42 protein-coding genes and 2 pseudogenes are annotated in these 57,671 nt (G+C 67.0%); 24 read left to right on the top strand and 20 right to left on the bottom strand.

Translation table 11 applies throughout. The features are described from left to right. The first annotated feature begins 88 nt into the window (after positions 1-88). The 5 genes from QJS33_RS15105 (at position 89) to QJS33_RS15085 (ending at position 7,963) form a co-directional block, all read left to right on the top strand. Positions 89-649: a hypothetical protein gene (locus tag QJS33_RS15105; RefSeq protein ID WP_306368604.1), complete on the top strand. Its 561-nt coding sequence runs from the start codon at positions 89-91 to the stop codon at positions 647-649. Next, positions 646-1,326 (top strand): hypothetical protein, encoded by a 681-nt coding sequence (locus QJS33_RS15100; protein ID WP_306368603.1) that lies wholly within the window; start codon positions 646-648, stop codon positions 1,324-1,326. Before QJS33_RS15105 ends, QJS33_RS15100 begins: the two co-directional genes overlap by 4 nt. 130 nt (positions 1,327-1,456) lie before the next feature. Then, positions 1,457-2,662, top strand: coding sequence for a pentapeptide repeat-containing protein (locus QJS33_RS15095; protein WP_306368602.1), 1,206 nt, complete (start codon positions 1,457-1,459; stop codon positions 2,660-2,662). A gap of 571 nt (positions 2,663-3,233) precedes the next feature. After that, positions 3,234-5,360 (top strand): DUF262 domain-containing protein, encoded by a 2,127-nt coding sequence (locus tag QJS33_RS15090; RefSeq protein ID WP_306368601.1) that lies wholly within the window; start codon positions 3,234-3,236, stop codon positions 5,358-5,360. A gap of 1,028 nt (positions 5,361-6,388) precedes the next feature. Continuing rightward, the gene (locus QJS33_RS15085) at positions 6,389-7,963 is read left to right on the top strand and encodes a P-loop ATPase, Sll1717 family (protein WP_306368600.1); all 1,575 of its coding nucleotides are present in this window, start codon (positions 6,389-6,391) and stop codon (positions 7,961-7,963) included. Between the two features lie 187 nt (positions 7,964-8,150). Here QJS33_RS15085 and QJS33_RS15080 read toward each other — a convergent pair whose 3' ends face one another. From QJS33_RS15080 to QJS33_RS15035, 10 genes are all read right to left on the bottom strand, one after another. Further along, on the bottom strand, positions 8,151-9,626 hold the full coding sequence (locus tag QJS33_RS15080) for a tyrosine-type recombinase/integrase (RefSeq protein WP_306368599.1): 1,476 nt from the start codon (positions 9,624-9,626) through the stop codon (positions 8,151-8,153). Then, complete coding sequence (locus QJS33_RS15075) at positions 9,613-9,915, bottom strand: helix-turn-helix domain-containing protein (protein ID WP_306368598.1); 303 nt, start codon at positions 9,913-9,915, stop codon at positions 9,613-9,615. Before QJS33_RS15075 ends, QJS33_RS15080 begins: the two co-directional genes overlap by 14 nt. 559 nt (positions 9,916-10,474) lie before the next feature. Next, positions 10,475-10,828: a hypothetical protein gene (locus tag QJS33_RS15070; protein WP_306368597.1), complete on the bottom strand. Its 354-nt coding sequence runs from the start codon at positions 10,826-10,828 to the stop codon at positions 10,475-10,477. An 84-nt stretch (positions 10,829-10,912) separates the two neighbouring features. Further along, positions 10,913-11,647 carry a winged helix-turn-helix domain-containing protein gene (locus QJS33_RS15065; protein WP_306368596.1) on the bottom strand — a complete coding sequence of 245 codons (735 nt, stop codon included), beginning with the start codon at positions 11,645-11,647 and terminating at the stop codon, positions 10,913-10,915. Between the two features lie 108 nt (positions 11,648-11,755). Then, positions 11,756-12,370: a hypothetical protein gene (locus tag QJS33_RS15060; protein WP_306368595.1), complete on the bottom strand. Its 615-nt coding sequence runs from the start codon at positions 12,368-12,370 to the stop codon at positions 11,756-11,758. 110 nt (positions 12,371-12,480) lie between these two features. Beyond that, positions 12,481-13,101 carry a hypothetical protein gene (locus tag QJS33_RS15055; protein ID WP_306368594.1) on the bottom strand — a complete coding sequence of 207 codons (621 nt, stop codon included), beginning with the start codon at positions 13,099-13,101 and terminating at the stop codon, positions 12,481-12,483. A gap of 1,166 nt (positions 13,102-14,267) precedes the next feature. Further along, positions 14,268-14,855 (bottom strand): hypothetical protein, encoded by a 588-nt coding sequence (locus QJS33_RS15050; protein ID WP_306368593.1) that lies wholly within the window; start codon positions 14,853-14,855, stop codon positions 14,268-14,270. 239 nt (positions 14,856-15,094) lie between these two features. Further along, a complete protein-coding gene (locus tag QJS33_RS15045; RefSeq protein WP_306368592.1) occupies positions 15,095-15,430 on the bottom strand; it encodes a hypothetical protein in 336 nt (111 codons plus the stop codon). 1,607 nt (positions 15,431-17,037) lie between these two features. Continuing rightward, positions 17,038-17,883 carry a replication-relaxation family protein gene (locus QJS33_RS15040; RefSeq protein WP_306368591.1) on the bottom strand — a complete coding sequence of 282 codons (846 nt, stop codon included), beginning with the start codon at positions 17,881-17,883 and terminating at the stop codon, positions 17,038-17,040. After that, entirely contained in the window at positions 17,880-20,306 is a 2,427-nt protein-coding gene (locus tag QJS33_RS15035; RefSeq protein ID WP_306368590.1) for a type IV secretory system conjugative DNA transfer family protein, read from the bottom strand. The genes QJS33_RS15040 and QJS33_RS15035 overlap by 4 nt, the downstream gene beginning before the upstream one ends. A gap of 473 nt (positions 20,307-20,779) precedes the next feature. On the opposite strand from QJS33_RS15035, the gene QJS33_RS15030 reads away from it, so the two are divergent. Beyond that, entirely contained in the window at positions 20,780-21,655 is an 876-nt protein-coding gene (locus QJS33_RS15030; RefSeq protein ID WP_306368589.1) for an aminoglycoside phosphotransferase family protein, read from the top strand. Here the strand turns inward: QJS33_RS15030 and QJS33_RS15025 are convergent. Beyond that, complete coding sequence (locus QJS33_RS15025) at positions 21,652-22,680, bottom strand: hypothetical protein (protein WP_306368588.1); 1,029 nt, start codon at positions 22,678-22,680, stop codon at positions 21,652-21,654. The genes QJS33_RS15030 and QJS33_RS15025 overlap by 4 nt on opposite strands. A 465-nt stretch (positions 22,681-23,145) precedes the next feature. Here QJS33_RS15025 and QJS33_RS15020 point away from each other — a divergent pair, with 465 nt between their 5' ends. From QJS33_RS15020 to QJS33_RS14975, 10 genes are all read left to right on the top strand, one after another. Then, positions 23,146-23,601: a roadblock/LC7 domain-containing protein gene (locus tag QJS33_RS15020; RefSeq protein WP_306368587.1), complete on the top strand. Its 456-nt coding sequence runs from the start codon at positions 23,146-23,148 to the stop codon at positions 23,599-23,601. After that, a complete protein-coding gene (locus QJS33_RS15015) occupies positions 23,598-24,470 on the top strand; it encodes a helix-turn-helix domain-containing protein (RefSeq protein ID WP_306368586.1) in 873 nt (290 codons plus the stop codon). Before QJS33_RS15020 ends, QJS33_RS15015 begins: the two co-directional genes overlap by 4 nt. Positions 24,471-24,472: 2 nt before the next feature. Further along, positions 24,473-25,855, top strand: a complete 1,383-nt coding sequence (locus QJS33_RS15010) for a styrene monooxygenase/indole monooxygenase family protein (protein WP_306368585.1) — start codon at positions 24,473-24,475, stop codon at positions 25,853-25,855. A 59-nt stretch (positions 25,856-25,914) separates the two neighbouring features. Beyond that, a complete protein-coding gene (locus QJS33_RS15005; protein ID WP_306368584.1) occupies positions 25,915-26,604 on the top strand; it encodes a class I SAM-dependent methyltransferase in 690 nt (229 codons plus the stop codon). Next, complete coding sequence (locus QJS33_RS15000; protein WP_306368583.1) at positions 26,601-29,510, top strand: type I polyketide synthase; 2,910 nt, start codon at positions 26,601-26,603, stop codon at positions 29,508-29,510. Before QJS33_RS15005 ends, QJS33_RS15000 begins: the two co-directional genes overlap by 4 nt. Before the next feature lie 152 nt (positions 29,511-29,662). Then, a complete protein-coding gene (locus QJS33_RS14995; RefSeq protein ID WP_306368582.1) occupies positions 29,663-31,507 on the top strand; it encodes an ATP-binding protein in 1,845 nt (614 codons plus the stop codon). Between the two features lie 264 nt (positions 31,508-31,771). Then, positions 31,772-32,800 (top strand): thymidylate synthase, encoded by a 1,029-nt coding sequence (locus QJS33_RS14990; protein WP_306368581.1) that lies wholly within the window; start codon positions 31,772-31,774, stop codon positions 32,798-32,800. Next, a complete protein-coding gene (locus QJS33_RS14985; protein WP_306368580.1) occupies positions 32,797-33,330 on the top strand; it encodes a nucleoside-diphosphate kinase in 534 nt (177 codons plus the stop codon). Before QJS33_RS14990 ends, QJS33_RS14985 begins: the two co-directional genes overlap by 4 nt. Then, positions 33,327-34,595, top strand: coding sequence for a radical SAM protein (locus tag QJS33_RS14980; RefSeq protein ID WP_306368579.1), 1,269 nt, complete (start codon positions 33,327-33,329; stop codon positions 34,593-34,595). The genes QJS33_RS14985 and QJS33_RS14980 overlap by 4 nt, the downstream gene beginning before the upstream one ends. Positions 34,596-34,614: 19 nt before the next feature. Beyond that, positions 34,615-35,238, top strand: coding sequence for a 3'-5' exonuclease (locus QJS33_RS14975; RefSeq protein ID WP_306368578.1), 624 nt, complete (start codon positions 34,615-34,617; stop codon positions 35,236-35,238). 189 nt (positions 35,239-35,427) lie between these two features. Here QJS33_RS14975 and QJS33_RS14970 read toward each other — a convergent pair whose 3' ends face one another. Then, positions 35,428-39,297, bottom strand: coding sequence for an NACHT domain-containing NTPase (locus QJS33_RS14970; RefSeq protein WP_306368577.1), 3,870 nt, complete (start codon positions 39,295-39,297; stop codon positions 35,428-35,430). Positions 39,298-39,516: 219 nt separating this feature from the next. On the opposite strand from QJS33_RS14970, the gene QJS33_RS14965 reads away from it, so the two are divergent. The 3 genes from QJS33_RS14965 (at position 39,517) to QJS33_RS31415 (ending at position 41,416) form a co-directional block, all read left to right on the top strand. After that, positions 39,517-39,744, top strand: a complete 228-nt coding sequence (locus QJS33_RS14965; protein WP_306368576.1) for a hypothetical protein — start codon at positions 39,517-39,519, stop codon at positions 39,742-39,744. A gap of 354 nt (positions 39,745-40,098) precedes the next feature. After that, entirely contained in the window at positions 40,099-40,713 is a 615-nt protein-coding gene (locus QJS33_RS31420; protein ID WP_372339667.1) for an IS701 family transposase, read from the top strand. Between the two features lie 7 nt (positions 40,714-40,720). After that, positions 40,721-41,416, top strand: coding sequence for a hypothetical protein (locus QJS33_RS31415; protein ID WP_372339666.1), 696 nt, complete (start codon positions 40,721-40,723; stop codon positions 41,414-41,416). Between the two features lie 72 nt (positions 41,417-41,488). Here QJS33_RS31415 and QJS33_RS14955 read toward each other — a convergent pair whose 3' ends face one another. Then, positions 41,489-44,842, bottom strand: coding sequence for an NACHT domain-containing protein (locus tag QJS33_RS14955; RefSeq protein ID WP_306368575.1), 3,354 nt, complete (start codon positions 44,840-44,842; stop codon positions 41,489-41,491). Positions 44,843-45,317: 475 nt separating this feature from the next. After that, positions 45,318-45,953, bottom strand: a complete 636-nt coding sequence (locus QJS33_RS14950) for an ISAs1 family transposase (RefSeq protein WP_306368614.1) — start codon at positions 45,951-45,953, stop codon at positions 45,318-45,320. Between the two features lie 153 nt (positions 45,954-46,106). On the opposite strand from QJS33_RS14950, the gene QJS33_RS14945 reads away from it, so the two are divergent. From QJS33_RS14945 to QJS33_RS14930, 4 genes are all read left to right on the top strand, one after another. Further along, positions 46,107-47,750, top strand: coding sequence for an IS4 family transposase (locus QJS33_RS14945; RefSeq protein WP_306368574.1), 1,644 nt, complete (start codon positions 46,107-46,109; stop codon positions 47,748-47,750). 73 nt (positions 47,751-47,823) lie between these two features. Continuing rightward, positions 47,824-49,022, top strand: a protein-coding gene (locus QJS33_RS14940; protein ID WP_372339665.1) for an IS3 family transposase whose coding sequence is annotated in 2 segments (ribosomal slippage) — positions 47,824-48,118 and positions 48,118-49,022 — 1,200 coding nt in all. Because the reading frame shifts where the segments join, the coding sequence is not laid out codon by codon here. Positions 49,023-49,224: 202 nt separating this feature from the next. Next, the gene (locus QJS33_RS14935; RefSeq protein ID WP_306368572.1) at positions 49,225-51,357 is read left to right on the top strand and encodes a hypothetical protein; all 2,133 of its coding nucleotides are present in this window, start codon (positions 49,225-49,227) and stop codon (positions 51,355-51,357) included. Positions 51,358-51,509: 152 nt separating this feature from the next. Beyond that, positions 51,510-52,157 carry a hypothetical protein gene (locus QJS33_RS14930; RefSeq protein ID WP_306368571.1) on the top strand — a complete coding sequence of 216 codons (648 nt, stop codon included), beginning with the start codon at positions 51,510-51,512 and terminating at the stop codon, positions 52,155-52,157. A 543-nt stretch (positions 52,158-52,700) separates the two neighbouring features. On the opposite strand, the pseudogene QJS33_RS14925 reads toward QJS33_RS14930, so the two are convergent. From QJS33_RS14925 to QJS33_RS31410, 5 genes and pseudogenes are all read right to left on the bottom strand, one after another. Next, a pseudogene (locus QJS33_RS14925) lies at positions 52,701-52,923 on the bottom strand (site-specific integrase); the annotation flags it as partial. Between the two features lie 29 nt (positions 52,924-52,952). Continuing rightward, on the bottom strand, positions 52,953-53,312 hold the full coding sequence (locus tag QJS33_RS14920; protein ID WP_306368570.1) for a hypothetical protein: 360 nt from the start codon (positions 53,310-53,312) through the stop codon (positions 52,953-52,955). Positions 53,313-53,322: 10 nt separating this feature from the next. Then, positions 53,323-53,877: a hypothetical protein gene (locus QJS33_RS14915; protein WP_306368569.1), complete on the bottom strand. Its 555-nt coding sequence runs from the start codon at positions 53,875-53,877 to the stop codon at positions 53,323-53,325. 367 nt (positions 53,878-54,244) lie between these two features. Further along, entirely contained in the window at positions 54,245-55,720 is a 1,476-nt protein-coding gene (locus QJS33_RS14910; RefSeq protein WP_306368613.1) for a site-specific integrase, read from the bottom strand. An 8-nt stretch (positions 55,721-55,728) separates the two neighbouring features. Further along, positions 55,729-56,085 carry a helix-turn-helix transcriptional regulator gene (locus QJS33_RS31410; RefSeq protein WP_372339664.1) on the bottom strand — a complete coding sequence of 119 codons (357 nt, stop codon included), beginning with the start codon at positions 56,083-56,085 and terminating at the stop codon, positions 55,729-55,731. 777 nt (positions 56,086-56,862) lie between these two features. Here QJS33_RS31410 and QJS33_RS14905 point away from each other — a divergent pair. Then, positions 56,863-57,246 (top strand): annotated as a pseudogene (locus QJS33_RS14905) (helix-turn-helix domain-containing protein); the annotation flags it as partial. On the opposite strand, the gene QJS33_RS14900 reads toward QJS33_RS14905, so the two are convergent. Then, positions 57,245-57,671 (bottom strand): integrase core domain-containing protein (locus QJS33_RS14900; RefSeq protein ID WP_306368568.1); only part of this gene is annotated, 427 nt, incomplete at its 5' end. The pseudogene QJS33_RS14905 and the gene QJS33_RS14900 overlap by 2 nt on opposite strands.

Raw genomic sequence — 57,671 nt, 5'->3', positions numbered from 1 at the left:
CAATTACTGACAAGACCACACATCCTGCAACCCTGCTCGATTTAAAAAATCAAATCCGCCCTGCTTTTTGAAAACCCCCAAGGAAAACATGAACACATCCGAACTAAATAGCATCGAGCAAAAGATTCGCGACCTTTTAACAGACACCGGCATGGTTTGGGTTCTAGATGAGGTCGATGCTGCAATCGCCGCGGGCGTTCCAGAAGAGAAGATCCTTCGCCGTCGTGCACACCGTGGTGGCGGGAGGCACTTGACCGCAAGTCCTGCGGCCGCCGCTTCTCAGTACGAGGTTGTTGAACGCTACCAGCTCGGTTCCGACGAGTACGAGACGTCGCACACGAAGGGGACACTCGTCATCACCACTCGGATAATGACTAATCTAGAGCGCGTCAAACTCCTCCTGGATGCCCTGCGGAGAATATTTGTCGAAATACCAGAAATTGAACTGGAGACCTTGAAGACCCTGAAAAGTTCACCAAGCAATGATGAAGGGAATCGCAGCGAAGTTCGCAGCGTAGCTTTCGAACCCGCCGGGGAGACCCGCCACCGCAGCGAGCGCTCCATAGTACTGACCGAGAACATTCCACAAGAACAGCATGAACGAATCCGTGGGATTCTCGCGAATCTAACAACCGAGGTGTCCGATTGAGCAATATCAATAATCTCATCAACGAAATAAAAAATCTACTAGAAAACAACGCGACCTCCTACCATTCAGCTTCAGCTGTCTCAGACGTATACGAAGGCTACATCTTCTCTTTAATTGTGAGCACGGCAAGTAGACATGGTGCCGCCGTCAGCTACGAGAACATATACGGAGAGAAGGCTAATGATCTAATATTCCGGACCAGCCCTGGGCAGCTCTACGGTGATAGCCACCCCTTCACTCATGCTGTCATCGAATTCTACGGTGCTCCCGCGCTCGAAGTTCATCTAGGTGTTTTTGTTCAGGGAACATCTGGCGTTCTCCACGAATGTGATGTGCTCGTTCTCCCCGCGGAAGAGGCCGCGCTGAGCCGCACTCAGAATATTGCACCACGCGGAAGCCAATGCCTGCTAATCGTTGAGTGCAAGTACTACGTGTCAAACTTGGGCATTGGGCTAGCCCGAAACTTTGAAGGCCTGCGCTCTGACATCCGAACCCAAGGCGAACTCTTTGTCTCCAATATCGGTTCCCCCAGCATCGTACGGTATCTTGATGCTCGAAAGCGGGGTTTCGAGCGAGATGTTGTACCAAATTCACCTCAGGCCGGATACCTTCAAGCAGAAATCAGGAAGGTGTTCAAGAGCTACTTGAGCAAGCATTCTCCTTCGACGGTTATCTGACTAGAGACATCAGCACTCTTAGTTTTCTGAGTTGCCACATGATTATCTTTTCCGCAAAGTTGATCTGCCGCCCGCATGCTAGTACACCCGCCTCGATATATCTGAGCCGAAGAGCTACTGGGAATACACCATGAAAAAGATGATCGCAAGGCTAAAGCTCGATCGCGCATGGGCAGCCGTGTCCTCTCTGCCATCAGCCTGGTTACTCCTTGGGTTGGCTATACCCGCAGTCATATTTTTGTTCTGGCTACTCATGGCCCCGTTCACAAACCTGCTCGCAGGGGAGGAGGTACGTACTCTTTCTGGAAGGGAACGCGTTCAGGCTCGTGATGCCACCAGACAGTTGATCCTCCAAGCGACAGGGGGCGCGGCGGCATTGGCCGCTCTGGTCTTCACTGCCCGCTCCTACTTGCTCAACCGGAGAGGACAGCAGACGCAGAGATTCAAGGATGCTGGCGAACAACTGGGATCCGACAGCGTCGTCACCCGCATCGCAGGCGTCTACTCTCTCGAGCACGTCATGCGGGAGTCACCCGAGGACCACACCACAGTTGTCGAGGTACTGTGCGCCTTCATCCGCGAACACGCTCCGCCTGCCCGCCTACAGACACAGGAGGAAGATGGTCAGCTTGATTATCCCAGCACTGACGTCCAGGCGGCCCTGACAGTTGTCGCCCGCCGACCAGACCGTCCAGAAAACGACCTCGTCATTGACCTGTCCGGACTACATTTGGAGGGAGCACAGTTATCCCAAGCTCGCCTGGCCCGTGCCGATCTGCGCAAGAGCTACCTTCTCAATGCCGACTTGAGCGGCGCCGATCTATCGCAAGCTAATCTTTCCAGAGCAGTATTGAGAGTAGCTGAATTGGACGGCGCGAACCTCCGCAAGGCAGATATAACCTCCGCATCACTGTGCCATGTTGACGCCCATCATGCCGATTTTAGAAACGCCAATCTCCACGGTACAGACCTCACCGGAGCGCATCTGGAGGGCGCTCACCTCGACAGAGCCAACCTGCTCAATGCCACACTAGTCGAGACACATCTCGACCAGGCAAGCCTGAAGAATTCAACATTAATTTGCGCGAACCTGAAAAAAGCCTTCTTGGTGAATGCTGATCTATCTCGAGCCGACCTTTCATCGGCACTTGTGGAGAGCGCAATGTTTCATCGTTCAACGATGCAGGGGACCAGCTTCCGAGGCGTGGAGGGAGTGCATCTGGCCCATTTCGACTTCGTCGACGCATCCGGGGTTGTCGGCTTCACACGCGAAGGTTGGGATTCGGTGTTCACCAACAGCATTACACGCGCACCTGAGGTCTTCGACCTTGGCTGACTTTCTAATTCGATGGCCTCAGATTCGAATCCTCCCAGGAGCTCCACAAACCTCAGCTCAACTGGGGTGGGCAGACGCAAGCGGATTCGAGAGTTCAGCCAGTACCGCAGCCGCTGAGCCACCGTCCGCTCAGCCAGATCGTCTGGGCTGCTTCGATGCGTTGGGCTCCGCGCAGAGCGGCGCGGGTCGGCTCCCAGAAAGCGCACCCGGCGCCGCTTCCGCAGCAGATGTCTCAGATAAGCCATGAAACGCCAGCTCCTGTGACCTCGTCCCCTCTGTCGCGGACACGTTCTCTCACCCACACCAGGAGTGCGGCACCCGCACTGCTTGAACACCGAACCAGACCCGGACATGATCACCACCTCCGCCTCCAGTCTCACTCCCGGCAACGAGACTCAGAGAGACAAGCACCAGTAGGCGATCCCGGCACACGCCGCAGCCTCTACCGCTCCCGATACGAGACTCCCTGGGTGGACTCCACCCTCCAGGCAGGGGCCGACACACCACCCGCTTCGATACACCCGAGGGACTTCGAACCAAAATGTCGGGCGGGTACGGAATGATGGGAGGCGTGGAAACCTTCAAACGGACGCCGCTGCAACTGTTCAACCTGCCGCAGCATTTCGTGATCCCGCTGTTTCAGCGCCCCTACGTCTGGAAGGAGGACGAGCAATGGGAGCCGCTGTGGAAGGACATCCGGCGCATCACCGAACTCCGGATCGAAGAGCCCCATCTGAACGCCACTCACTTCCTCGGCGCGGTGGTCATCCAGTCCCAGGAAGCTCAGAGCAAGCGGCTGACGACGTGGAATGTGATCGACGGCCAGCAGCGGCTGACGACCTTGCAGATCTTCGCGGACGCCACGTGCGCGCTCCTGGCACAGTCGGGCAACGAGCGGCTCGCTGGTCAGCTTGAACGTCTCACGCACAACGACGATGTCTACGTCGAAGACGGCGACATCCAGTTGAAGGTGCGCCACCTCAACAAGGACCAGGCGGCGTTCGACGAAGTGATGTCGGCTGAGCCGCCGGTCGACCACACCGATCTAACCCACTCGGACTCCCAGATCGTCGCCGCACATGCCTACTTCTCGACGGTCGTCGAACAGTGGCTCGGCCCACCCGAGTCGGACGAGTACACCGTTAAGGCCAAGAAGCTCACCGACGTACTGCTGGACGGCCTTCAGCTGGTCTCCATCGAGTTGGAGGCCTCGGAGAACTCCCAGGAGATCTTCGAGACACTCAACGCTCGCGGTACCCCGCTCACCGCGGCCGACCTCGTGCGCAACTTTGTGTTCCAGCGGCTTGAAGCCGAAGGCGCAGACACGAAGAAGGCCTACCGGGAGGACTGGCCCTTCGAGACCAAGTTCTGGACGAAGGAGGTCAGCGTCGGGCGCAACCTCATCAGCCGCAGCTCGCTGTTCCTCAACCAGTGGCTCGTATCGCGCACCGGCGAGGAGATCAGCCCGCAGGCGACGTTCAACCGGTTCAAGTCCTATGTGGAGCTCGAATCCGGGCACAAGATGACCGGCCTGCTGCCTGAGATCAAGCAGCAGGCACAGCAATACGAGGCCTGGACAGAAGCCGCAGCCCGTCCCGGGGGAAGCCTCGGCTCCGCCGAGATGGTGGTGTACCGAATGCAGGCCGGCGGCGTCGAGGTGCTCAAGCCGCTGCTCATCTGGTTGCACGAGCCGGGCCGCGACCTCCCGCGGGAGTCCGTCGACCAGATCATCCGGGTGGCCGAGAGCTGGGTTGTCCGCCGTCAGCTGCTTCGTCTGTCCGGCAGCGATCTGGGGCGCATCGTCGCCGACATCATCGCCGCGAACTCCGCCGTGCCCGCCGATGAACTCGTGGAACGCATCACCGGGCACCTTGCCCGGCTAAACGTCACGAGCACCTATTGGCCCGGTGATGAGGAAGTCCGTGCAACACTCACCACGGAGTCCGCATACTCACGGTTCCCACGGGGACGGCTCCGCATGATCCTCGAAGCGGTGGAGGACCTCTACCGAGCGGAGACAGGCCAGCCGCAGATCGAACGGATGGGTTACCCGATCGAGCACCTGCTTCCGCGAAAGTGGCATGACACCTGGGCCGTACAGGAGCCGGAGGACATCGAGGAGCGGCAGTCGCGTGTCCACCGCCTGGGCAACCTGACGCTCCTGACACAGAAGCTCAACGCGAAAGTGTCCAACGGAGCGTGGTCGGCGAAGCGGTCGGCGCTGATGGACCACAACACGATCACGCTCACGGGACGGGTGATCAAGCGAACCGAACACCATGCCTGGGACGAGGAGCTGATCGACGAGCGGACAACGGAGCTGATCGATCGGATCCTGCAGGTGTGGCCGGTCCCGGAGGGCCATCACGGCAAGGTGATCGACCCGCAGACCAAGGCTGGTGACTGGGTCGAGTTGAAGCACCTCATCGAGGCAGGGCTTCTCGCGCCTGGTGACAAGCTGCTGGCAACGCACCGGGACTTCAAGGGCAGGGAAGCCACCCTGACCACCGACGGGGCCATCGAGCTGGCCGGCAAGCGCTACACGTCACCGTCGGCCGCCGGACGCGCATTGCGCAAGAGGGCGACGAACGGGTGGTACTTCTGGTCCGTGGCGGACGGCCGCCGGTTGAGGGATGTTCGCACACAGTTCCAGAACTCCATGCCAGCAGAAGAAGAGTCGAAGCCCGGAGATGCATAGCAACGCACGAACGTTCCCTCTCGGATACCCCGAGGTTTCTGACACAGATCCGGTCTCAACGGCCACGCAGTGAAGACCTCGCGAGGTGCCATCGGACGCCGCCAACCGGCCGTTTGTGCTCCGTTGGTGCTCCGCGGTTTTGGACCGGGGCGACACCACACGGCACCATGTGACACAGGACAGCATCCGGATTCGGATGGTGTGGGACGCAACGGCACGAAGTGACACGTGACGCCCCCCGGGCGCCGGACTTCTAATCCGATGGCCGCAGGTTCGAATCCTGCCGGGTGCGCCACAAAACCCCAGGTCACAGTGGGTGTACGAGGACCTCGCAAGAGGTCCTCGCCGCGTTCCAGGCCGCTGTGTGCTCCTGGTGTGCTCCCCAGTACAAGGTCAGTGCAGGTGGACTCCCACCTCTGGAGCACTTTGCCATCCCATGACCCTACGGGGCAGTCACGCCGGACGCCCCGCGTCCGCCCACCAGCGCGCCCAGCCGTCTGAAGCCCGCGCAACCCAATGGGGACGCAGCCATCACCCCACCCTCCTAAATCCGGGGCGTCGGCATGCCAGACGCCCACACACCACATGCGACGGCCAGGAGTCCGCTTCTTGAGTCGGAGGCATCACCGGCACGCCGAGACTCGCTGTCAAGATCTTCGTCTGGGCCTCAACCAAAACCACCGTCCTGACCGCACCCGTGGCCAGGGGGCCGGAAATGTGATCAACGCTGTCAGCGGCAGCGTCGTCTAAAGCCTGAGATGCACAGACAGCAGCCGTCCTACGGCGGGGGACCACATCGGCCGCTGGGGTGCCCGCCTCTGAGCACGGCCCCGAGCATGTGCCAGCCCAGTCGATGTTCAGACGCTCCTACCAGACGCGGGCCCTGAACTGCCACGACCACAGACAGGCGACTCGCAAAACATGACAAACCGGAAATCCGGCTGCAGAACCAGCACCTTCAGCGACACAATCGGCTAACTGGCGTCTTCAGTTGGGCAGACAACGGGCCCAATCCGGTCTAACCTGCAATGGGAGTCAAGACTAGTCTTGCGGAGGTCATCATCAAGCGTGAAATTCTGACAGAGTTCTCTCTTGGACAGCGCGTAGCCGAAGACGAAGTAGATGAACTCTCAACCTACTTCGTCGAGACCGAGCAATGGAACCGCGTATGGCGCGGCGAAATAGACGTCGTTTACGGCCCAAAAGGCTCTGGAAAGAGTGCAATCTATTCAACCCTCATGTCCCGAGAAGATCAGCTATTTGATCGTGGCATCCTGATTCGAGCAGCAGAATCACCTCGCGGAACACCAGCCTTCTCCGGCTTGGTTGAAGATCCACCCCTTGGCGAAGTCGAGTTTTCAAGTCTTTGGAAGATTTATTTTCTATCTCTAATCGCTGATGCATTTGTCGAATATGAGATAAACAACGAAGACGCCAAGCGCGTCATACGCGCACTAAACGATACCGGCCTTCGCCCAGGAGGAAAGCTCTCACTTCGCACACATGTAAAGAACGCCTTGGATTACGTGAAGAATTTGTTCCACCCCGCCGAGGTGGAACCAAATCTATCTTTTGATCCGACAACAGGAGCAGTTACCGGGGCGAGCACACGAATAAAATTCCGCGAGCCAAACACCACAGAACGCACGCGGGGCGACATCCACATCGATGACCTTTATGCGGCCGCAGACAGGGCCTTGGCAGATTCCGAGGCAGACATATGGCTACTACTTGATCGACTTGATGTCGCATTTACGGGTAATCCCGAACTTGAAAAGAATGCCCTGCGCGCCCTCTTCAAAGCCTACCTTGACTTAAACGACCTGCAGCACGTTCGACTTAAGATATTTCTAAGGACCGACATCTGGAAGGCCATTACAAACTCTGGATTCCGAGAGGCTAGCCACATTACTCGCGAGCTGGTGCTCAAATGGGATAGATCGGCACTACTCCAACTAGTCACCCAGCGAATCGCGAGGAATCCCCTCCTGACATCATATTACGGAGTCACACCCGACAAGGTTAAGTCGGATACGCAGGAGCAAAAAAGTCTTTTCACTCGAGTTTACCCAGCCCAAGTGGAAGGAGGGCCCAACAAACCCCAGACATTCGACTGGTGCCTCAGTAGGACACGCGACGGCAGCAAGCTAACTGCCCCCCGTGAACTAATCCACCTACTAAGCGAAGCCCGGGACACCCAGGTCAAATGGCTGGAAATCGGAGAACCCGAGCCAGAAGGCGACCCACTTTTTCATAGGGCAGCCCTCAAAGAGGCCCTTCCCCCAGTTTCAAGCACTCGGCTAACAAAAACCCTCTATGCCGAACACCCCGACCTGAGGGAATATCTAGAAATGCTAGAAGGACAAAAGACAAATCATAGCACTCAGAGCCTCTCGACAATCTGGAGGGAGCCAGAAGAAAAGGCGCGGGATATCGCGCTCAGAATAGTGGAGATTGGGTTCTTTGAAAAACGCGGAACCTTCATCAAGCCCGAGTTCTGGGTTCCGTTTCTCTATCGCCCCGCCTTGAATCTCGTCCAAGGAACGGCTGAAGGCGTCACAGCTGAAGTAGACGATGCCGCAGAGGAGCGATCCCTAGACTAGGAGAGGCTACTCCTCCATTCCGTACAAGGCCTGCTGGCTTCCAAACGGTATGCCATAGCCAGGGGACCTTTGATCCGATGGCCGACCGGCCCCACCCACAGCGAAGCCCCAGGCCAGGCGGGGTGAACCCGCCACACGGCCCGGGGCTCGGGGCGCTGAATCGCTCCTGGTGTGCTCCCCTGTCCCGCTACCCGGCCGAGACCGGCGTCCCGCGCAGCAGCGCGGCGGTCGCCTCGGCCGCCGCTTTGGCCACGTCGGGGTACACCGATTGGTAGGTGTCCTGGGTGAAGTGCGTGGTCGCGTGGCCGAGCTCGGTGGAGACCACCTTCACGTCCGTACCCGCCGCGAGCGCCAGGGAGGCGGCCCCGTGGCGCAGCCCGTGCAGCGTGATGGGCGGAAGTGCGGCGGCTTTAGCGATGCGGCAGAACCAGTCACTGACCTGCCCCGGATGCCACCCCGACCCGTCCTGGCGGGTGAACGCCAAGCCCGTCACCTGCCAGTTCTTACCCGCTTGGAGTCGGGCCTCGTTCTGGAACCTCTTCCAACCGCGGAGAATCTTGACGGTGTCGGCGTCCAAGGTGATGGTGCGCTGGCCCGCCGCGCTCTTGGGGGTGGAGGTGATCGTCTCCCAGGCGAGCTGGACGATCTGGACGCGGATGTCGATCTGGCCGTCCACCAGCCGGGTGTTCGCCCACGGGAGCCCGACCGCCTCGCCCCGGCGCAGGCCCTTGACGGCGATGAGGTGGAACATCGGGGACAGCCAGGTGTACCTCTTCGCGTGTTGGAGGAAGGTGCGGGTCTGCTCGGGAGTCCAGACCATCACCTCCCCCGGCACGGTCCCGTCCTTCTCCCACTGACGGACCCGGTCCACGGTCCACACCAGGGGCCGCTTCCGCGGGCAGGACGGAAGCCGCACATGGGAGGCGATGTTCACCGTGATCGGCAGGTCAGGTGAGCGGACCGCGTCCGACAGCGCGCTGCGCAGCGTGGCACGGATCCGGTGCTTGGTCGACAGCGAGATCACCCGCCGCCCCCGCACCGACCTCTTCACCTGCGGATCGGAGGATTCGCGGCATTCCAGGATGTGCACGTTGGCCTCCTCCACCGCCGCGAACATCGCCTCGACGTGTCGGGCCTGCAACCGGTCCAGACGGATCCGGCCGAGGTGCGGGGTGAGGTATTTGCGGATGTGCCCGTCGTAGGAAGCCCGTGTTCCTTCGGCGAGGTCGGGCTTGCCGTCCAACCACTCCCTCAACCACGCCCCCACCAGCGGCGGCTCCCGTCGGACATCCACACCAGCGCCGATGCGTTTACGGACCTCCTCCACCTCGGGCAGAGGCCGGCGACTCTGGATGGCGGCCTGGATGAGGTCGGCGATCTGCACCTCGGTCTCCGCCTCTCCGGAGGCCAACCCGAGCAGTGTCTTGACCCGCTCCAGCCCTTGGGCGGCCTCGGCGTGGGTGGCCAGCCCGACCCGGCGGGCCTGACGGCGCCTGCCGTCGGCGGTGCCGGGCAGCTCGTACTGGAACGCCCATGCCCCATGGGCCGGATTCCATCCCCCGCCCTTACGCTTGAGCTGGGGGCACTTCACCCCCAACGCCTTGCCGGTTGTCTTGTCGCGGCACCCGCACCGTTTGAACGTGGACCCCTCACGTGCTGCCATCTACCGTCCTCGCCTTCTCCTCGGCGTTCACACGCGCACCGCACCCGCACCCACCAGTCGTCGTGGGCGAGGTGGCCGGGGTGTCCAGACCGAGATAGGCCAGCACCCCTGCGGTGGGGATCACCCAGCTGCGGCCCACCCTCCGAGCGAGTACTGGGAAGGCCTCCTCGCGGAGCAACCGGTAGACGGTGGTGCGTCCCAGGCCGAGCATCCGCCCCGCCTGAACCGGACCGAGCACCACCGGCAGCGAGGCGACCTCGGCCAGCGTCACCGGAGCATCCCGCTTCACCACACCCACCTCCCCACCACCTCTGAAATGCGCAAATACGGCACGCGGCCCCGCCGACGGCGGGGCACCACGTATCCACGCTCGACCTCGTAGAGGTGGTCAAGCGGATTCAGCGAAATCACCAGCGGATTCCCCTTCCCTCCCCGGACGCCGCCCGTTTCGGGCGGTATGCCGCTTTCACTGTTCGGGGCCACGTGCGGCCCGGTCCGCGCCACCGTCCGCCCCGGGCCCCGTGCGCCCGGGGCGGACGGTGGGGGCGCTGTGGGGCGATACAGCGCCCCACGGACGCCGTCCCATGCCCGCCCCCGCCCGCTGGCAGGCGTGGGCGATCCGGCCGGGGAAGTGGCGGTGCACCGGTCGCGGCCCCGCGCGTAAAGCCCAGACCGCCAGCGGCGACCTGCCCGGGGTGTCGGGCCACCGGGTCGGCTTCTGTCCCAAGAGGTCCCTCCTCCTTCTTTGTTGTGACGTCCTTAAGGAAGTCGGCCAGGGGCGGGAATGCGACACCTCTCGGGAAAGGAAGCTGAAAGCCCCGGGGCTTCCCCCGGCCGGGCGGCGCGGGTCAGGTGCGCCGGTGGCTTATCCGGCAGGGGCAGCCCGCTTGCTGTGCGAGGCTGCGCAGGGCCAGCGGCATGGGCAGGGCGATGATGGCGGCGAGGTGGTCCAGGGGCAGGCCGTGGCAGCAGCGGCCGGTGGCGCGGTCGTGGGCGGTCAGGTGGTGTCCGCAGTGGCCGCACAGGGTGCCGGGTCCGCGTTCGGAGTGGTGGACCATGCCGGGCCAGTCGCCCTGCACGTAGTAGCGGCCCAGCAGCCGGGCGGCGCGCGCCACGATTCCGGCGAGGGTGACCAGGACGCACGTCCCGGCTACGAGGAGGGCGGTTCCCCATCCGGGGCAGGGGTCCCAGCCGGGGTTCATGATGAACACTTTCAATACCTCCCAGGGGTATTCACGGGGTGGGGGTGCGGGCATGTTCGGGCCCGCACCCCCCGGGGTGTGGGGTCAGTTGCCGGTTTTGGCGGAGCGGTAGCGGCGGGGCTTGTCGCAGGTCTGCACCGCGCGCCCTTCCTTGGCCAGGCGGGCGAGGTTGTTCTGGATCGCGCCGATGGATCGCCCGCCCAGGAGGTGGCTGATCTCGGTGGCGGTGAACTCCTCGCCCGGGGAGGCGTCCAGGATCGCCCGCACCATCAGCTTCAGCTCGCCCGGTCCGAGCCGCGTCGACCCGCTCACCGGGTTGAGGTCCGCCTCCGGGGTGGAACCGAGCGGCTTCGCCGCGACCGGGGTAGGGGCGGCAGCACGAGATGCGGGTACCGGACCGTTCGGGGTGGACGGGGCCGGGTCGTCTGCTTCGGTGGGCGTACCCGGGGTGTGAGTCGTCTCCGCGGAATCCTCAGCGGTCTCCTGAACGAGGTCGGCCAGCTGGTCCTCCTGCGGAGAGGGCGGGGCCGGAACGGTCTCGACGCTGTCCTCCGCCGAGGTGGGCTCGGGGGCGGGGGCGGCTTGCCAGGTGTCGGGCAGGCGCTTGCGTCCGTCACGTCCGCCCGGGGTGCGCACCGCCTTGTCCTCCTTCTCCAGGACGGTCAGGTGCTTGGCCAGGGTGGAGGTGCCCAGTCCGGTCTCCTCTGCCAGCGCGGCGACCGTCACGGGCTCGGGGGTTTCGGTGAGGGCGGTGAGGATCAGGGTGCGGGTGTGCTCGGCTGAACGGCGCGAAGCGGCAGAAGTAGCGGTGGTGGTCATGGTGAATGTGGCCCTTTCGGGTGGGCGCACCGAGTGCGGCGCGCGGATGTGAGGTCGGGTGTCCGGGGGCCGCCCCGCCCCTGGCAAGGGCGGCCCCGGGTGGGTGGGTCAGTCGCGCAGGTCAAGGTGCAGGCGGGCCCGTTCCCCGGCGAGGTGGGCGAACCGGGGCACGCCGCTGGTGCGGGTGATGCGCTCGGCCCAGCCGGTCACGTGGCGGCCGCCGCAGTACAGGTTCAGGGCCGCCATGAGGCTGTGCGGCTGGCGCTGGACGGTGCACAGGGTGAGGGCGATCCGCCTGTCCTCGCGCCAGGTGAAGGTGTCGTCGGTGCGCAGACCGCCGTCCTCGGTGGTGCTGAACTGCGGTCGGGCGTTGAGGTGCAGGCCGTGCCGGTGCAGGTCCTCGCGCACCCGCCACACCAGGGAGGTCGCCCACCGGGTGCGGTCGACCCAGCCCGGGAGGTCGGCGCGTGCCGTCCGGGTCAGTGCGGCGGCGGCTTCGGTCAGGTCGCGGTGGCGCAGGGCCAGGTCCAGGCACAGGTCGCCGTACCCGTAGATGAAGATCCGGCGCCGGTTCCAGTCCAGGTGCTCGGCGCGGGCGACGGTGTACCCGCTGCTGGTGGTGTCGGAGATGATCAGCCCTCCGGGGCCGGTTCCGGCCAGGGCGAGCAGGTCCTGGGGCGTGACCTCGGCGGCCAGCAAACAGGTCAGGTTCAGGTCGATCACGAGAATGCGGTTCCTTTTCGGGCATGCCGAACACAGGCTCGGCAGTGGTTCGGGAAGGAGGGGGCCGCCCCGCCCCTCGCAAGGGGCGGCCCCCGGGGTGCGGCGGGTGGCTACAGGTCCAGGTCCAGGGCGCCGTCGACCGCGGCGGCGATCAACCGGTGGACCTTGTGGGCCTTGAACGTGCCCGCGGCGCTCACCGTCACCTCGGCGACCGGCCGGGGAACCTCGCCCGGGGCGCACACGGTGATCCGGGTCGCCTCCAGGTAGCCGAAGGTGACCGTGACGCACGCGGTGATACCGGTGTGGGTGCGCCGGTAGTAGTCCGTCATCCGGGGCAGACCACCGGCCGGGGTCTCGAAGGTCGGGGCGGCGTCCAGATAGATGCGCGGTCCGATCAGCGCCTCGCGCAGCCCCTGCACCTGGAGGTTCATCGCACGAATGCCGGGCCAGTCGGTGAGCTGGTCGTTGGCGATGTCGGTCAGGTCCCGGGCGAGCTCTGCATCGGTGGCCGGTCGCCCGTCCTCCTCCAGGGCCTCGGTCAGGTGCTTCAGCCCGCTGCGGCCCGTGATGATCATGCGGGAGGGGGCCAGGGCCTTGTCCCCGTTGACCGCGAGGACCCAGGAGGCCCCCTCGTCCCAGACCAGGCAACCCGCGGTTCCCAGCTCGCGCAGCTCGTCGATGTTGGCGGGGGTGACGGTGATCCCCGCCGTGTAGGGCATACTCGTGCTCACAGCACACTCCTTCTCGGTGTTGTGTTGGGCCCGCGCCCGGCCGTAATGGCTCCACACCTGTCCGGTGGGCGCGGTCGTTGTAGGTGGGGCCGGTCGGAAGATGACCGTCTTCCGGCCGGCCGCATCACCCGACCGGGGGCGCCCGGTCGCCGTCCTGTTCTTCTGCACGGTGTGCGCATGTATTCACGGCAATTCCCCCTTTTCATTCCGTCGTTCCGTGTTTTGCGGTCCGAGGTTCGCTTGGGTATCGCGGGTTTGTCAACTCGCCCCGTGAACTTTTTTTCCGCACCCCCGGCAAACGGTTCCGTTCTCCGGGGTGGAACCTAGGTGGCCTTGGGTGGCACGGGTTTGTCAACTCGTGCCGCGGAAAGTTTTTCCCGCCCGCCCCTGGGGCCGCGTTCCGCCCCGGTGGCACGCCAATAGCACCTTGGGCGAGGCGGGGGTGTCAACCCGCGGAGCGAGATTTGTCGCGATAATTTTTCACGGCCGCGCATCAGGGGGAGGAATCGCGCCCGCACGCGAGCGGGCGCTGGTATGTGCAGGCTCCGATTGACTGATCATGATTTTTATGAAAAGTGCCCGTCTGGGCGATCATCGCACCCATGGAATGGGTGTTCCATGAAGGAAAACAATGCAAAGAAAACGGAGCTTGGGGTGAGGCGGGGGCGAAGGGGAGGGAGGCAGACCCGAGGATGATTCGGGGCGGGGCCGTCTGGGCGCCGAGGGTGGAGGGGCGGCCCCGCCCCTACGTGAGGATGACTACCTACTAGGTATTCAGTCGGGACACCCATGGGAGTAGGTGAGAGCGCCCTGACCTGCGGTGAGAGTGGGGTGGGGGTACTCCGCTCTAAGGGGAGTAGGGCACGGAGCACCCTCATCGCCCGTGTTCACATCACGGTCAGCGCTCCGGTGCGATCACCGAAGGCGCACATGGCGAGCAGCGGTGGAGCGCGTGGCCGCTACTCTGACGCACGCTTACCCGTTCTCCCTGGGAAAGAACGGTAGCGGAAACCTCGCACCGCCTTAGGAGAGAAAACGAGGCGAGGGATCACCTGCAGGCCACTCTGGGGATATCAGAACGCCCGACTTACACACCAGGACAACGAAGAATGAATTCGCCGATCGATATGAGCGGAAGAACTGAGGGCCATCGCCGTTGCGGTCGACTACCGTACATCCGTGACGACCGAGTGCAGCTCGCTTACGGGAACGGCCACCGTGTACATGGTGGTCAGCGGGTCCAATTCTCCGCCTCGCCCGTTGGAGGTGGACCAGGAAACTCCCCATTCCCAGTTCGCGGTGAGGTCGAATGTCATCCCGGCTCCGCCCGGCGGTAGGGCGGTATAGGCGTGCTCGCAGTCCGAGAGGCCCGCCCGGTGTGCGGCCACGGAGAATACGGTTCCCGGCCCCGTGCACACCACCTCGTGTCCGTCCCCGGTGTCCCACACCACCCGTTCGGGGGTCGCGACCACGGTCACCGAGCCCGTGCTCACCGACGCCGTCGCCGACACCGGTTCCCAGTCCTCCTCGGAGATCCACATCCACTGCGCGAGGTTCACGAACCGCATCTTGTCCGGGGCCGGTATGACACCGATGTCCGGTTGGGGCAGCTGCATCACCGCCCTGGCCTGTTCCGCCAACACTGCAGGGTCGACCGCCTGCGCCGCGCGCGTACTGCTGGCCACCGCCTCGCACTGGGCCATGCTCGGCGGGACCTCCAGCGGCCCCTGCACCCCGGGCTGCGCGAACTCCACATCCGGCATGAGACACGGTGACCCGGCGGAACTCGAACCGGACCCTGCGGTTCCTCCGTCTGCCCCCGAACCGGGGCTTCCCGAGGTCGTTCCCCCTGATCTGGCCCCGACTTCGCAGGTGGAGCCCGAGCACTCCAGGTTGTGTTCGAAGCGCCCGTCCTGGGCCAGGGCGGAGGATGCGGCAGTGAGCACGCATGCCAGCCCTCCCGCTATGACGATGCTCGCGCGGGCTCGTGTGGTCAGCATGCGTCGTACTCCCCCGCCCACAGGTCGTCGACCTTCCAGGTGCCGTCTTCTTCGGTGACGGTGGCGATGAAGAGCCGGGTGTTGCGCTCCTGGGGGTCCAGCGGGTCCGCGCCTTCCAGGACCCAGTGGGTGTTGTCCATGCAGTCCTGGACCACCACGGTCGGCGGCTCCGCGTCCAGGTTGCTCTCGGTGACCTCGGGGCGCAGTTGCGGCTCTCCGGTCGCCGTGGCCCCGTCCAGGAGCGCGGTCGTCAGTTGCAGCGCTTCCCCTTTCGCGTGCGCGGCCAGGTCCGGGTGGTCCTCGGCTCCTTCCAAAGACCCTTCGACCACGGCGCCCATCATCCCGAGGTAGGCCTCTACCGCCAGGTCCTCCGGGGAGGGAGGCGGCGGCGAAGGAAGCGAGGGCAAGGCCACGCGGGGCGAGGGAACGCTCTCTGGGGCACTTTCGCCCGTCGAGCACCCTGAGAGCGCGACCGTTCCCACGACCACCCAGTACAGCGCAGGTGTGCGCACTCGCCACCACCGATCCGTCATCGACCGAACACTCGAAGGGTGACACTAGCCATACACAGAGTGACTACACAACCGTTCTCGTGGTGCCCGCAGCCGCGCAGAATGTGAAGAACACCACCCGCTTTCCATGTCGCACGCCTGACCTGCAACAACGCTCTCGATAGGGGTTGAGCACGTCGGGGTGGCGGCACCGCATGTGCGGTGCCGCCACCCCGAGGAGGTGAGTCCGTGGTCAGCCGGTCAGGGCCTGCCACTGGCGGATGGCACGGGCCAGGTCGTCGAACTCGCCCACCCCTTCCTCCTCACCTCCGGAGCTATCAGGGACAGGTGTCACCCGGTGACGGCCACCGCTCTGGGGCTCGCTGTGAGCCGTCTGCCCCGGAGCGCGTCCATGCGCGCGGGCCATGCGCTCCATGCGCTCCTCATGCCTGACCAGATAGGGGCGCACCGCGCTGATGCCGGTGTCGTCCACACACCAACCGCGCTCAACCTCCCGGAACCTGCGGGGCGGAGGCACCGCTCCCGCCTGCGGGCTGGCGCTGTCGAAGGCGTTCCCCCATGAGGTGGAGTGCCCGCTGCTCGCCGCGTTGTAGTTCGAGATCCATCCCAGCTCATCGGCCGCCCGGTTCCGGGCGGGAAGCCGAGAGGGCGGGGGCGCGGAGGGCACCCTCTCGGCCGCACGTGCCCCGTTGGGGCGCTGAGGGCGGGTGTCGCGGGGTACTCGCACCTCGGCCTGTCGGCGGACCTTCTGCGGGCGGGATGGCACAAGGGACACGATCGCAGCGAACCACCACCGCACCCGGCTGCTCCTCCTCCGTCGACGCCTGCGGTGCCTTCCCGTAGACTCGACCATGGTTACCTCCTGAAATCGCGCAGGTGGGAATCACGCCCCGGAATCGGTGTTCGCAGCACCGTCCGGGGCACCTTTCTATGCACATCTGTTCCTGGGCCACGGGCGCCTTTTCCGCCTCTCTCTTGGACCAGCCGAGGTGGGTGTCAATGGCCCCGGGTCCACACGCACCCGGGGCTGCGCTTCCTCGCCCCGACCGCCGCAGGAGTCGGCGTTCATCCAACCCGCTTCCAGACAGGTCACCCCAGGTAGACCGAGCCACCGGAGCTTGCACTGGAGCCCTCTTCCCAGACACCCGGGAGGTGGACACCGGACCAGGAAACGCATGACAAAATAGCCATTTCAGACATAGGGGAAACTCCGGGTTCTCGATCATACGGACACGAAATAATTGCCGCCGCGCACGGCAAACCCGATCGTTCCCGAAGGGAACGAGTATTTTCAACCGGAATCCGTCAGAAAAGTCATGGCACCCCGAAAATCTTCGGAAACGTGCCGTGCGTGCCGCATGTTCCGTGCGTGACTGCGGCCGCCCGCCCGGGAGGTGCCCGGGCAGGCGGCCGCTGGTACGCCGTTAGTCGATCGGGTGGCGTCCGGCGAGCTGCATGAGCGTCAACCGGTCCTGGCTGTGCGCGGGCCTCCACGCCGCCCCCGCCGGCCCCGGTCCGGCGAGGTCGGCGTACGTGGCCAGGTAGGCCCCCGCGCGACTACTGCTCCTGGGGGCGAGCACCCCGGCCAGGTTGGCCTCCCTGATGCGCGAGTGCACGACGAACAGCACCACCGACGGAAACCGTGTCGCCCGCGCGAGGTCGGCGTAGCCGGTCATCTTGTCCCGCACCGCCGCCAAGGGCTCAGAACCGGTGTCGTACTCCACGAACACATGCGCTTCTGTCCCGTCCTGCTGCCAGCGCACGTAGGCGTCCGGGCGTGTGTGGCGCCCCCACCGCCGGGCGCACTCGGCCTCGTTCAACCACTGCACCAGCTCCGCCCCCGGTGTGCTGCGGGCCGCCGTGGTGAAGGCGACCAGGCAGTCGACCAGGCCGAGCATGTGCCCCAGCCGGGGTGAGTCCGCGACCCCCGCCACCCGCTCGAACCGGTAGGAGACCCCCTCGGCGCCTCGTTCCCGGGCGAGCAGTCGGGCACCGGCCGAGCCGAGCACCCAGTGGTAGGGGTTGCTCCCCCGCAATGAGAGCGGCCGGAAGCGGTCCAGGAGCCCGTAGCCGTGGAGCTTGCGCAACCGCAGCCGCACCGACCGCTCCCCCACTTCGGGGAAGTACAGGCGGTGCAGGTGCTCCGTGGTCATCACCTTGTGGTCGTGCAACCCGCCCAGGACCTGGAGGTCGCGGGGCATGATCCTCCCGGCCAGCGACGAGGGGCGCATCGGGGTGCGCTCCACCTGGTCTTTCGCCTGCCTGCTCATGTGCGCTTCCCCCTGCGGGTATCGGTCACCGGGAAGGGCCGCCGTTGGAACAGCGGCCTGCCCGGGACGGGTCCCGCCCCCGGAGTGGGCTCTGCCCCCGGGGCGGGCGGCTGTGCGGCCGTCTGCGGGGCGTGGCGGCGTGCGGCCTTGCGCACCTGCGTCGCCCGACCCGTCACCCCGGGCGGGAGCGGGCGGGTGCGCACCGTCGCCGCCGCCTGTTCCTTGGCGCCCACCAGGGGGCGCACCGCCGCCTGGTAGGCGCCCAGGTTCGTCAGGTCATAGGCCCCCAGCACCGGCAGCGTGTGCTGCTGCAAGCTCGCCGCGTCGTCCGGGGACGCGGAGAAGTACACTTTCGTGCGGGCGTTCGCCGACACCGCCTTGCGCAGGTCCGCGGGGAGCTGTCCGAGTTCCTGGTGGGCGAGCGTCAGCCCGAGCCGGTAGCCGCGGGCCTCGGCGAGCATGTCCTCCAGCGACCCGGGCAGGTTCAGGAAATTCTGCGCCTCATCGATATAGGCGCACAGGTCCTTGCGCTGGTGCTCCGGGGTGTGGATCCGGGCCGTGACCGCCTGCCAGGTCGCCGCCAACGCGAACGACCCGATCAGGCTGGAGGTGTCCTCGCCCAGACGGCCCTTCGGCAACCGGAGCAACACCAGATGGCCGGAGTCGAACAGGGCGGGAAGGTCGATCGTGGACGGCCCCGAGGCCACCACCTGGCGCACCCACGGGCGCAGCAGCGCCGTCCGCAGCTTGTTCAGCACCGGCCCCGTCACCGCGCTCCGGGCCGAGACCGTCAGGCCCGTGTACCAGTCCCAGAAGTCCGCGAGCGCCTCGTCCTCACCACCGCTGCGGGCGTTGACCCTGCCCATCACCTCCAGGCGCAGCGCGTCGTCGGCCAGCAGGCGCGGGATGTGCCCGAGGGTGAGATCGGGGTCCTTGGCCCTGGTCAGGGTCAGCGTGGCGGCGCGCAGGATGTCGTCGGTCCTGGGCCCCCAGTACTGGTCGTAGATCCGGCGGAAGATCCCCACCACCGTGTCGCTGGTGAAATCCGCATCGCCGCCCTGGAGCAGGTTCAGCCTCGGTGGCGGTGCGTTGTCGTCGGGGTCGAACAGCACCACCTTGTCCACCGCTTTCTCGGGAAGGCGGGCCAGGATGTCGGTGATCAGGTCCCCGCGCGGGTCGATCACCAGGGCGGCCCGCCCCGCCTGCGCGTCCTGCAGGACCAGGTTGGCGAGCAGCGTGGACTTGCCCGAGCCGGTCTTGCCGAGGATGTGGGTGTGCTGCCTGGACTCGGCCACCCCCACCGCAATGGGGCGGCGCGTGCCGGCGTCGGAGTCGCCGATCACCCGGGTGTCCTCCCCGCCCCGGGCCACCACCGGGCTGGGCGCGGACGGCCTGGCCCCGGCCCGGGTCAGGCCGGGGACGCAGGTGTCGGTGGGCAGGTGCGCGATCCCGGCCAGCTCTGCGCTGGAGAGCAGGAACCCGTTGGCGAGGAACCGGTTGGTGGCCCACCAGGCGGGGGCGATCATGAAGCGGCGGTCCAGGTGGTTGGTGCCCGAGGTGAACGCCGCGAAGCTGGCCCCCACACCATGGGCCCGCCCCCGCAACCGTTCCCTCGCCGTCTCGCCGTCGTGGGTGGTGGTGAGGATGTAGGCGATATCGCACGCCAACCTCGGGCTGGAGGCCTTCGTCAGGATCGCCCGCACGTCATCGCCCGTCCCGGGCAGCACCGGCATCCACCGGTGCTGCGTGGAAGCGGAGACGGTGGGGTCCACGGTGTCCAGCAGGCTGGTCGCCACCCCGGGGTGGCCCTGGCGTCGGGCCGCCGCCTGCCGGACCCGGGCCAGCCGAAACCCGGTCGCCGGGCGTGCGCTGATCCGGACCAGGCAGTGCTCGCCCTCGGCCAGGTCCTCCAGCGCCCCCAGGAGAGGGCGCAGTGGGTCGTCGTCGAACTTCGTCCGCAGCGGGAACTCCTCGCCCCGGCCCAGACGTACCAGGCCCCCGGTGGTGTACACCCCCTGCGGCAGGGGCGACTCGCCGACGGCCAGGTTGCGTGTGGTGGTCGTTGCTCCGGGCCAGGCCGAGGCGATGGCCCGCTCCACCGTCCCCGGCGGCACGATCCCGGGCACCCACACCTGGAACCGCACCCCGGCCGCGGAAGCCACGATCTCCAGGGCGAGGTGGGGTTGGATGAGCCACCGCGACCAGCGGGGCTTGAGCAGCCCCATGGTGTGGTTCCAGAACGCACTCGCGTGGGCGAGGGTGGCCTCGGGCGGTGGCAGGACCTCCACCAGGCGGGCCTCGCGCGACAGGTAGCGGTGGCGGGCCAGCCGCACCCCGGACACTACGGCGCACACCACGGCGCCCGCGAGAGGGATCACCGCGATGACCACGAAGGCCCCTCCCCCGACAAGGAAGTCGATCATCCGGCCACCTCCCCGGACCCCCGCACCACCGCTGGCAGGGTGACCAACCGGACTTCCGGCCGCCTCCTCCTGGAACACTGCCCCCCGCGGGTCTGTGCTGCGCTCACCTGGTCGACCTCCATCACCACGTGCCCCCGACCACCGGAGGCTCCAACACCAAAGGCATCCGCCAGGGGTGCCGCGCGTCGCCACGCACACCCCCGCCTCTGGTTTCCCTTTCGATTCCTAAAGAAGTCCCGGGACAGGGCCGATGCGACAGGTCCGCGTGAAAGCCGTGCCGGAGATCCGGCACAGAAGAGGTCAAGTCGGACGTCAATTTTCGTAGTACGCCGTCAGCCCGAGGTTTCCGCCCACCCGGATCCGATCCGCGCCTTGTACCGGGTGTGATGGGGGCCGGGGCTTGCCACACCTTGCAGAAGGAAATCCGTTCCCGGTCGGTGACCGGTCGTGGCCATGGTGGACAATTGAGCGCGATGATGCGTATCTTCGACGCCCCCGGTTCCCTGGACACCCTGCGCACCGCCTGTACCACGGTCGGCCTGGACGCCCCCGCCCCCGAGCTGATCCGACTCGGCGAGAACGCGGTGTGGCGTGTGAGGCCCGGGGTCATCGCCCGCGTGGCCCGTGACGAAGACCGCTTTCCGCTGCACGAACGCGGTGTGCACCTGGCGCGGTGGATGCATGCTCATCAGGTGCCCGTGGCCCTGCCGGTGAACGGTCTGCCCAACCCTGTGCGCGTGGACGGGAGGGTGGTGACGTGGTGGGAGGAGATCCCCAAAGCGCGACCTGCGACGCCGCCTCAGCTGGGGGCCGCCCTGCGGGCCCTGCACGAGATGCCACTCCCGGATCTGGACCTTCCCGAGGCCGCCACGGTTGACAAGGTCGACGCCCGGCTCGCCGTGATCGATATCCCCGAGGAGGACCGGGCAGCACTACGGGCGATGTCGGCCCGTTTGAACAGCGCGTACGAGGACCTGGAGTACGAGCTGCCTCGGGGGTTGGTGCACGGTGACGCTCACGCCGCGAACCTGCTCTCCACCCCCGAGGGGCGGTTGGGGTGGGTGGACCTGGACGGTGTCGCCCTGGGGCAGCCCGAGTGGGACCTGGTGCTCACCGGCATCGAATACGAGTGCGGGTGGGTGTCCGATGATGCCTACGCGGGCTTCGTCTCCGGTTACGGCTACGACGTGCGGGCCGCCCCCGCCTATGCGGTGCTGCGGGAGATCCGACTGCTGCGGATGACCTCGTGGCTCGCTCAGCTCCCGGGGGAGGACAAGCTACGGGAGACGGTCCGCAGGATCGCTGATCTGCGCCAAGGCCGACCGATCCTGGGTTGGAAGGCGTTCTAACCCCTTACTTCGGGAACGGAGAGCGCCTGCTGGACGCGGTGGCGGATCCGGCCTGCGGCGGGGTCGCCCCCGTACGGGATGGTGGCGTCGAACAGGGCGCGCAGGTCGCCGCGGACGCGGGCCGAGCGCACCTGGACGGCGGCCGGGAGCAGCTGGGCCGTGGCCTGGTCGGCGCTGTCGAAATCCGCCGATATGACATGGAGCCGGGCCAGCTTGGCCAGGGATAAGGCCGAGGCGCGCCCGGCGTCCGCGGCATGGTCGCTGACCGCGCAGGACAGCAGCTCCACGGCGCGGTCGCGCTCGACGCCCTTCTCGGCCAGCGGCACAAGTGCCTGCCCGGAGTCCCCGGCCAGCTGTGCCTCGTCGAAGAAGCCCATCCACGGAGGTTCGGCATCCGGGTCGCGGCCGTCGAAGTGCATGTGCGCGGTGTCCAGGGCGGTCATGCACTGGCGTTGGTCTTCCAGGGTGCCGTGGGCGCGGGCGGTGACCACGGCGGCGGCGGTGCGCAACGTCGCGGTGGCGCGGGAGGCGGAGGCGGCCGCCATGCCCAGCAGGGAGAGCCCTGTGGCGGCGTCGCCGCCGTGGATGGCTGCACGCGCCATGTCGGTGAGTAGGCTGGTCGTGACCCAGGGGTCGTCGGCTTCGGAGGCCATGGTCAGGCCGAGGACCCAGCAGCGGCGGGCGGTGGGCATGTCTCCGCTGTCGAAGGCCATCCACCCGGCGACCTTGGCGATGCGGGCGAGTGCGCCCTGCATGAGCGTGCGGACCTGCGGGGTGTAGGAGGCATGTCGGTACACCATGTGGACGTGGCGGAGCTGACCGAGGACCGCGGCGCGGGACAGGCCGCCGCCGAAGGCGTAGTCCATCCCCTCCATCACGTTGGTGACCTGGTTCAGGCCGTCGACGTCTTCGGCGGTGACACGGGTGGGCAGGGAATCTGTCGGGTCCATCCCCTCCACCAGGTCGGGGGCGACCGCCATCAGGTTTCCGAATACGGCGGTGCCGGCGAATCGTGCGAGGTCCACGGCCAAGTCCTGGTCCGTGATGGGGCCGTCGACCAGGAGCGAACCGGTATCCCCCAGAGCGGATTGTCCTCGTGCGAATGCAGCGATGATGCATTTTGCCGTTTCGTCTGATTTGACCGTCTTTTTTCCGCTGAGGATCGTGGAGACGTACGGTTGGGTCACGCCGCATACACGGGCGAGCGCCGATTGGGACAGCTCAAGGTGCCGGTCGGCGAGGACCAGCAACTCGGTCGCGTTCCTTCTTCGAAGTGCTCCCCGCACGTCCGCCCTGACCAGGAAGGCAGCCGGAAGGCAGCCGCAGCGGGGCCGACGGCAGTTTCCACAGGACTCGACATCGGTCATCACAGGGCCTTTCGCCGGGGGTGGCCTGCCATAACGTGAATCCGATCCTGGCATAACAAATCCATGCCAGCCTATAACAGCTTGTTATAGGGCGTTATAGGTGATCGGCGCGACGATGCGTGCATGTCCTCTCCGACGCTTCAACGCCTCGCCCCGGCACCACCACTGGACTCCACGGCCATCGCCGCCCTGCTCACCCGGACCCGTGCCTCCGCCGCGGTCGTCGCCACCCTCGATGGCCTGGCCGTCGCCTACCACGGCACCGACCAGGAGACCGCGGAGAAGACCGCGGCCGTCTTCGGCGCGGCCATGGGATTCACCGTCCAAGGTGCCACCGCACTGCGCCGGGGCGGCGTGGACATCATCATCGTCCACTTGAAGCACGGGGCGATCTTGGCGGTCCCGATCACCCCCTGCTCCCAGTTGCTCATGGTCGTCGAGCGCGACCGGGTGCGCGAGGCCAGTGGACGGGCAGTGATGGTCGCCGCGGCTCTCGCCGAGCACCTGCCGGACGAACTCCCCCGCACCGTCGGCGGCGCGAACCTGTACCGGCTCAGGATGTCGGAGGCGAACCGGTGAACCTGTCCGTACTCGAACGCCGGATCCGTCCGGAGGTGGTCGGCCACACCCTGGTGGGAACCACTGCTCCTCCACTCACCGACAGCGCTCCCGGCTACGACGAGGTCACCGGTGCCGTACACCGGTTGCTCGCCGACAGCCCCTCCCCCATGTCGGTGATGGAGATCGCCTATCGGCTCGGTATGCCGCGCGCGGCGGTCGCCACCAGCATCACCGCCCTGGTCCGACGCCGCGGCGGACCGCTGGTCCAGTTGAGCCCCGCGGAGCCGTCCCCGGGTTTTCTGCGCCAGGCCGTGTCCGCCCTGACCGGTGATCGCACCTGCCACCCGGTGGCCGGCCTGGCCTCGGCCAAGGTCCTGGTCACCGGTCCTCCCAGGTCGGGGGTGTCCACCCTGGTGGGCACCGCCGCCGGTCACCCGCCGGTGCGGCTCCTGGAAGAGATCCCCGATCGCGGCGGCCAGCTGCGCAGCTACTGCTTGGAGCAGGGGGCGGTGGAGGTGGCCCCCACCGGTCGTCTGCACCTGCTGGCCGCCCCGCCGCCCGCACTGTTCGACGTGCTGTGGGTGGACATGACGCGCGGGGCATCCGCGCTGCTGATCCTGGTCCACTCCTACCGGCCCTGGGAAGCGGTCCCGGTTCTGAACGCCGCCCGGGACACGCGCCTGCCCTATGTGGTGGTCGTCAACCACGTCGAAGGCGACCACCCCGATCCGCGAGCGGTGAGTGAGCGCTTGGGCGTCGACCCCGACCTGCTGCACATCACCGATGTCCGATCCCGCACGGCCGCTCGCTCCGTACTGGCCCGGGTGCTGCGACGTGTCGAAGCCCGCAGGCACACCAGCGACCGCTCCCCCGTAGGAAGGCACTGACCATGCGCAAGATCCTGATCGTCGGTGCCGGGACCTCCGGTCTTCATCTCGCCCACGGGCTGCGCGCCCACGGCTATGACGTCACGGTCATCACGGGAAACAGCAGCACCGAGATCCGCAACGCCCGCCCCTCGATCACCCAGTTCACGCTGCCCTCGGCCATGGCGCACGAGCAGGCCCTGGGGTTGGCGATGTGGGAGGAGGTCGCCCCCAGGATCACCGGAGTGGAGCTGATCTTGAGCCCGCCCGGCGCCGCGCCAGCCATGGTGGAATCGGCGTTCTCCACCTACGGGGTGTCCGTGGACCGCCGGGTGAAGATCGCCGACTGGCTTGAATCCTTCGAGGACGTCAAGGAGAAGGTCGACGCCCAAGGCAACACGATCAAGGTCGGCGGCAAGGTGGTCATCCACGGGGTGACCGTCACCGACCTGGACTACTTCTCCCGCATGTTCGACCTGATCGTCCTCGCCACCGGGCACGGCGAACTGGGCCAGCTCCTCGATCAGGGTGCCCCCGACCACATCGTGGACTCGCGCCGGACCGTGGCCCAGGCCATCATCCAGGGGGTTTCCGAGGGTTCCCACACCCGGTGGCTACCGGTACAAGGCGCACCTGGGTCACTGCCCGGCCACATGCCTGAACCGGTTCTGTGCGACTACGCCGTGGTGGCCTCCACCCCGCAGGTGCGCGCCATCCTCTCTCCCGTTCTCATCGACAACGGTCCTCAACACGTTCTCCAGATCGTCGGCGCCCCGGGCGGCCCCATGGACCGCTGGCCTGACCGACCTTCCCCACAGGAGCAGTGGGGTCTCATGCGGGACCTGCTGTGCGAGCACACTCCGCACCTGAACGAACGGCTCGGCAACGCCTCTCTGCTGGAGGAGGAGGACGCGAACCTGCACGTCTATGCCCCGCACGCTCGCAACCCCGTTGGGACCCTCCCCTCGGGCGGGCTCGTGCTCGGCATGGCCGACGCCGTGGTGTCCACTGACGATCCCATCGCCGCGCAGGCGGCGAACGTGTCGATGGCAAGCGCCAACCACTACCTGTCCCGGATCCTCGCCCATAGCACCGCCGAATTCACCAAGGCGTGGATGGAGGAGACCTTCGCCGGGTTCTGGGAGGGCGCACCGACCAAGGAGTTCCCCTTCGCCGGGATGGGACGAGCGGCGGCAGGACTCAGCCAGGTCCTGGACCAGATCTGGTCTCCCGACGCCCCCGCCCATCTCGCCCAGGTGCTCGGCGCGGCGGTCGCGCACCAGCCGGTGGCGGACCGGTTCATCGGCGATCTGGACGACCCCCGCCGCTACGCCGCATGGCTCTACGACCCCGACGCCGCCCATGCCTTCCTCGCCCAGGTCACCGCAACCGCCGGGCGAAGCTGAACCCCTTACCGGTCACACGCCTTGCCCGCTCCCCGCCCCCCTTTTTTTGGAGCACCGCCATGTCAACTACCGTCCCCGCCCCTCCCGCCCTCGACATCACGTTCCACCCGGACCTGTGGTCGCAGACGAAGATGACCAGGCTCTACGACCTCCTCGTCGTCCACGGCACCTACCCGCTGCTGTGGGGCTGCCGGTGGAAGTATCCGGCCCGCCTGTACCGGCACGCCCTGCGCCCCGGCACGACCGTGCTGGACATCGGCCCCGGCTCGGGCTTCTTCCTGGACCGGTTCGCCCCCGGGAACCTGCGGCTCCACCTGCTGGACCGCTACACCGGATCGCTGACCGCCGCCGCGACCCGCCTGGCCCGGCACCGGCCCGCCCTGCACACCGGCGACGCCCTGGACCCGCTCCCCCTGCCCTCCTCCAGCGTCGACCTGGTCGTCCTGGGCATGGTCCTGCACTGCCTGCGCGGGCAGACCATCACCGCCAAAACGCCGGTGTTCGACCACATCCACGAGGTTCTGAAGAAGGACGGTCAGGGCGAGTTCCTCGGCTACACCGTTCTGGCTCATGGGGTGGGGCACAGCCCGCTGGGGCGGGTCGGCCTGGGGCTGCTCAACCGGCGGGGTGTGTTCGCCAACACCGGCGATTCCCTCACCGACCTGGTGACGGTGCTGTCCGACCGGTTCGAGATCGTCGAGCTGTCGGTGCGCGGGTCGGTGGCGCTGTGGCGGGTGAGGACCCGATGACCGCCCCCACCGCCTCGCCGTCGCGGGAACCGGTCGCGATCATCGGTATGGGCTGCCGCCTGCCCGGGAACATCGACACCCCGGGCCTGCTGTGGAAGGCGCTGCTCGGCGGCCGGGACCGCATCACCCGCATCCCGCAGGAGCGGTGGGAGACCATGGTCGCCCACCTGCACCCCGACCAGGTCCCCGCCGCCCCCTATCCGGCGGGGGTCGTCGACCACCGCTTCGACCACGACTTCTTCGGGATCTCCGCCGACGAGGCCGCAGAGATGGACCCCCAGCAGGGCTGGCTGCTGGAGGTTGTTCACGAGGCCCTCGCGGACGCCGGGATCACCCCGGCCTCGCTGGCCGGATCGGCCACCGGTGTGTACGTCGGAGCGGCCTCGATCGACCAGACCGCGGTCAACTTCGGCAACGGGCGGCGGGCCGGGGTGTTCACCGGATCCGGGGCGGGGATGGCGATCCTCGCCAACCGTCTCTCCCACCACCTGGATCTGGCCGGTCCCTCCCTGACCCTGGACACCGCCTGCTCCTCCTCGCTGACCGCCCTGCACTACGCCGCCTGTGACCTGCGCTCCAGCGAGATCGACCTCGCCCTGGTCGCCGGGACGAACATCCTCACCGCCCCGACCATCACCGCGTCGTTCGTGGAGACCGGGGTGCTGTCCCCCGAAGGCCGGTGCAGGCCCTTCGACCGGGCCGCCGACGGGTACGTGCGCTCTGAGGGGGCCGTGGTCCTCGTGCTGGCCCGCGCAGGGGTGGCGGCCGAGCGCGGCCACCGGGTGTGGGCGCACGTGGCCGGGACCGGGCTCGGCCACGGCGGCCACACCCCGCACCTGCTCGCGCCGCGCGCCTCCCGGCAGGCGACCGCCATCACCCGAGCACTGGCCGATGCCGGAATCGGTGCCGGGCGGGTGGGGTGGGTGCAGGCCCACGGCACCGGCACCAAGGCCGGGGACCGCATCGAAGCCGACGGCATCGCCCGAGCACTGGGACAAGACGAGCCGGTTCCGGTGGGGTCGGTCAAGAGCACGCTGGGCCACCTGGAAGGCGCCGCCGGCGCCCTGGGGGTGATGGTGGCGGCCCTGGCCGTCCACCACGGCCAGCTCCCGCCCACCGCCCACCACACCCGCCTGCGCTCCGGGCTGGAGAACAAGGTGCGGGTACCCGTCCAAGTGGAGCCCTGGCCCACCGCCAGCGCAGAGGAAGGGAAAGGACAGCGGGTGGCCGGGGTGTCCTCGTTCGGGTTCGGCGGCGCCAACGCCCACGCGATCATCACCCAGGCCCAGGCCACCGAGCCACCCGCGGCGGAGGACCCGATGCCACTGCCGGAGACCGTCATGGTGTCCGCGCACAGCGCCGCAGCGCTGGCTCACGCCGCTGAGCGCCTGGCCGAGCAGGTGCCCGGTGCGGGGTCGGTCGGGATCGTCGCCGACACGGCACTGGCCCGCGGCCTCCATCTCCGGTGCCGAGCCGCGGTCGTGGCCCGCGACCTCGGCGGCCTCGTCCAGGGCCTGCGGGCCCTCCAGGACGGGACCCCCTCACCCGACGTCACCGGCCCCGGCCAAGCGCCGACACCCCGACCCCGGGTCGTCTTCGTCTACACCGGGCACGGCGGCCACCACCCCGACGCCGGGGTTCAGTTCATGCAGGTTCCGGTGTTCGCCGCCGCGGTGGCCGAGGCACGGACGGCGCTGTCCCGGCGCACCGGCTACGACGTATGGGCGCCCGGAGACCCGATCACCGGGTTCGTCGACGCCCAGCACAGCACCTTCCTCGTTCAGGCCGGGCTCACCGCCCTGCTGGCCGAGCGCGGGATCCACCCGGACCTGGTGCTGGGCCACTCCGTGGGCGAGATCGCCGCCGCCCACACCGCCGCAGTGCTGCCGCTGGACACCGCGGCCCGTGTGCTCGCCGAACGCTCCCGGCTCCTCGGCGGCCTGACCGGCACCGGTGGGCTGCTGGCCGTCCGCGCCACCGTCGACCGGGTCGAGGAACACACCGCCCCCTGCGCCGACCGGGTGACGATCGCCTCCTACAGCGCCCCCGGCGTGCAGGTCGTCGCCGGACCCGTCCTCGACCTGGACCACCTCCAGGCGGATCTCACCGGTTCGGGGGTGTGGTGCAAGCGGGTGCCGGACGCCATCCCCGCGCACTCGCCCGCTGTCGACCCGGTCGTCCCTGAGCTGCGCCGGGTGCTGGCCGGGCTGGTCCCCCATCCCGCGCAAGTCCCGATCATCTCCACCACCGACCCCACCGACCCGACCGACCCCGCCGGGCTGTGGAGCCCCGCCTACTGGGCCGACCAGGTGCGCTCCCCGGTCCAGTTCACCGACGCCCTGCACACCGCTGCCGCCGTTCTGGGCGAGGAGTCGGTGGTGTTCGTGGAGATCGGGCCCAAGGCACTGCTGGTGGAGCACATCGCCCATACCCTCCCCGACCACGCCACGGTCGCGATCACCGCCCACCCGGACGGCCTCGCCCACGGCATCGGAGCTCTGTACACCCACGGCGTCACTCCCACCGGACCCGCACACTGTGCTCGCCCCCACCTGGTGATCCCGCCCGGCTGGGACCACACCGGCCGCCCCGCCCCGGCGCACCGCGACGGACCCGTGCCCCTGCCCGAACCCGGGCAGGTGCCGGACTACCTGGCGGCCGAGGTCGCCCGGCTGGTCCACCTGCCCGACGGCCTCGATTCCGGCTCCACCTGGGCCGAGACCGGGCTCACCAGCCACAGCCTGCTCCAGCTCACGACCCGGCTGCGCCGCGTACCCGCCTGGGCCGGGATAGACGTGCAGCTCTTCTTGCCCTCCCGTACCTGGGCGCAGGTCGCGGCCGACCTGGCCGATCTCTTGCCTGCCTCCGGTACCGCACCGCCACCGATACCGGCGACCCGTAGCTGACCCTGTCCACCCCCGCGGGCTCCTCCGTCCTCCCCTCAGCGGGGAAGGAGCCCATCCGGTGGCCCCGCACCCTTCCCTCATGGGGCGGGGCCACCCTCTTTGAAATGCGAGGACCCGCCGATGACCGCCGCCGCGCAGACCAGGGAGGTGCCGTGCAGTTGAACCAGATCAGCGACGTCACGGGCTCCGCGATCGTTGTGCAGCTGCGCGATGTGCACGGGTCCGTGCACCTGACGGCCGCTCCTGGTCCGCAACCACCACTGTCGCCCCGCCAGCTCCCGCCGCACCAGTTGTTCGTCGACCGCGAACACGCGCGTGCCCATCTCGACCGGGCTTGGGACACCCGCCACGGCACCTGCTGGGTCGCCATCGAGGGCGCGCCCGGGATCGGCAAGACCGCGCTGGTCGTCGATTGGTGGCACCGTCACCCGGACCGGTGGCCCGACGGCGCGGTCTATACGGATCTATCCCGTACTTCCTCCGACACCACGCTCCGGAGGTGGTGCGCGGCCCTGGGACACGCCCTCCCCGGCGACCCGGGACAGGCGGTGGAACTGTGGCGCACCCTCACCTATCACCGCCGTCTGCTGGTGGTGGTCGACAACGCCGACCCCGGCCGCGCCGACGAGGTCCAGGACCTGCTCCCCGCGGGGGCCGGGTGCGCCGGGGTCGTGATCGGGACCCACGGGTGGACACGGCTCGTGGCTCGCGGTGGACGCCTCGTGCGGCTGTCGCCGCTGGACACCGGCACGGTCTCCGGGCTCATCGCCCGCCTGGTCGACCGGCCCCTGCCGAGCGCGACCCTGGACGCCGCTGCTGCGGCCGCCGGCGGTTCTCCCCTCCTGGCCGGGTTGCACGCCTGCCTGCTCGCCCTCGCCCACCCCGACGACACGGAGACGCTCTCCATGCCCGACACCGTCGAACGCGCGCTGGACCTGCTGCCCGAGGACACCGTCCGAGCGGCCGCACAACTGGCCGCCCACCCCGGACCGCACCTGTCGGCGGACCTGGCCGCCGCCTTATGGAACATGCCCTCCGCACAGGCCGTGGCGGTGCTGGGCACCCTCACCGTCGCCCGGATCGTCACCGACCTGGGGGACCACCGCTACACCCTGCCCGGGCCGGTCCGCGTGGCCCTGGGCCGTCGCCTGGCCGATACCGACCGTGCCCAGACCATCGACCGGGTCGCTCGTTTCTACCGCCTCCGGGTGGCCGCCGCCGACCTCGCGCTCAACACATGGCGGTGGCGCGCCGATGAACAGGGACTGGAGGAGGCCGAACAGGCCCAGCAGGCCGAGGAGAAGGTGTGGTTCTCCACCAAGGGTGCGGCGATGGTCTGGCTCGATGACGAGCTCGACAACGTGGTCGCCCTCGCCGGGCTCTTGGCCGAGGAAGTGCGCGTCGAGCTCTGGTACATCGCCGAGCACATCGCCACCTACGTCAACCACCGCAAACCGTGGGCGGCCGCCACGGTCCTGTACCGGCTCGGTATGGAGGCCGCCCTGGCCTGCGGCGACCAGGTGGCCATCGCGCTGATGCACCAGCGGGCCGCCGTCATCACCGCCGACCCCGACGACCGGCGCGCGCACCTGGAGGCCGCCCTGGACACCTACCGGGCCGCAGACCACCCCGAGGGGGTGTGCTCGGCCGAGCAGTCCCTGGCCGACCACCTCAACCGGGGACCTGGCCGGTGCGGAGGAGCTGTACTGCGCCTCGCTGGCGGGGCACCTGGCGATCGGACGGGGCCGCGGAGCCGCGCTCACCCTCCGCAAACGCGCCGAGAACCGGGCTCGGATGGGCCGCACGGCAGAAGCCGTCACCGACTCCGTCGACGCCCACCGTACCCTCTTGGGTTTGGGATCCCCGGACACCTACCAGGCCACCCGGACGGTGCAGGGCCTGCTCCGGATGCTGACCCTCACGCCCCCGGAGCCCGTCACCGTACGGGCGCTGGAGATGCTGGCGCAGCAGACACTGCACCAGGCCCGCACGGATAGAGCGGTCCACGAGCAGGCGGGCCTGCTCACGAGCCTGGCAGATCTCGCCCGGATGCGCGGCGACCACGACCGCGAACGCGCACTGCGCGACGCTGCACGGCAGTCGATGGCCCCAACCGGTCACCCCGACAGCGACCCACCGACGGCAACGCAGGCACCGGCACGGTGACCTCCGACGAGCCCAACAGCCCGTGCCCGGCCGCCGAGCCGTACCACGACCCGGCCCCTCACCTTCGTTCCATCACCTCTACGTGGAGAAACGCCATGCCTCCTGCCCTTCTCACACCTGCGACCTTCGAGTCCTTCCACAACGCCTACCTGGCCATCCTGGAGGCGATCACCACCGCCCCGGAGTACCGCACCTCCTCGCGCGGCAACGACTCCGCCGAGATCACCAACACCAGCTTTCGGCTCACCGACCCCCGCCAGCGGCTGCCGTTCCTGGAGCGGCGAGCGGTCAACGTCGTCTACAACATCGCCGAGGCCCTGTGGTACGCGGCCGGGCGCGAGGACCTCGACATGATCGGCTACTACGCGCCCGGCATGGGCGCCTACTCCGCCGACGGCAAGGTCCTCACCGGGACCGCGTACGGCACCAAGTTGTTCACCCCCGACCGGGAGGGGGTCACCCCGTGGGCTCGGGTGCTGGAGCTGCTGCGCGCCGACCCCGACACCAAACGCGCGGTCCTGGCCATCTACCGGGCCGAAGAACTCGCGGTGCCCGACAACCCGGACGTGTCCTGCACCCTGGCCGCCCAGTTCCTGCTGCGGCAGGGCCGGTTGCACCTGACCTGCTACATGCGCGGCAACGACGCCTACATGGGCATGGTGAGCGACGTGTTCGCGTTCACCTTCCTCCAGGAGGTGGCCGCCCGCGAACTCGGCGTCGAGCTGGGCCACTACACCCACCACGTCGGGTCCATGCACGTCAACGACCGCGACGCCAAGACCGTGCGCCGCCTGCTCAACGAACCCCGCACCCCCGGCTACGTCCGACCCGGGCTGCCCCTGGCGGTCATGGGTGCCGACACCTCCATGGCCGTCATCGCGCAGGTCCTGGAGTACGAGGAGGCGCTGCGCACCGACCGCACCGGCTACACCCCCGCCCAGGTGGCCGCGCTGCCACTGCCCGCGTACTGGCAGCAGATCGTGTTGCTGTTCGAGGTGTACCGGCAGATCAAGCACACCGACGCCCCGGTCGGCGCCGACCACCTGGAGGTACTGGACCCGGCCTACCGGTGGCTGATCGCCCGCCGGTGGAAGAACCGCATGCCCGCGCAGGTCGCGGCGTGACCGCGCTCGTCCCCGGTGGCGGGTGGGGGCGGTGGACGGTGGCGCTGTGCAAACCGGACGCCACCCGCCGCGGCCTGGTCGACACCGTCCTGGACCACATCGCTGCCCACTCCCACCCGGTGCACCGCCGCACCGTGGTCGTGACCGAGGAGCAGATCCGCAGCCACTACGCCGACATGCTCGCCCTCGACGACCGGTTCCCGTTCGACGTGGCCGACGAGCTGCGCCGCAACTGGGTCGGCCAACGGGTGACGGTCGCCCTGTTCCACGGTCCCACCGACGACACCCCGCAGCGGGTCCGGGCCCTGCTGGGCCACTACGACCCAGCCCAGGCCGCCCCGGACACCATCCGGGGCCGCTACGGCACCGACTCCACAACGTACGCCCGTGCCGAGGGCCGGTTCATCGACAACCTCATCCACACCAGCGACGACCCGGCCGGTACCGAGCGTGAGTTCGGTGTGTGGTTCGGCCCGGCATTCGCGCATCTGCTCACCTCCACCCCCCGATCCGAGGAGTTGTCCCCATGACCGAGACCATGCTGACCGACGGGGCGTCGATCCCCATCGGCTCCCGTTCCCTGGCCGTGATGCCCGCCGAGCAGCAGGCCGGGCTGGACCCGTACATGGGCCAGATCATCACCAACCGCAAGAGCGGGCTGTCGTTGAACCACGTCATCGGCTGCCCGCTGGACTGCGGGTACTGCGTCCGCCACTTCTGGGGCGACTTCGACAACAAGACCCCTCAACTGCTGGTCACCACCGCAGAGGCGGTGGAGATGCTAGTCGGCCACGAGGCGTTCGCCCCGCACACCACCCCGATCCAGCTCTTCAACAAGGCCACCGACCCCATGCTGCCCGGCGTCAAGCCGCACACCTTCGCGGTCTTGGAGGAGCTGGACCGGCGGGGCCTGCGCAACCTGGTGCTGATCATCACCCGCTTCCACGTCACCCGAGCCGACATGGAACGGTTCGAGGCCCTGGCCAACGTGCGGGTGACGCTGCTGTTCACCTACTCCGGCATCACCGACTCCCGGGTGGAGCCGATCGCGAAGTCCCAGGCCACGGTGAGGTCGATCGAAACCGCCGCCGCGCACCGCCGCCGCACGAAGGTCATCCTGTACTGGCGGCCCATCACCCCCGGGTGGAACGACGACCCCGACACGATGCGCAGCGTGCTCGACCTCGCCGACCGCGCCCAGGTCGACGCCCTGGTGTTCACCGGCTACTACCACAAGCAGGAGAACGCCACCTACCTGCGCGACCTCGGTGTGCAGGTGCCCTACGCGACCGACTACCAGCGCCGCAAGGTGCTGCCCGAGGAGCTGGACGCGAAGGTCGTCCGGGCCTGGCGCGAGCACGGCACCAAGGTGCCGCTGTTCCGCAAAACGAGCTGCGGGGTCACCTACGCCCACCAGGTGCCCGACTACAACGGCCACTGGGGTGTCCCGGAGCTGTGCGACATCTGCCCCGCCGCCCAGCGCAAGATCTGCGCCGACGACCACCACCCACCGACCCAGGACGAGTTCCGGGCCGCGCTGGACTCCTTCGGCTACGACACCGACGCCCCGTTCCTGGTCGAGGGCGGGCACGTGCTCACCCACGCCCTCGGCGAGCAGCGACGCTACGCTCTGCAACACCGGCTGCGGTTCCAGGTGTGGGAGGTCGACCACCCGCACCTGCACCGCGCACACGGGCGCACCCTGGCCGGGTACACCCTGAGCACGGACGAACAGCGCCAGCTCGACCAGGCCCGGCAGCGGCTGGCGGCGGCCGCCCGACACCAGGACGACTGACACGGGGAGGGGACCCGTCATGACCGACCAGGCGTGGACGAGGATGCCGCTGGTCGCGCTGGACCTGGAGGGCACCGGCTCCCAGGACCGCGATCAGGAGGCCATCCTGGAGATCGCCCTGGTCCGGCTGGTCGACGGGTCCCCCGACATGGCCACCGCCTACGACACCCTCATCAACCCCGGCCGGCCGGTCCCTCGCCGCCCCTGGATCAGCACAGGCCTGAACGACGACACTCTCAAGGACGCGCCCCGACCTGAGCAGATCGACAACGCCCTGGTGACCCGGGTGGAGGGCCGCTACCTGGTGGGCCACAACATCGGCGTCGACGACAAACTTCTCCGCCTGCGACACCCCCGAGTGGCTCCGGCTGGGCTGATCGACACCCTGCGCCTGGCACGGGCCCTGAACGTGCCCGGACCGAAAAACCTCGGTGCCCTGCTGGGCCGCTTCGAGCTACGCGACCGCGTCGACAAGCTGGTTCCCGGAGGGCGACCGCACCGCGCGCTGTGGGATGCCGTGGCCGCAGCCCTCCTCTTGTGGGAGCTGACCGACCGGGGTGGGATCACGTCCTGGTCGGCGTTGCGCTCCGCTGCTGGGAAAGGGGTGCCCCCCGAGCGCCAGGAACAGGAAACCCTGTTCTGAACGGAGCCGGTTGACAGGTGTCCATTCGCCCATGCTGATTCAGATGCCGTTCTGTGAGTGCGGTTCTTCCACGAAGCCAACCTGAACACCCTGTCCAGAAACCTCGGGGACACCTCACACACCACAGCCTCCATCAGACTCAGCGCGAAACAATTCCCGGTCCTGACCCGTTGGCGTGACCGACCGCCCTCACCTCGGCAGAGCCAGGTCCCACCACCGGTCCGCCCCAGGTTCCTGATCCGCCTGCTTCAAAGTCTCCCGTAGTGCTCTCGCCACCACATCGGGCAGTTCCCCAGACAAGAGCAGTTCCTCCAACCGCCCTCGGATCCCCGGGTGGGCCGCCGCATCCGACTGCTGGGCCACAACCGCCGCGAACCGCCGGTGCATGCGCGGCACCGCGTCGAGGACCATCTCGATGTCTTCCTTCCCGAACATGGCCATCGCCCGCCCCACGGTGCCCCGTAGGCGGGCAGAGACGTCCCGACAGGGCTTGTCCGGTACCTGCTCCGACTCCAGGCGCGTACCGAACTCGATGAGATAGTCGCGACGTGCCGCCGCCCCTGGCCCGGGTGCCCTGCGGTGCGCGGGCTGGATGAAGTTGGCGGTGTAGGTCAGGGCAGTGCTGTCGACCGGGAGGAAGAACGCGCTCTCCCACAGCGCCGGGAGGATACCCTCGCCGCCCCACGCGGCGTCGGCCGAGACGAGCAGGCGACGCGCCCACGTCACATCAGCCTGCCGTAGAAGTGCTCCCTGCCCGTCCGTGCGGAGGCCAGCGGCCAGGACCTCGCGCACCCGCTGGTAGGGGTACTTCCTGAGCATGAGTCCCAGGTGGGCTATTCGCAGCAGGGAGGCGGTGCAGCCCGCCGCGCGGGAGGTTTCGAGCCAGCGAGAAAGGTCCCCCCACTCGGGTAGCGGCAGAACCTCGTTCTCCACCAGTGCGTCGTAGAGGCGTGCCGCTTGGCTCTGGGTGTTCGATTGGAGGCCGTCGAGCCCCTCCCGAATGCGCTCTTCGAGAGATACAGCGTGCGGGGCAAGCAGGTGCCAACTGCCGGGCAGGTCCCCGGCCCGGACCAGTACACAGTGGTGGTCGCCCCTGCGGAGCGCCAACCGGACCCGTAGGTCGTTCTCCTCCGGGTCGGTGTGGATCGTGCGTAGCTCGGTTGCCAGGATCTTGCTTCCCCTGCCCGGAAGTGGATAATCCGAGTCTGCGGCCTTTTCCAGCGCCTCGCACGCCTCGGGCACCTCCACGAGGACCCCTCGCAGCAACAGGCGTAAGAGTCCTTCCGGGTCCAGCCACGCCTCCCACCCGGTCAGTGACTCAGAGCGCGCGAAGACCTCGGCCGCAATGTCTCCCGCCACACGCCCGGGTGTGTCCGGGTGAGCGAGGGTCTTGAGTAGGGCCTCAGCCCACCGTTCGGGGCCGCTTGGGCGCCTCCGGTCCTCACTGTCGATACCTGCCCCGCGCAGTCCGGGAACGAGCCACCGCTCCACCGCTTCGGAACGGATGGAGCACCCTTCAGCGCGCATCAGGGGGATGAGCCAGCCGCGTCCGGCTTCGGCGATCACCTTCGGGTCGTCCGTCGAGGCCAGGATGTCGGCCACACGCGACCCGTACTCCTTCGGTGCGGACTCGCCGAAGGCGAGCAGTAGCCCTCCCAATCGGCCAGCCATCGGGAATCCCGGATTCTTCCCGGCCTGCGCTATCTCCCGGACCAGGTTCTTCAGCTCCTCCAGGGCGGTGTCCCATCCGTGGGAGGCGGCGTGCGCGATGACCCGTTGCCTGTGGATGGCGGCCAGGGGACGCAACGGCCCTTGTGTGGTCGGCCCCCAGGAGAACCCGGCGAATCGATCAGCCCACTCCGCCAGGACGTCCGGCTGCGCGGTGGCCTCCTCCGCTGCGATCTGCAGGACGTTGGCCAGATGGCTGCTCTTGCGTTCGGCCAGGGCGGGCCTGCTCGACCGGATCACCTCCTCCAGAGCCGCGGTGTCCTCCGATGACAGCCGCACCAGGAGGGTCGGCAGCTCCAGCCGGGCAGCGAGGACAGATACCTCCTCCGTCAGAAGGCGGTCGACCAGGCCGACCCTGAGCACGGCCCGCAACGTCAGGGACGCATCCCAGTAAGCGGAGCGGGACAGCACACCGACGACCGTGGCCCACGCGGCGTCGTCCCTGTCCACACAGCGGGCGAGTACCCCGACATCCCTAGCTTCCAACGTGCGGTTGGGCGGAGGCAACAGCCCGAGGGCGTCGCGCAGGACGGGCAACTGCTCCGCCGCGACCACACGTTCGATCAGCGGGTACAGGCCCGCGGACAGTCGGGGCGCCTGGAAAAGCACCCGCAGTACCACCTGTCTCAGTGCGTAGGGGATCTCCCCCGTGTCCGCCTCACCGGCCATCATCCGCAACGATCGCTCCGCCAGATCGAACGCGGACCCGGCGGTCTCCTCCCGCCGCCAGGCACACAGCCAGGTCTGTTCGAACACGGTGATGCGAACGAAGTCCCCCGGATACGCCCAGCAGCGCTCACCCAGTACCTCCAGAGCACGCTCACCGAACCCGGCCAGCAGCGCCTGCGCGGCAGCGAACTCGAAGAAAGTCTGGTGGAAGAAACGGAAAACACCCGCGCTCCACTCTCCGACCCCGCGGCGGCACAACTCATCCAGGTCGGCACGCAACAGCCCCCACTCCATACCGGCTTCGGCCCGGAGGGCGTGCTCGCGCACCTCTGGCAGCCCCCGGCGCAGCATGGCCATCGCCACCAGTCGTACAGTCTCGGACAAGTCGTCGTCCTGGCCGCCGGTCCCACAGCCCGGAACCCACACCCTGCGGTCGGTCCGCACCCGGCTGTCCCAGAAGTCCTGGTACAGGTCGGTGACATCGATGTTCCCGGGGACCCGTCCCGGCGCGTACACCTCGAAGAGCATGCGTAGGGTCAGAGGCCGCAGGCACAGCTGTTCCAAAGGCTGCCTTCGCGCGACCGCGTCCCTGAGTTCGGCGCTGATCAGCTCCGATCCTTCGTGGAACCGGCAGTAGGCGTGGGTGTGGGTTTGCACTGCACGCAGGAACTCGTCGGGCTCGCCGTTCGACCCAAGAGCAGTCGAATAGGGGCCCAGCGTCCTGCGCACCCAGGCGACTCCGGCATTGTTCGCCTTCCCCCTGATCCGCTCGGCTTCGGCGGGACGTGAGGTGACCACGACCGGAACCCCGAGCTCCCCCGACCGTTCCAGCAGGGTACGCAGGGCCACTTGCGCGTGCTCGTCCGAGGCGATCAGGTCGGCGGTGTCTACGAGGACCGTCGCCTCTTGCGTCCCCTGGCCAAGGAGCTCCTCCACTGCAGCCAGGATCTCCGACTCCGGACTCCGTCCCTCATCACCCCTATCGGTGAGCCACGCCGCCTTAATCCAGAAGACCGCGCGATCCCCCCGTTCCATGAGCCGGTGGGCGAGGCCCCACAGCAGACTGGTCTTGCCGACTCCGGGCTCACCGACGATCAGCTGGGCGGGCACCTGCCCGGACTCCATAGACCGCAGCACGTCGTCCTCGATGTCGCGGCGCACGTACAAACCCGCAGCGAACTCCCCGCTGACGGCCTCCCTGTCGAGCATGTGCGCCCGCGGCACCCGGCCAGCCTCGTCCACGGCCAGATCAGACCGGTGCCGTACCCGGCGCAGGGTGTCCGAGGGCGACGCCCGCACCAGGCGTCCGGTCCCTGGTTCCCTCAGATAAGAGGCGACGGGAGGGTGGCTGGGAGCAGGGCCGTTCCGCCGTTCGGCTCCGCCGCGGTCACGTGCCGCATCGAGCAGGCGCCCCCAAGACAGGCGTATACGCTCCCGATCGTCCCCGTCCAGCCGCCCCGCCAGTTCGTAGCAGTGCACGACCGTGTCCAAGAACGTGTCCCGGTGCTCGATGCTGGGGACGCTCTTATGCTGCCACCCGTGGAGGGTGGACTTGCTCAAGCCCATACGCTCGGCGATCTGAGCCTGGGAGGCGTTCGTGTCGCCGATGAGCTTCCTGAACTCCGTGGCGAGTACTTCCCGGGGGTCCTGGGGTGCGGGCACGGGCACGCTCTTTCGTTCGGTCCGTCCGCTGGTGGCGTTCGGTCGGGGGTCCGAACGAACACCGACTCGGGGGTGGCACGGCCTGCCTGATCAGCAGGGTAACCCGGGTGGCGGCGTTCCGTGGAGGAAAGGCGATTGCCGAACGCTCGTTTTTGGCGGCAGTGTCCCGTTCTGGCAGCACGACCGGCGGGTGGCCGTCGGAAACAGTCGGAGGTGGGCATGGACATGGAGATGGTGGTGACCGTTGTGGGGGCGGTCACGCTGGTACTGCTCGCGTGCACTCGGGTGGCGGACGCCCTGGCGGCATTGGTGAAGGCGTTCATCCCCGTGGTCCGGGCGATCGGGGAACTTGTGCGCGCGGCACGAGAGGAGCGAAGCGAGGCCGTACAGGAGGGGTCCTCTGATCGGCTGCCTCCCGGCGAGGAACCGGAACGGGGAAAGCGGTGAGGGGGTAGGGCCAGAGCACTCAGAGCCGATGCATCCCCTTACGTAGGGTTTTCCGCAAGCCGTACGCAGACAGAGCGCGAAGACCTGGGCTGGGTCCCGATACTCGGAAAACCCCAGAGCAACGAGCACGATGCCGGTGGGAGCCGACATCACCCTCGACATGTACCCAGAGATCACGAGCGATGACCGCCCGGTTCATGTGTGCCGGGAGGCGATCCCGGCACATACCAGTACTACAGTTGCACTTCCGGTTTGTCCTGGTCTGAGCGCTCTGCGCCGCTCCGGAGGATTAAGCGCCGCTGATCTGGCGGTTTCCCGGACACACGAACGGCCGCCACCCGATCATCAATGGTTGTGAAGACAAAGAAAGAACAGGCGGCGGCCGCGGACACCAGCGTAGCCGCCCAGCGGTGGCCGCGCCTGCTGAACGAAACCATCGACACCGTCGTCACCCCGCACCTGGCCCGCCCCGAGACCCGCACCACCGCCCGCGAGGTGATCAGCGCCCTGCTGGCCCCGTTGCAGGCCAAGAACTGCTGGACCCTGGCCGAACACGCCGGTCACCCCTCCCCGTACCGGTTCCAGCACCTGTTCTCCCGCGCCCGCATCAACGAGACGGCTCTGGCCGCCGCGCTGCGCGACCATGTCATCGCGCACCTGGGCACTCCTGACACGGTCCTGGTCGTGGACGAGACCGGTGACATCAAGCAGGGAAAACACACGGTCGGGGTCACCCGCCAGTACACCGGGGTCACCGGCCAGGTCGAGAACTGCCAGGTCGCGGTCTACCTCGCCCACACCACACCCACCGCCCACGCCCTGATCGACCACCGCCTCTACCTGCCCCGGACCTGGACCGGGGACCTCGCCCGCCGCCGAGCGGCCGGGATCCCCGACACGACCCGTTTCGCCACCAAGACCGAGCTGGCCCGGCAGATGATCGCCGCCGCCCTGGAGCAACACCCCTGATGCGTGGGTGGCCGGCGACGAGGTCTACGGCCGCAACCCGCACTTGCGCGGCTACCTGGAAGAACACGGGGTGGGGTACGTGATGGAGATGTCGGCCACCGACCCCTTGCCCACCCCGCGCGGTCCCCTGCCGGTCAAAGAGTTGGCCGTCCTGGTGCCGGAGCGGGGGCGGCAGAAGCATTCGGCCGGGGCCGGGTCCAAGGGCGAGCGCTACTACGGCTGGGCGCTCATCGACGACCGAACCGATGAGCACGGGGTGCGATGGGTGCTGATCCGCCGCAACCGCACCACCGGTGAGCTGGCGTTCTTCCACTGCTTCGCCCCGGTGGCGGTGCCTTTGGCGCGTCTGGTGGTGGTGGCCGGGCGCCGCTGGAGGGTGGAGGAGTCCTTCCGGCACGGCAAGGGCCTGGCCGGTTTGGATGAGCACCAGGTGCGGACGTGGACCTCGTGGCAGCGGTGGAGCCTGCTGGTGATGGTCGCTCACGCGTTCGTGGCCACCTGCCGCCTGGCCGAGTTGCGCCTGCATCCGCACCGGTCAGGGATGGTGGCGCTGTCCTGCAACGAGATCGCCCGTTTGATGCACGCCCTGTTCGCGGTCGGGCACGGCCCAGAGCAGGTGTTGGCGTGGTCGGTGTTCAGACGCTCCCACCAAGCGCTGGCGATGGGCTGCCACCGGCGCAGACGAGCGGCTTGTGAATCATGACAAAACGGAAGTGCAACTGTAGTACCAGGGTCTCCACTAAATCCAGTACACGACACTTCGGGGCAACCCTCGTCATGCAGATAATTCAGTAATACGTCCGCGCAACGCCTCCCTATTCCGCACGTCCTGCCCCTCACGGATACAGACGGTCAGTTTCCTGTTCACCTCGAGAGCAGAAAGGTCGAGGCCAGGTTGTGCGTCCACAATATTGAGCTTTCGAAGTGACGGCAAGGAGGCCAGAGGAGCCAGGCTCTCGATGCCAAGGCAGTCCTTAAGGTAGAGATCGCGCAGTTGAGTCAGTTCGACCAGGGGTTCCAGGCTGCGGATCCACACGCCCTGCATCCAAAGAACGCGCAAGCCCTTATGGGAAAATATGGGACCGAGGTCAACCCTCGGGTTAAACTGTCCGAGTACCAGGTTTTCCAAATGGAGATCCGACAGTGGCTCTAGACTGGACACCCACTGGCAGTCCCATATGTTCAACCGTCTGGTTCGCGGTGCCCTCGCCACCACTTCCGATAGGTCACACCGCAGGCGTGATCCGGTGAGACACAGTTCTTCGATGCTATCCGACAGAGGAAGCACGTCCACGTTCTCGAGGCCCGGACAGCAGAAGAGCCACAAGCACGTCAAGCTCTCCTGGGAGAGAAGCGGAGAGTGGTCGTCGATGGATTCCAGGTTTCGGAGTGTCAGTCTGTCGAGCTGGGGGATCTGAGCGATAAAATCGAGGCTTTCCTGACCAGTTATACCCAGGTTGAGTTCCTTGAGCGAAAGGAGATGCCGGAACACACCCACATCGGCCGAGGAGTTGAGTTCGGCTGTAAAGAAATCCAAATTCCCATGGTTCCGGAGCGCAGAAATATCCTCCAGCTCGGCTTGGTGAATCCTCAAATCTCTCAGGCCGGGAACCCTTTCGAGAAAATCCAAGTTCCGCAACTGCGGGATCGAGGTGGAGAGCGCACGAAGCCCAGGAAAGCGATGCAAAAACGCGAGTTGCCTATGGGAGTCAACGGTGAGCCTCGAACCCTCCAGGAGGGTATCCGCAAGGACACGGCGCGCGTATTCGTCGGGGTCGAAGTACTTCCACGCGTCCTGCAGTTCCTCCTGCACGTCACTACGAGGATCCTTCTTGTAGCCTGCCAGCCGGTTCAAGGCCTTGGAGCCGTTGACCAGCGTCGCTGCACGGACAGTCGCCACCGCCTGTTTGTCCGTCAGCCCGTCCAGACTCTCCGGCAGCATTTCGAGCACCACTTCGCCCGCCGTGGATAGCGACCGCGCGGTCGCCTTGTCCCGGGGTGGTACGAGATCATCCACGCAGCCGTGGATCGCCTCCCGGAGCTCCGCCGGTACCGTCGAAGCGGTCTCCAGGAAGGCAGCGAGCAACAGCTTCAGATAGCGGGCGTGCCTGGGCTCGGCCTCCATCCGGGTCAGGATTCCGCCCAGCAGTTCCTTCAACTGGGGGCCATTGGCGTGCCCTGCCGCCATGATGACAGTCTCCCGCCATCCGGCCAGATGGGCGCGGGCGACCAGGTATTCAATGTCATGGTCGTACACCGCTTGTTTGGCGGTCAGGTACTCCTGAATGGTCCGGTGCGCGAAGTTTAACCGCCCGTCCACCGGTTCCCTCAGCACTCCGCTCCGCTCTAGGAGGTACTCCATCAATGTCTCCGCAGACCCCTGCACCCCGTGCATCGTCGCGGCCCGTTCTTCCACCTCTCGAAGCGCCACAGACTTGGGCAGTTCGGAGCGTTGGGAAGAGGACAACCGCCAAGCCAGCCCCTGAAGCATCCGCAGTTTCTGCTCGTAGTCCAGTTCCAGGTCGCGGAAGGCCGGGATGTCCCGTTCGTCGTCGCGCCGGTCCAGCAACATAGTCAAGGTAGCCGCGTACAAACCCATCCGATCCCGGGGCAGCCGGGTGGCGTGGTCGAGGTTTAGCGCGCACAGCATCGCTGCCAGGAGCGGAGTCGACGCCAGGGATCGCAGGTGGGGTGCGCTCTCCAACCGGGCCAACAGCTCCGCCTCATAGCGGGGCAGGGCCTCCGGTTCGCACGGAAGTCCAGGCGAGGTGCTGATTGCCTGGTGCCACTGGCCGACCAGTTCGCGCAGGTCGGAGGCCCCCATCGGCACGAGGTGGGCGGTACCGAAGGACTCCCCCTCCAGCCACCTTGCGCTTGCAGCGGCGGGTCGGCTGGTCACCACTACCCGAAGACCAGGAAAGGTCGCCAGCAGGTCGCGGAGCCAGCCGGGGACCCGACGGCGCTGTGCAGCCGAAAGCTCATCCACTCCGTCAACGAGCAGGAGGGCGCGCCCGGAGGAGAGTCGTCGGTGGACCCAGCCGCGGGGCATAAGCTCAGCCAGGGAATCAGCCACCCCCTCCAGGAAGCGTTCGGGGCCCGGAAGGGCTCCTTTGGCGTGGCTGCGCAGCTTGATCAGGAAGGGAGTGAATCCGTTCCACGCCTCTAGGTCAGAATCGAAGCGTCCGCGCACGGCGGTGATGGCCAGCCAGCGCAGCAGCGTGCTCTTCCCCGAGCCTGCCTCACCCCGGATGAGGGTCCTCCGACGATCCCCCAAAGCGCTCTCCACCCGCATGGTGGCCGTCGCGGGCGCCTTGGCTTCCAAAGGAAGTTCCCCAGCCAGGGGAAGATGCCCATAGTGCTGGTCACGGGCAGGACGAAGCCGGTCCTCGGCGGACACACTCAGGCTGATGTAGGCCACGCTCAACGAGGTGCGCGGACGGTAGCGCCGCACCCGGACCCCGAAAAGCTCTACCTGGTCGAGGGTACGGCTGATGTGTTCGGCGTAGCGGCGGCCGAACTCCTCGTCGTCGCCCATGCCCTCGGGCGCATCCAGGCTGCGCTGCGGCAATCGGGAAAGTACCGCAGAGACCTGGTCGGCCAGGCCAGTCAGTCGGGAGAGTGCCTCGGCCGAGGCGCGTGCGGGGAACTGGGGCAGGGAGACGACGATCCGGACCAAATCCTCGCAGCACTCCTCCAGAAGGATCTCGAACAACCGGGCCCCTGCCTCGCCGAACTCGAAGCGCCGGTCCCGGCGGGGCATGCGGGCGCGGACCCTACGAATGAGAATGGCCGGGTCGAGATCAGCGCCCAGCAGTTCCTGGTCCGACAGGTCGGCCCGCTCCAGGGTGTCGGTCAGCTCAGCCAGCACCGCCGCGCGATCCGCGTCGTCCAGGCCACGAAACTCCTGCTCGCACAAAGGCAACAGGCGATCCGCTACTGAGAGGGCGATCCCCTCCAACTGGAGTTCGACCCTCCGACGCAGGACCGTGTCCCGGAACGTGAGCCTCATGAGCTCGGTCAGATCCTTGTCACGGTCGGAGGCGGCAGTTCGCTGGGCCAGCCATATCGATCCCGCCCTGGTACCGACCACCTTGGCCACGCCCAGCGCCGCCGTCTCCACCATCGCCATGTGTGTCCCTGGAAGTTCGTCTTTCGGGGGGCAAGCCGAGCTGTCGGGACGACAAACCCCTTGGAGGATAGCCGCTCCGGCCCGTACTCTCCTGACGATAGGGGGAACCGGTGGCACAGAACAGGCGAATGGTGAAGGCTCTGGCAGAAGGCAGGGGCCTCTACCCCGAGAGCCACAGATTCGAATCCCACTAGGTACGCCAAAAACTCCAGTTCAAACACCACAGTAGACACCTTCACCGCGAGCAAGTCAGTCCACCATGGGTGTCGATCAACGTGCCAAAGTGGTGTGTGTCGGCTTGTGTGGAGTTTGATTCTTGGTTTCTGTCGCCATGCGGCCTTGGCCTACGAGGACCTCGTGAGGTGGCATCGAATGCCGCCAACCGGTCGTGTGTGCTCCGTTCGTGCTCCGCGGTTTTGGACCGGGGCGACACCAGGGCTGTTTCATTCTCGGTGAGCGGTGATGTTCGTGCTGGTCAGTGAAGACCGATCACGTCCAGCGGGCGGGTGAACGCCTCATACGACACCCCCCGGATCGCGTCGGGCACGGTGTCCTGTCTCAACCGGCCCAGGAACACCAGGGCCAGAGCCCGTAGCGCGGCCAGGTTGTCGGGGCCGTGGCCGGAGCGGACCTTGCAGGCGTCCTCGCCCAAAGTGACGTCCTTGACGTGATGCCAGGCCTCGATGCCCCCATGCCCCCGCACCAGAGCTCCGACCCGGACCGCGTCCGCCTGCTCGACCTCCAGCGAGGTCACCGCATACGCGCAGGTCCACGACACCTTCCCGGTGCGCAGATCCTTCACGTGGCGGCGCACCCGCACGGCCTGGACCGCGTGCGGGAAACCGGTCCTGCCCGCGAGGTCGATGGCCTTGACGGTGCGGGTCTCGGCCCGCCCGTGGCCGCGGTCCCGGGCGGTGGCCAGGGTGGGGGCCTGAGCCCAGGACAGGGCTTTGACCTGGCCGAACAACGTCCTCTGGTTGCGTTTGACGGTCAGAACGTAGTCGGCGTGCAACTCCTGCACCAGGTGGGTGGCGGTGTCGGTCTGGGTGTGCAGGGCATCGGCGGTGACCACGACGCCGGTCAGGTCCACGCCTGCCACAAGGATCGTCAGGGCGTCGATGGGGCTTCCCCCAAGGCCGGGTAGTTAGCGTTCTTGCGTTTCATGCAAGTAGTGCGCTCAAGGAGCCCTGACCGAGAACGAAGACAACGGAGCCCTGTAGGACAGGTAGTCGACCAAGACGGCCCCGTCCCTTCAGGAACTCCGTTGCCTCGTCATTCTCCCCCACCCGCTGCCCTGACCACCATCTCCCACACGATCACTGTGGCCGCGGGGGTGTTCGCGCCCGGCCACCTCGGAGCGCTGACCACCGTCATCGGCTTCGAGCTCATCGACGCGGTCCTGGAACAGACCCGCAGCGTCCAGCGCAGGCTGCGCGCCCTGCCCTCCCGGGTCGGCGTCTACTTCCTTCTGGCGATGTGTCTGTTCCCCGAGGCCGGATACACGCTGGTCTGGGACAAGATGACCGCCGCCCTGGGCGGGATCGGCCCCACCCCACCAACGGCCAAGGCCCTGCGCGATCTGCGCCGCAGAGTGGGCAGCGCCCCTGTGAGGACGCTCTTGGAGGTGCTGTCCGGCCCTTTGGCCCGGCCCACCACCCCGGGCGTACGGTTCGGCCCCTACCGAACGGTGTCCTTCGACGGATGCTCCTCACTGAAAGTCCCCGACACCGAACGCAACCGGGCCCGCTTCGGCACCTCAGACCGCAACGGCTACCCGATGCTCGAACTGATGACCCTGGTCGAGACCGGGACCCGGGCCCTGATCGGCGCGGTCTTCGGCCCCACGGCCGAGGGCGAGACCGGCTACGCCCGACGCCTGCTGCACCTACTGGACGCGGACATGCTCGTGCTCTGGGACAAAGGTTTCGACGGCAACGACTTCCTCGCCGCCGCCTGTGGCACTGGCGCCCGCGTCCTGGGACGGCTGCGCTCCAACCGGCGCACACCGGTCCTGTCCCACCTGTGTGACGGCTCCTACCTGTCGGTCATCGGAACGGTACGAGTCCGGATCATCGACGCCCGGGTGACGGTGACCTGCGGTGACGGGACCGTGTTCGCTTCCTCCTACCGGTTGGCCACCACGTTGACCGACCCGCGCCGCTACCCGGCCCCCGCCCTGGTCGACCTCTACCACCAGCGGTGGGAGCACGAATCGGCGTACTACGCGCTGCGGCACACCCTGTTGGGCGGCCGGATCCTGCGCTCGGGCGACCCGGCGGGGGTGGAGCAGGAGATGTGGGCGCTGCTGGTGCTCTACCAGGCGTTGCGGACGGTGATGGTCGACGCCGCGCAGTCGCGCCCCGGCACCGATCCGGACCGGTGCTCCTTCACCGTCGCGCTCCAGAGGGCACGCGACCATGTGGTCCGGGCCCAGGCAGTGGCCTGTGTCGACCCGGTCGGGCCGATCGGGCGGCGGATCCTGGCCGCTCTGCTGCTCGCCCGGCGGCTGCGGGTGGGCACCCGCAAAGTCAAGTCACCGATCTCCCGCTACGGCGAACGCCAAGACGACGGACGGCCCGATACGAGCCGCACGGTCACCGGTCTGGACATCGAGGTCCGCGAACCCGCCTTCCCTGAGCCTGCGCTACCTGCGGTCTCGCGGGACGAAAGGCGCTCAGCCCGGGCTGATCGGCGCCGCGAACAGGTTGTTGCGCTGCTCACGGCCGATCCCGGCCGCCCATGGGGTGCGCGGGAGATCGCTCATCGTTTGGGAGACATCACTCTGGGGAGCATGTACCGGCAGTTGTCCCGGTGGGCGAGGGCCGGGCTGATCCACAAGAGCGGACCGGGTGTCTACACCGCTGTTGAAGATCCACTGGAGCTCTTGCCAACAGTGCAAGAACGCTAACTACCCGGCCTTGGGGCTTCCCCCCGGGTAGTGGACATATCGGACGCTTGAGTCTGAGGAGGAGTCCACACCCATGGCCATGAAGCACTACCCGGCCGAGTTCAAAGCCGACGCGGTCGCCCTGTACCGGTCCCGCCCCGGGGTCACCATCGCGCAGATCGCCGCCGAGCTCGGCCTCAACCGCGAGACCCTGCGCAACTGGATCCGCAGAGACGACCAGGCCCGCCCCACCACCGCCACCGCGCCCGCCCAGGGCCGTACCCCCCGACGCGAGTCCCTGGAACAGGAGAACAAGCGGCTGCGCGCCCAGGTCGCCGAGCTGGAGACCGAACGCGAGATCCTGCGCCGGGCAGCCGCCTATTTCGCGAAAGAGACGAAGTGGTGAGCCGCTTCAGCTTCGTCCAGGACTTCCGGGACATCTTCGGTGTCAAGCGGCTGTGCCGGGTGCTGGGCCTGTCCCGGTCGGGCTTTCACGCCTGGGAGCAGAGGGCGAGTGCCCGTGCGGAGCGGGCCGCGCGTGATGCCGAGTTGACCGCGCAGATCGCGGCAATCCACGAGGCCGACCCGGCCAACGGCTCCCCGCGCATCACCGCCGAGCTGCGCGAGCGGGGCCACCACGTCAACCACAAGCGTGTCGAACGCCTGATGCGGGCCGCTGGCCTGCAGGGCATCCATCTGCGCACGAAGGTGCGCACCACCGTGCCCGCACCGTCTCGGGAGCCGGTGCCCGACCTGCTGGAGCGGGACTTCACCGCGGACGCATCTAACATCCGCTATGTCGGGGACATCACCTACCTGCCCGTGGAATGGGGCCGTTTCCTGTATCTGGCCACGGTCATCGACCTGTACTCGCGCCGTCTGGTGGGCTGGTCGATCGCCGACCACATGCGCACGTCCCTGGTGGCGGACGCGTTGGAGGCCGCAGCGCGTGAGCGCGGGTCCCTGGACGGAGCGGTGTTCCACTCCGTCCACTGTGCCCAGTACACCTCCGCCGAGTTCGCGGCGGTGTGCGGCCGGCTGGGGGTGGCGCGGTCGTTGGGCGCGGTGGGCTCCAGCGCGGACAACGCGGCGGCCGAGGCGTTCAACGCCACGTTGAAGCGGGAGACGTTGCAGGGGTTGGGGTTGAAGCGGTGGCCCACGGTCAGGGCGGCCCGGTTGGCGGTGTTCTCCTGGATCGGCTGGCACAACACTCGGAGGCGTCATTCGGCGAACGGGTATCTCAGCCCGCTCGTCTACGAGCAGCGAGCGGTTAGGTTGAAGCTCGCTGCCTGATCAGAAGGTGTCCACACTCAAGGGAAAACGCCCCACATACCCCTGAGGGTCCCAGTCCAGGCCGTGTTCTGCGGCCTGGGTCTGCTGGCGGTGCCGGTGCCGGTGCCGGTGCCGGTGGCGGTGGCGGTGGCGGCGCAGGACTGTCTCGTGCCGGGCTTATTGGAGGCTGCGGCGAAGGCAGGTTTTGTGAATAATGAGGTCTGTGACACATCTAGGGCAGGCTTTGCTGACGGCAGCGATCCTGCCGTCGCGTGCGGTGTATCTGATCGGTGAGGGCAGTGTAGACGGGTTTCGGCGTGCTGCGCAGGAGGCCAGCAGCCGGTGGGGCGGAATGGCCGAACCGATCGTTGCTGTTCCTGACGGTGGCATGCTGGACCCCTGGTTGCAGCGGGTTGTGGAAACGGCTGATGTCGAGGCTGCGGTGAACATCGACGCACCCGAGGACTCTGCTCAGTGTGTTGCTAATACTCTCCAGCTTGAACTGGTGCCCCTGGCCCAGATCGACCGGCGAGGCCCAACCATGCACACCTGCCATCCCTTTAACACCTCCGGACCGTGGGTGCAGGCGCCCGTGATCGCATGTGAGGAAGGCCCACTGTGGCAGGTCGTTGCTGCAGGAGAGCTAACCGACGAACATCTCGCGCATATTCAAGAAAGGCACATATACATCCGCCGTCCTCGCACAGGCGATGAGATCGGGACAGCACAACTGCAAGGCGACACCTTACTTGACAAGACAGTCACACAGTTCAATGTTCACAAGGCCTTGAGCCCGCCGGGACCACTTCCAGCGGTGATCTGGGTGACCAAACCAAACGATTTCGCCGACTGCCTGGCTTTTTGGAACCTGCGAGCCATCCAAGATTTCCTTTTCCCGGCGCCAATGCTGCTACTACCCTGCGGCGAGGAAGACACTACCGACCACGTACGGAACTGGACAGACTTCGGCCGCAATCTCACCAGCGAACCACTGCGCCGACCCGCTGACTTTGTTCCTGATGTAGTTCTGGCCAGCATGAGTGTGGAAGAGGAGCAGCTGCACGAGATCGCTGTGATACTCGGCTTGGACCATACCGAGGAGGCACCATCGTCAAACCTCCACTTCCCCCCTGCTGCGGTGCGACAGAGCCCGTTCACCTACCGTGCTGATATCAATCCGCGCGGGTGGTTTTTCTTCGACCGCAGCTATGGCCAGACCGTCTCGGTTGATGTGCACCTGTCCACGGAGAAGACAGCGGTACGATTTTCCTCTCCCGTAGGTTTCGAAGGATCCGGGCGTGCCCTGGTTCGTTTTTCCGGCAGCCCTTTGGAAGGATTGCCTCATCGGGACCCAGTTGCAAAGCTCATTGATTCAGAAGCAGAGTGGCGAAACGATAGCATCCAGTTGCCCGTCTCCGCAAGTCAGCAATACCGGTTCGAGTTTCACATTCCCACCCTTCCCGAGACTGTTCATGCAGTTTTGAAAGAAGCAACCGACAGGTATGAATTATCCGACAAGGGGCGCCTGGGCGTAGCACTACAAGAAACTTCGAATGTATCCGCACTTCTTGAACCGAATGTGTATGAGGCACTGGTCGCCTTGACCACACCGAAATCCAAGAAACTGCTACGCGATCTGAAGGCAGCCGCAGGAAGCGGAACGATTGATCCGCAGGTAGCTCAGGACATCGCGGAGCGTTACGGCAGTCAAGCTAAGCGCCGCCATAGCACTCCGCACAACTTGGAGAGCCTTCCCTCAAATGCGGGCATCGCAGCGCTGGAAAAATTGTGTGCGCTCAACTGGGCCGAACGCGGGCTGCAAACCCGATGTGACCGATGCGGGGTTGACAGCTTCGTACCACTGTCACAAACAACCAATAAAGCTACCTGTCCTGGCTGCGAAGCCGTCGCGCCCTACGCCATTGACTCCAATTCCCATGCCCCTTCGGTCTTCTACCGACTCAACACTTTTGTTGATCGAGTCAGCGATCAAGGCGTTCTTCCGCATCTGCTCGCCGCTGCCGCACTGACACGTAAGGACCCTCAGTCATTCGTCTTGCCCGGCACCAACCTATGGCTAAACGGATCGGACGAGCAGGTGGAAATGGATATCCTGGGTGTCCATGCTGGCCACATCATCGCAGGGGAGGTCAAGACCAATGCGAATCAATTCACCCAAGAGCAAATCGAGCGCGATGTACGTCTCAGTCAACGCCTCGGTGCTGACACCCACCTCGCCGCCGCCGTCGACACCATCCCCCAAAGTACACGCACAGAACTCCAGAACCTGTGCAATGATGCAGGTTTGCATTTGCTGACTTTGAGCGGCAATGAATTGCGCCCCAACCAAATCTAACAGTTACAGAAAAAGCAGCCACGTAGCGAGCCCGCTGACCGCCTCTGATGAGAACTGGTGTAGAGGGCACGCACTGGAACAGAACACCTCGATGAGTCTCGATCCGAGGAAGCCCGTTCCATGCATGGCAGTGCGGCTGTGGGTTGACCGGCATGAGCAACTGGGGCAGCCGGTTCGGGGCATGGATCGAGCACCTGAGGCGCACACGGCCGGTGTTCCAGTCCAAGTCCGACCTGGTGCACTCCCTCACCCGCAGCATCCACGCCTGCGACCCGCCCCTGAAACTCCACCCCGGCGACGGCCGAGGAACCGAGCGCGTGGACCTGCGCGTGTCCATCCCTGCAGTGGGGGTGCACCTGGCCCTGCGGCTGCGCTACCCCCGGGCGACCTGGACCGGGACCGTGGCGGGCGAGCGCTTCGCCCTCAAGAACCACAGCGCCCAGGACCTCACCTGCTACGACGTAGTCCGCGACATCCGCGACCTGGAACAGCTCACCGACCGGCACCTGGGCTGGAGCGGCGCTGTGCTGCTCCTGACCAACGACCCCCTGTACTGGAAACGCCCCGACCACCACCGGCCCGCCATCCACGACACCTTCCGCCTCTACGAAGGCGCCCACCTGGCGGGTGTTCGCGCCTGGCGGCCCTACGCCGGCCAGGGCACCACCGCCAAGCGGGAAGAGGACCTGGCGCTGCGCAGCGCGTACCGGTACACATGGTCGTGGTACTCCCGGTCGGAAGGCCGCCGGGGTGACTTCCGGCTGCTGACCGTCCCCATCGGCAGGCGAACGTCTCCGTGATACCTACCTCGCGGGTACCGCACGGTCAGCGGCCGAACGCCGAACGAGAACCTCGCGAGGTGCCATTGGACGCCGCAATCCGGCCGCGCGTGCTCCGTTCGTGCTCCGCAGTTTTGGACCGGGGCGACACCCCACGGCACGACACGGCGCTGGACGGCACGGCGGATCGGATGGGGTGACATGAAACGGTACGTAGCGTCACGTGACGGTATGCAACCAGGACACTTCTAATCCGATGGCCGCAGGTTCGAATCCTGCCGGGTGCGCCACAAAACCCCAGGTCAAACGGGGTACGCAAGTCGAACAGGCGAGGCGCGAGACCCGGATCCGGGCCTGAAATGCTCTTGGTGTGCTCCCCAGTGCAAGGTCCAGTACAGGTGGGGGCGCACCTCACGGAGCATTTTGCCATCCCGTGACCTTGGGGCGCGCCCCAAGCCCGACCCCGGGGTGGCCCAGTGTCCACCCACCGACACGGACGGGCGGATACGGCCACGTCCGCCCCGAACACCCCGCATCCCCTACCCCGGGGGCCGTCCGGGTGTGTCAGCCGCCCACACACCCTGACACGGGCGCCGCCCCGCGCAACGACAGCGTGGCGGCTTGCGCCGCCGCTTTCGCCACGTCCGGAAACACCGACTGGTACGTGTCCTGCGTGAAATGGACGGTCGCGTGGCCGAGTTCGCCCGAGGCCGCCTTCACGTCCGACCCCGCCGAACGCGAGCGGGGCTGCCCTGTGGCGCAGCCCGCGCAATGTGATCGGCGGCAACCTCCTGCCCTGGAGGTGTCGGCCCTGTGTTAAACGCTGCGATCGGTCCGCGGTGGAACATCCGGCTGTGCGTACACCCCGGCCGGGCCGATCACCAAGTGCCGGTGGCCCTCCGGAGCGGTCTCGACGGCTTCCTCGATATGGACGAGGAACAATTGAAGCGCACCGATCTCAGGGGTGGTGTCCGGGAACACTTCGCTGATGTCCTCTATGGACCGCAGGTGCTCCCCCAGCGTCAGCGGATCCACATGCAACACGTACGGCGGATCCAGGTCACGGCCCTGCCACCGGCGAAGAAGGACACCCATCCGGTCGGGAGCCTCCTCGGCCGAGCCGTCATTCAGGTTGAGCCGGTGCATGAGTTCGGTGAACAGGAGTGTGTCGTCCATACGCCCTCGCTTACCCTCGCCGGGGATAGGCCGTGATGATGTTGCGTGACTCATTGGCGACGGATACCACAGGCCGGTAGGTCCTGACGACGTTCCCGTCGCCGTCTCGGATCTGCACTGGCGCCGTGAACGCATAGGTGTCGTTCCCAGCCCTGTAGGAGACACTTTCGGGTGCGATAAGAATCTGTTCGATCGCGAAGTCAGCGAAAGACCTCCAGTTATCTCCTATCTGGGCGGCGATGTTGTTCCAGTCATCCATGTGCCTGTCCTTGATATGGCGATACCCCCAGCCTTGCGAGCCACATTTGAGGTAGGCGTTTTTTCCGGACGGGCCGCCGTTTTTAGTGAAAGTACGGACAAGCTTGTGGCTGTCGTCCCGCGCCCCGCAGGCCGCCCATGTCCGAGAACGCTCCTGCAACGGTCGGTATTCGACTCCGTTGATCTCTGCGTAGTAGTCCTCGACTTTGGCCGCTGGTAGAACATGTGCGGCATGAGCCTGTGGCATTGAGCCAAGGAGGGCGAGTGCCATCAGGATAGCAATCACACCGGGGATCTTTTTGAGCATTTCGGGCGAACTCCTCGAACCCCGCATCCGATGAATGGAAGCACACCGGGTTCATTCCACGATCCGACGGCGAGAAACCCAGCTTCGCGAGGTGCGTATCCTTGTGCGCATGCCAATATGCCTCCTTGATGGGAGATCGTCCCAAGGCAGAGAGCCATGCTCGGATCACCCGAAAAGCGACCTCGCCACCGGTTTCGGAAGAAAACGGAGTGGAATCGGCTGCAAGGCCCAGCTCAGCCCAGGAGACCTTTGATCCGATGGCCGACCGGTCCTGCCCACGAGGAAACCCCAGGACGGGCGGGGTGAACCCGCCGCACGGCCCGGGGCTCGGGGTGTCCAGTCGCTCCTGGTGTGCTCCCCCGTCCCGCTACCCGGCAGACACCGGTTCCCCGCGCAGCAGCGCGGCGGTCGCCTCCGCCGCGGCTTTCGCGACGTCGGGGTACACTGACTGGTACGTGTCCTGGGTGAAGTGCGTGGTCGCGTGGCCCAGCTCAGTCGAGACCACCTTCACGTCCGTTCCCGCCGCCAGCGCGAGCGAGGCGGCCCCGTGGCGGAGCCCGTGCAGCGTGATGGGCGGAAGTGCGGCGGTTTTGGCGATGCGGCAGAACCAGTCACTGACCTGACCCGGATGCCAGCCCGACCCGTCCTGGCGGGTGAACACCAACCCGGTGCTGTTCCAGTTCTTCCCGGCCGCGAGGCGTTGCTCGTTCTGGAACCTCTTCCAGCCCCGCAGGATCTTGATCGTGTTGGCGTCCAAAGTGATCGTGCGCTGGCCCGCCGCGCTCTTCGGGGTCGAGGTGATCGTCTCCCACGCCAGTTGCACCACCTGGACGCGGATATCGATCTGGCCGTCCACCAGACGGGTGTTCGCCCACGGCAGCCCCACCGCCTCACCCCGGCGCAGCCCCTTGACAGCGATGAGGTGGAACATCGGGAACAACCAGGTGTACCTCCTCGCATGGGTCAGGAAGGTGCGGGTCTGCTCAGGGGTCCACACCATCACCTCACCCGGCACACTCCCGTCCTTCTCCCACAAGCGGACCCGGTCCGCCGTCCACACCAGGGGACGTTTCCTCGGACAGGACGGCAGGCGGACATGCGAGGCGACGTTCACCGACACCGGTAGGTCAGGTGAGCGGACCGCGTCCGACAGCGCGCTGCGCAGCGTGGCACGGATCCGGTGCTTGGTCGACAGCGAGATCACCCGCCGCCCCCGCACCGACTTCTTCACCTGCGGATCGGAGGAGTCGCGGCACTCCAGGATGTGCACGTTGGCCTCCTCGATAGCCGCGAACATCGCCTCCACATGACGCGCCTGGAGCCGATCCACCCGGATGTTCCCCAGGTGCGGGACCAGGTACTTGCGGATGTGCCCGTCATAGGAAGCCCGGGTCCCTTCGGCGAGGTCGGGCTTGCCGTCCAACCACTGGCGCAACCACTCCCCCACCAGCGGAGGTTCCCGACGGGCATCCACACCAGCGCCGATGCGTTTACGTACCTCTTCCAGGTCGGGGAGCGGCTTCCGGGTCCGTAGCGCGGTCTGGATCAGGTCCGCGACCTGGACTTCAAGATCCGGCTCGCCCCCGGCCAGGGCCAGCAGCGTCTTCACGTGGTCGAGCTGGCGACGGGCCTCCTCCTGCGAGGCCAGGCCGCCCCGGCGGGCCTGGCGGCGCTTGCCCTGGCCGGTGCGCGGGAGTTCGAGCTGGAACCACCAGTTCCCATGGCGCGGGTTCCACGCCCCATCCTCCCGACGCAACCGCGGGCACCTCACCCCCAGCGCCCGGCCGCTGGTCTCCTCCCGGCACCCGCACCGTTTGAACACCGACCCCTCGTACACGCCCATGCAGTCGCTCACCCCTCTTCCGTGGTGTTCGTACGCGCACCGCACCCGCACCCGTCAGTGGTGGCGGTCGAGGTCGTTGGAGTCTCCAAGCCGAGGTAAGACAACACCCCGGCAGTCGGAACCACCCACGTCCTGCCCACCCTCCGGACCGGGACCGGGAAGGCCTCCTCGCGGAGCAGCCGGTAGACGGTGGTGCGTCCCAGGCCGAACATCCGCCCGGCCTCCACCGGGCTGAGCACCACCGGCAATGAACTGACTTCGGCCAGAGCGACTGGAGTATCCCGCTTCACCACACCCACCTCCCCACCACCTCTGAACTGCACGAAGACAGCACGCGACCCCGCCGACGACAGGGCACCACGCATCCACGCTCGACCTCGCCGAGGTGGTCAAGCGGATTCGATGGATTGCCTGTCCGATGGGCGAAGAACCTCGCTCCAGCACCTGCTTCGTGATCATTCATCCCTTTGCCGCCACACACCCACCCGGCACGGGAACCGGGGCCGACCAGTGCGGGGCCGCTGTACGGCCCGACCGCCCCGACCAACGCGTCCTGGGGCGGATGGCCGGGCACGGCCGGTAGGGCCGACACCGGGGCGCTGGCGGCCCCACACACCGGTCACGTCCCCGGGAGTGGTGTAATTTTCGCGCGAGTGCGTCCTTGCAGGTCATCGCGATGGTTGGCCGAAGCCGGGCAGGCCACCGCGTACCGGCGGCCCGCTGACCGGGATGAAGAAGCCGCCGGAGGCGGCGGTGCACCGATCCGCCCGACACCGCTGACGCGCATCCGTGGGAACAGGGCCGGAAAAGTCACACCACTCGATGGGACACCATCCACACGCCCCATGCCAGGACCCCGGGCACGGCGGCAGCGGCGACCACGGGCAGGGCCCCGGACAGCCCCGGCCCGTGGGGCCGTTCGCTGGCCCAGGTTGTGGGGCCAGGTGGAGGTGGATGGGGCTCGTCATCGGCGGGCCTCTTCCCCATGTCGTCGTCTCTCCCTGATGAACCCCGATGAAGACGCCCCCGCAGCGCATGCGACACCCGCCCAGCGACCTGCCCAGGCCAGGTGTCGGCGACACGTGAATACTGACCCCGTAGCGTCGTCTGAAATCTGACCCCCTCTGCTGATGATCAGGAAGGTGATCACTGTGGAGGACTGGGCGGAAATCCGCCGTTTGCACCGATCAGAGCAGATGCCGATCAAGGCCATCGCGCGCCAGATGGGCGTCTCGAAGAACACCGTCAAGCGGGCCCTGGCCGCTCAGGACCCGCCCAAGTACCAGCGCAAGCCCAAGGGCTCGATCGTGGACGCCTTCGAGCCCCGCATCCGTGAGCTGCTGCGCGAGGTACCGACCATGCCGGCCACCGTCATCGCCGAGCGCATCGGCTGGGAAAGGTCGATGACCGTGCTCAAGGACCGCGTCCGCCAGCTGCGGCCGCTCTATCTTCCCCAGGATCCGGCCTCGCGGACGACCTACCAGCCAGGGGAACTCGCCCAGTGCGACCTGTTTCGTGCCTGGTTTATTGGAGGCTCGGAACCAACGCTTCGCCTTCGGTTGACCCGGCCCGCTGCCGGTAGAAGTCGTCCTCGAACTCGGCCGGCGGAACCAAGCCGATCTCGCCGTGCAGGCGGCGGTGGTTGAACCAGTCCACGTACTCGGCCACCGCGATCTCGACCTCGTCCAAGTTCCTCCACGGCCCGCGGTTGCGGATCAGCTCGGCCTTGAACAACGAGTGGAACGCCTCGGCCAGGGCGTTGTCATAGGAGTCGCCGGTGGATCCGACCGAGGCCACCGCCCCCGCCTCGGCCAGCCGCTGGGTGTAGCGCACCGCCAGATACTGCACTCCGCGGTCGGAGTGGTGAACCAGCCCATCGATCCGGCGGCCGACATGGGACCGGTTCCAGACCGCCATCTCCAACGCGTCCAAGGCCAGGTCGGTGCGCAGC

The sequence above is a fragment of the Nocardiopsis sp. CC223A genome, assembly GCF_030766825.1.
GTDB lineage: Bacteria > Actinomycetota > Actinomycetes > Streptosporangiales > Streptosporangiaceae > Nocardiopsis.
This window is presented reverse-complemented; position numbering and strand designations above follow the sequence as displayed.

Coding starts and splice junctions, on each gene's coding strand:
- QJS33_RS15065 (WP_306368596.1), bottom strand. CDS start 11,647: ATGACCACCACCGCTACTTCTGCCGCTTCGCGCCGTTCAGCCGAGCAC.
- QJS33_RS15085 (WP_306368600.1), top strand. CDS start 6,389: ATGGGAGTCAAGACTAGTCTTGCGGAGGTCATCATCAAGCGTGAAATT.
- QJS33_RS14930 (WP_306368571.1), top strand. CDS start 51,510: ATGAGCAACTGGGGCAGCCGGTTCGGGGCATGGATCGAGCACCTGAGG.
- QJS33_RS15005 (WP_306368584.1), top strand. CDS start 25,915: ATGTCAACTACCGTCCCCGCCCCTCCCGCCCTCGACATCACGTTCCAC.
- QJS33_RS14955 (WP_306368575.1), bottom strand. CDS start 44,842: ATGGCGATGGTGGAGACGGCGGCGCTGGGCGTGGCCAAGGTGGTCGGT.
- QJS33_RS15030 (WP_306368589.1), top strand. CDS start 20,780: ATGATGCGTATCTTCGACGCCCCCGGTTCCCTGGACACCCTGCGCACC.
- QJS33_RS15070 (WP_306368597.1), bottom strand. CDS start 10,828: ATGAACCCCGGCTGGGACCCCTGCCCCGGATGGGGAACCGCCCTCCTC.
- QJS33_RS14915 (WP_306368569.1), bottom strand. CDS start 53,877: ATGCTCAAAAAGATCCCCGGTGTGATTGCTATCCTGATGGCACTCGCC.
- QJS33_RS15040 (WP_306368591.1), bottom strand. CDS start 17,883: ATGAGCAGGCAGGCGAAAGACCAGGTGGAGCGCACCCCGATGCGCCCC.
- QJS33_RS15080 (WP_306368599.1), bottom strand. CDS start 9,626: ATGGCAGCACGTGAGGGGTCCACGTTCAAACGGTGCGGGTGCCGCGAC.
- QJS33_RS14980 (WP_306368579.1), top strand. CDS start 33,327: ATGACCGAGACCATGCTGACCGACGGGGCGTCGATCCCCATCGGCTCC.
- QJS33_RS15000 (WP_306368583.1), top strand. CDS start 26,601: ATGACCGCCCCCACCGCCTCGCCGTCGCGGGAACCGGTCGCGATCATC.
- QJS33_RS15010 (WP_306368585.1), top strand. CDS start 24,473: ATGCGCAAGATCCTGATCGTCGGTGCCGGGACCTCCGGTCTTCATCTC.
- QJS33_RS14965 (WP_306368576.1), top strand. CDS start 39,517: ATGGACATGGAGATGGTGGTGACCGTTGTGGGGGCGGTCACGCTGGTA.
- QJS33_RS15035 (WP_306368590.1), bottom strand. CDS start 20,306: ATGATCGACTTCCTTGTCGGGGGAGGGGCCTTCGTGGTCATCGCGGTG.
- QJS33_RS15105 (WP_306368604.1), top strand. CDS start 89: ATGAACACATCCGAACTAAATAGCATCGAGCAAAAGATTCGCGACCTT.
- QJS33_RS15020 (WP_306368587.1), top strand. CDS start 23,146: ATGTCCTCTCCGACGCTTCAACGCCTCGCCCCGGCACCACCACTGGAC.
- QJS33_RS31410 (WP_372339664.1), bottom strand. CDS start 56,085: ATGCGTGGTGCCCTGTCGTCGGCGGGGTCGCGTGCTGTCTTCGTGCAG.
- QJS33_RS14975 (WP_306368578.1), top strand. CDS start 34,615: ATGACCGACCAGGCGTGGACGAGGATGCCGCTGGTCGCGCTGGACCTG.
- QJS33_RS14920 (WP_306368570.1), bottom strand. CDS start 53,312: ATGGACGACACACTCCTGTTCACCGAACTCATGCACCGGCTCAACCTG.
- QJS33_RS14910 (WP_306368613.1), bottom strand. CDS start 55,720: ATGGGCGTGTACGAGGGGTCGGTGTTCAAACGGTGCGGGTGCCGGGAG.
- QJS33_RS15095 (WP_306368602.1), top strand. CDS start 1,457: ATGAAAAAGATGATCGCAAGGCTAAAGCTCGATCGCGCATGGGCAGCC.
- QJS33_RS14990 (WP_306368581.1), top strand. CDS start 31,772: ATGCCTCCTGCCCTTCTCACACCTGCGACCTTCGAGTCCTTCCACAAC.